The 42,251-nt window shown below is 40.2% G+C and carries 32 protein-coding genes and 3 pseudogenes; 25 read left to right on the forward strand and 10 right to left on the reverse strand.

Annotated features, from left to right (window positions below; translation table 11 throughout):
• Positions 1 to 223 precede the first annotated feature (223 nt).
• Entirely contained in the window at positions 224 to 1,648 is a 1,425-nt protein-coding gene (locus BGL89_RS05915; RefSeq protein ID WP_286824904.1) for a PP2C family protein-serine/threonine phosphatase, read from the forward strand.
• Positions 1,649 to 1,676: 28 nt separating this feature from the next.
• Here BGL89_RS05915 and BGL89_RS05920 read toward each other — a convergent pair whose 3' ends face one another.
• Positions 1,677 to 2,918, reverse strand: a complete 1,242-nt coding sequence (locus BGL89_RS05920; protein ID WP_286824905.1) for an AmpG family muropeptide MFS transporter — start codon at positions 2,916 to 2,918, stop codon at positions 1,677 to 1,679.
• Positions 2,919 to 3,224: 306 nt separating this feature from the next.
• Here BGL89_RS05920 and BGL89_RS05925 point away from each other — a divergent pair, with 306 nt between their 5' ends.
• Together BGL89_RS05925 and BGL89_RS05930 are read left to right on the forward strand one after the other, a co-directional pair.
• On the forward strand, positions 3,225 to 3,845 hold the full coding sequence (locus tag BGL89_RS05925) for a GNAT family N-acetyltransferase (protein ID WP_286824906.1): 621 nt from the start codon (positions 3,225 to 3,227) through the stop codon (positions 3,843 to 3,845).
• Between the two features lie 303 nt (positions 3,846 to 4,148).
• On the forward strand, positions 4,149 to 5,561 hold the full coding sequence (locus tag BGL89_RS05930; RefSeq protein ID WP_286824907.1) for an LCP family protein: 1,413 nt from the start codon (positions 4,149 to 4,151) through the stop codon (positions 5,559 to 5,561).
• Between the two features lie 254 nt (positions 5,562 to 5,815).
• Here BGL89_RS05930 and BGL89_RS05935 read toward each other — a convergent pair whose 3' ends face one another.
• Complete coding sequence (locus BGL89_RS05935) at positions 5,816 to 6,499, reverse strand: Uma2 family endonuclease (protein ID WP_286824908.1); 684 nt, start codon at positions 6,497 to 6,499, stop codon at positions 5,816 to 5,818.
• Between the two features lie 211 nt (positions 6,500 to 6,710).
• Here BGL89_RS05935 and BGL89_RS05940 point away from each other — a divergent pair, with 211 nt between their 5' ends.
• Positions 6,711 to 7,352, forward strand: a complete 642-nt coding sequence (locus BGL89_RS05940; protein WP_286824909.1) for a Uma2 family endonuclease — start codon at positions 6,711 to 6,713, stop codon at positions 7,350 to 7,352.
• Positions 7,353 to 7,490: 138 nt separating this feature from the next.
• Positions 7,491 to 7,994 carry a hydrogenase maturation protease gene (locus BGL89_RS05945; protein ID WP_286824910.1) on the forward strand — a complete coding sequence of 168 codons (504 nt, stop codon included), beginning with the start codon at positions 7,491 to 7,493 and terminating at the stop codon, positions 7,992 to 7,994.
• Here BGL89_RS05945 and BGL89_RS05950 read toward each other — a convergent pair.
• The 4 genes and pseudogenes from BGL89_RS05950 to BGL89_RS05965 all read right to left on the reverse strand — a co-directional run bounded on the left by BGL89_RS05950 (position 7,921) and on the right by BGL89_RS05965 (position 13,552).
• Complete coding sequence (locus BGL89_RS05950; protein ID WP_286824911.1) at positions 7,921 to 9,603, reverse strand: mechanosensitive ion channel family protein; 1,683 nt, start codon at positions 9,601 to 9,603, stop codon at positions 7,921 to 7,923. The two genes, BGL89_RS05945 and BGL89_RS05950, sit on opposite strands and share 74 nt — an antisense overlap.
• A 3-nt stretch (positions 9,604 to 9,606) precedes the next feature.
• Positions 9,607 to 10,704: a saccharopine dehydrogenase family protein gene (locus BGL89_RS05955; protein ID WP_286824912.1), complete on the reverse strand. Its 1,098-nt coding sequence runs from the start codon at positions 10,702 to 10,704 to the stop codon at positions 9,607 to 9,609.
• Between the two features lie 89 nt (positions 10,705 to 10,793).
• Positions 10,794 to 12,236, reverse strand: a complete 1,443-nt coding sequence (locus BGL89_RS05960; protein WP_286824913.1) for a sensor histidine kinase — start codon at positions 12,234 to 12,236, stop codon at positions 10,794 to 10,796.
• 120 nt (positions 12,237 to 12,356) lie between these two features.
• Positions 12,357 to 13,552, reverse strand: a pseudogene (locus BGL89_RS05965) (RNA-guided endonuclease InsQ/TnpB family protein).
• 65 nt (positions 13,553 to 13,617) lie between these two features.
• Between BGL89_RS05965 and tnpA the strand changes: the two are divergent.
• From tnpA to BGL89_RS06055, 18 genes are all read left to right on the forward strand, one after another.
• A complete protein-coding gene (gene tnpA / locus BGL89_RS05970) occupies positions 13,618 to 14,010 on the forward strand; it encodes an IS200/IS605 family transposase (RefSeq protein WP_286824915.1) in 393 nt (130 codons plus the stop codon).
• A 667-nt stretch (positions 14,011 to 14,677) separates the two neighbouring features.
• The gene (locus tag BGL89_RS05975; RefSeq protein ID WP_286824916.1) at positions 14,678 to 16,024 is read left to right on the forward strand and encodes a glycoside hydrolase family 10-like protein; all 1,347 of its coding nucleotides are present in this window, start codon (positions 14,678 to 14,680) and stop codon (positions 16,022 to 16,024) included.
• Between the two features lie 221 nt (positions 16,025 to 16,245).
• Positions 16,246 to 16,467, forward strand: a complete 222-nt coding sequence (locus BGL89_RS05980; RefSeq protein ID WP_190357750.1) for a peptidoglycan-binding domain-containing protein — start codon at positions 16,246 to 16,248, stop codon at positions 16,465 to 16,467.
• A 27-nt stretch (positions 16,468 to 16,494) separates the two neighbouring features.
• Positions 16,495 to 17,277 (forward strand): SH3 domain-containing protein, encoded by a 783-nt coding sequence (locus BGL89_RS05985; RefSeq protein WP_008198577.1) that lies wholly within the window; start codon positions 16,495 to 16,497, stop codon positions 17,275 to 17,277.
• 113 nt (positions 17,278 to 17,390) lie between these two features.
• Complete coding sequence (locus BGL89_RS05990; protein WP_151696143.1) at positions 17,391 to 18,263, forward strand: SH3 domain-containing protein; 873 nt, start codon at positions 17,391 to 17,393, stop codon at positions 18,261 to 18,263.
• Positions 18,264 to 18,304: 41 nt separating this feature from the next.
• Entirely contained in the window at positions 18,305 to 19,204 is a 900-nt protein-coding gene (locus BGL89_RS05995; RefSeq protein WP_286824917.1) for a glycoside hydrolase domain-containing protein, read from the forward strand.
• A 50-nt stretch (positions 19,205 to 19,254) separates the two neighbouring features.
• Complete coding sequence (locus BGL89_RS06000; protein WP_286824918.1) at positions 19,255 to 20,040, forward strand: SH3 domain-containing protein; 786 nt, start codon at positions 19,255 to 19,257, stop codon at positions 20,038 to 20,040.
• Between the two features lie 85 nt (positions 20,041 to 20,125).
• The gene (locus BGL89_RS06005; protein ID WP_286824919.1) at positions 20,126 to 21,424 is read left to right on the forward strand and encodes a family 10 glycosylhydrolase; all 1,299 of its coding nucleotides are present in this window, start codon (positions 20,126 to 20,128) and stop codon (positions 21,422 to 21,424) included.
• A gap of 49 nt (positions 21,425 to 21,473) precedes the next feature.
• Positions 21,474 to 22,706: a lipase family protein gene (locus tag BGL89_RS06010; protein WP_286824920.1), complete on the forward strand. Its 1,233-nt coding sequence runs from the start codon at positions 21,474 to 21,476 to the stop codon at positions 22,704 to 22,706.
• Between the two features lie 49 nt (positions 22,707 to 22,755).
• Entirely contained in the window at positions 22,756 to 23,355 is a 600-nt protein-coding gene (locus BGL89_RS06015) for a DUF3616 domain-containing protein (RefSeq protein ID WP_286824921.1), read from the forward strand.
• Between the two features lie 101 nt (positions 23,356 to 23,456).
• Positions 23,457 to 23,744: a 3D domain-containing protein gene (locus BGL89_RS06020; protein WP_286824932.1), complete on the forward strand. Its 288-nt coding sequence runs from the start codon at positions 23,457 to 23,459 to the stop codon at positions 23,742 to 23,744.
• Positions 23,745 to 23,785: 41 nt separating this feature from the next.
• Positions 23,786 to 24,583 carry a DUF2272 domain-containing protein gene (locus BGL89_RS06025; protein WP_002750566.1) on the forward strand — a complete coding sequence of 266 codons (798 nt, stop codon included), beginning with the start codon at positions 23,786 to 23,788 and terminating at the stop codon, positions 24,581 to 24,583.
• Positions 24,584 to 24,625: 42 nt separating this feature from the next.
• Complete coding sequence (locus BGL89_RS06030; protein WP_286824922.1) at positions 24,626 to 26,113, forward strand: hypothetical protein; 1,488 nt, start codon at positions 24,626 to 24,628, stop codon at positions 26,111 to 26,113.
• A gap of 58 nt (positions 26,114 to 26,171) precedes the next feature.
• The gene (locus BGL89_RS06035; RefSeq protein WP_286824923.1) at positions 26,172 to 27,173 is read left to right on the forward strand and encodes a hypothetical protein; all 1,002 of its coding nucleotides are present in this window, start codon (positions 26,172 to 26,174) and stop codon (positions 27,171 to 27,173) included.
• 149 nt (positions 27,174 to 27,322) lie between these two features.
• A complete protein-coding gene (locus BGL89_RS06040; RefSeq protein WP_286824924.1) occupies positions 27,323 to 28,303 on the forward strand; it encodes a DUF3616 domain-containing protein in 981 nt (326 codons plus the stop codon).
• Between the two features lie 407 nt (positions 28,304 to 28,710).
• A complete protein-coding gene (locus tag BGL89_RS06045) occupies positions 28,711 to 31,833 on the forward strand; it encodes a DEAD/DEAH box helicase (RefSeq protein WP_286824925.1) in 3,123 nt (1,040 codons plus the stop codon).
• A 13-nt stretch (positions 31,834 to 31,846) separates the two neighbouring features.
• A complete protein-coding gene (locus BGL89_RS06050; protein ID WP_286824926.1) occupies positions 31,847 to 32,686 on the forward strand; it encodes an SWIM zinc finger family protein in 840 nt (279 codons plus the stop codon).
• A gap of 105 nt (positions 32,687 to 32,791) precedes the next feature.
• Positions 32,792 to 34,816 (forward strand): potassium channel family protein, encoded by a 2,025-nt coding sequence (locus tag BGL89_RS06055; RefSeq protein ID WP_286824927.1) that lies wholly within the window; start codon positions 32,792 to 32,794, stop codon positions 34,814 to 34,816.
• Positions 34,817 to 35,013: 197 nt separating this feature from the next.
• On the opposite strand, the gene BGL89_RS06060 is transcribed toward BGL89_RS06055, so the two are convergent.
• Positions 35,014 to 36,795 carry a hypothetical protein gene (locus BGL89_RS06060; RefSeq protein ID WP_286824928.1) on the reverse strand — a complete coding sequence of 594 codons (1,782 nt, stop codon included), beginning with the start codon at positions 36,793 to 36,795 and terminating at the stop codon, positions 35,014 to 35,016.
• 265 nt (positions 36,796 to 37,060) lie between these two features.
• On the opposite strand from BGL89_RS06060, the gene groL reads away from it, so the two are divergent.
• Both groL and BGL89_RS06070 read left to right on the forward strand, forming a co-directional pair.
• On the forward strand, positions 37,061 to 38,734 hold the full coding sequence (groL, locus tag BGL89_RS06065; RefSeq protein WP_286824929.1) for a chaperonin GroEL: 1,674 nt from the start codon (positions 37,061 to 37,063) through the stop codon (positions 38,732 to 38,734).
• Positions 38,735 to 38,924: 190 nt separating this feature from the next.
• Entirely contained in the window at positions 38,925 to 40,814 is a 1,890-nt protein-coding gene (locus tag BGL89_RS06070) for an ABC-F family ATP-binding cassette domain-containing protein (RefSeq protein ID WP_286824930.1), read from the forward strand.
• Positions 40,815 to 40,924: 110 nt separating this feature from the next.
• Here the strand turns inward: BGL89_RS06070 and BGL89_RS06075 are convergent, their stop codons facing one another.
• The 3 genes and pseudogenes from BGL89_RS06075 to BGL89_RS06085 all read right to left on the reverse strand — a co-directional run.
• Entirely contained in the window at positions 40,925 to 41,422 is a 498-nt protein-coding gene (locus BGL89_RS06075) for a hypothetical protein (RefSeq protein WP_286824931.1), read from the reverse strand.
• Positions 41,423 to 41,580: 158 nt separating this feature from the next.
• Positions 41,581 to 41,810 (reverse strand): annotated as a pseudogene (locus tag BGL89_RS06080) (hypothetical protein); the annotation flags it as partial.
• Between the two features lie 99 nt (positions 41,811 to 41,909).
• Positions 41,910 to 42,251 (reverse strand): annotated as a pseudogene (locus BGL89_RS06085) (hypothetical protein); the annotation flags it as partial.

Genomic DNA, 42,251 nt, shown 5'->3' on the forward strand with positions numbered 1-42,251 from the left:
ATTCCCTCTTGGTTGGTTGGAGAAATCCTGCTTGCTAACGGAGACTCAATGAACGAAGAATCCCCGTCTCTTTAGAGCGGGGAGCGTCAAAAAACAGAAATAGTAAAACATCAGGGTTAAATTGTGGCAGTCACGAAAAGATCCACTATACTGTTAGACTTAAACAGGTCATCACCCAATGACTATCTAGCTATAATCATGTCACCGCCACAAAAATCATTTTATGCTTTCTGAGCCGGAACCGAGCGACACCCTCACCACTGCCACCGTCAATATGGGCGATCAAACTACCGATATCAAGCCAATTTTAGCCTTAAAAGAGTTAGTCGCCAGTTTATATCGCGAACAAAACAAAGTTCAAAATCTCTTAAGTTCCCTCGGGTTTGCCCTGCGGAGTTTCAATAATTTAAACCAATTCCTCGATCTTACCCCCTTGATGGCCGCACGAGTGGCAGATGCGGAGGGAGGGGCATTGATTTTGAGCAAAAATAACGGTCAAGTGGCGCTCGATCAACTCCATTGCCAAGATAATCAAATTAATGGGGAACTACGCCGACAATTAGAGGCAATTATCCGACAATTAAACCAAGAACCGGCACTTGAGAACAGAAATAGTCGATCGCTTCTCGATAGTCTCGACCATAAAATCCGGCAAACTCTCGGACAGGGTACGCAGGTATATAGTACACCTGTTTTGGTAAAAAATAGTGAGCGGGGACGTTTATACGTTTTCAGTCGCGATCCCGATTATGGTTGGACACCCACCCGTCGTAAACTGTTGCAGCTAGTGGCCGATCAAACGGCGGTGGCTATAGCTAATAATGAATTAACGCTGGAATTACGGGCCAAGGAACGTCAGGATCGAGAGTTAGAAATCGCTTCCGAAATCCAAAATCGTCTTTTACCCCGGCAATGTCCGAAAATTCAGGGGGTAGAATTGGCAGCCCACTGTAAAACGGCTAATCGCGTTGGTGGCGATTATTATGATTTTATCCCCTGCAACTACGATCAATTTAAACCGGCAAGGGAGGCGGAAATGGAAGCTAGTACCGCTCCTTGGAGTATAGTCATTGGTGATGTCATGGGTAAAGGTGTCCCAGCAGGATTATTGATGACCATGACCCGGGGAATGTTGCGAGCGGAAGTGTTAAATCGTCACTCCCCGGCCCAGATTTTGCGTCATCTCAATCGGGTTATGTATGCCGATCTGGATAATTCTCATCGTTTCGTGACATTATTTTATTCCGAGTATGATCCCCTGACGCGCCGTCTTGGCTACAGTAATGCTGCCCATTATCCCACCCTCTGGTGGCGGGCCAAAACGGCAGAGTTAGAGCCTCTCGACACGGAAGGGACATTAGTTGGTTTAGAGGCCGATTCTATCTATGATGATGCCCAAGTGCAATTAGAAGCGGGAGATACGCTGATTTATTATACCGATGGCTTTACCGATGCAGTTAACTCGAAAGGGGAAAGATTTGAGCAGAAAAATTGGCTATCGGCAGTTAAAGAAGCCTGTCAACAGTACACCGATCCCGAACAGATTCTAGAATATTTATTTGGGAAAGTTGCCGCTTTTACTGGGTTGGGAAATGACAGTAGCGACGATATGACTTTAGTAGTTATGCGAGTGAAATCGGAGGAATAAATTATCATTTACTAGCTCATAAATTAGCCTAATTCTGCTCTTGCCAAGGAGCAAATAAAGGCAATAAAGCTAACCCGGGTAAAGCGGCAATTACCGTGATTAAAAAGAACCACTGCCAACCGATCGCCTCAGCTAAAACTCCTGCGGGGGCTACTAAAATATCGCGACTAAAGGCCATTAAACTTGATAAAAGGGCGAACTGAGTAGCGGTAAAACGAGCATTACAAAGACTCATTAAAAAAGCCACAAAAGCGGCAGTGACTAAGCCGCCGCAGAAGTTTTCAATATTAATAGCTAAGACCATAAAAGGATAATTTTGCCCTAAATTTGCTAAAATAAAATAGGCTAAATTACTAACAGCTTGCAAGACACCAAATATCCAGAGCGATCGATTAATTCCCCAACGACTTAACAGGGAACCACCTAATAAAACTCCCACCATAGTTGCTATCATGCCCATACCGCCTTGGATCGCCCCAATATCGGTTTGACTGAAACCAGTTTTTAAGAGAAAAGGAGTCACCATATTATTAACTAAAGCATCCCCTAAACGATAGAGAACAATAAAGGCGAGAATGCTGATTCCTTGACCTATTTGATAGCGTTGAAAAAACTCTTGGAAAGGCAACCAAACCGCCTCTAAAAGAGTTTGAGGAGTATCATCCCTAGGGGGAGTAGCCGGGGCTAAAAAAGACCAAATAATCGTTAAAGCCATCAGTCCAGCTAGGAAAAGATAGACGAGAGGCCAGGGAAAGTGATCGGCTAAAATTAAAGCGATCGAACCGGTTAAAATTAAAGCCAAACGATAACCTAAAACCCCGATCGCCACCCCAGCACCCATCTCCCATTTTTCTAAAATATCTGTGCGATAGGCATCGTAGGCAATATCTTGGCTGGCACTAAAAAAAGCAATCAGTAAAGCATTAATTGCCAATAATTCTAAAGATCGTTGCGGTTGTTGCAAAGCCATGAAACCAATCGCTAAAGTTAAACAAATTTGAGCGATTAAAATCCAACCGCGACGACGACCAAGCACGGGGGGAAGATAGCGATCGAGTAAGGGAGACCACAGAAATTTGAGAGAGTAGGGGAGAGCGACTAAACTAAATAAACCGATCGATTTCAGATCAACTCCTTCGGTGGTCATCCAAGCTTGCAGGGTACGACCGGTGAGAAAATAGGGCAATCCAGAAGCGAAACCTAAGAATAACAAAGCCGCCATTTTTTGACTGCGGAACACTTGCAAATAAGCGGAAATTTCTTTGATCATGGAGGGGATAGGAGGATAGATTAGATTAAAGAATATAGTTAATTGACCCAAAAAGAAAGAGATTAGTTCTGACCGGCATCATCCCATCTTAACCATTGCCCGGCGATCAAAAAAAATTCCCGAAAAATAGCAGTCTTTCCCCCAACTGGGGCTATAGGCAGTAGAATGGATGAGATTTTGATTCAGTAGTCTTGAAAAATTGCGGTATTCTCCTTAAGATAGATGCTTGATTCTCCCAACTAGCTCCCACCCCTATTTACCTTTCCGGGATAAGGACTGCCATCCCCACCTTCCCTGCCGACTCCTGTGATTAAAGTGGACTCCTGTTTTATCTCATACCTATTGTCTAATCCCTCCGACTCGGAAGCGACCGGTGACAATGCCACCATTACCGTCGAGGTGCGTTTGGCCCAAAGCCAAGATCTCAAAAGCTTGGCGGAAATTCTCACCGATAGTTTTTTCCCCACGGCCAATTATTGGTCTTTTCTGCGTCCTATCTTTAAATTGGGCATTTACGAGGACTTACGGGGACGATTGCGCGCCGATACCCCTTACTATCACTGTCTGGTAGTCAGTCAAACCAGCGTCACCGCCACGGGTTCTCAGGAAATTATTGTCGCTACGGCGGAAATCGGCTTAAAATCTAGTTCTTTTTTAGCCGTTCCCATTCCTTATATTTCTAATTTAGCCGTTAGTCCCGATCGCCGGCGTGCCGGTCTGGCCCGGAGATTGCTGCTCAAGTGTGAACAGATCGCTAGAGAATGGGGTTTTGAGGAACTTTCCCTCCATGTTCTCGATAATAATCTAGCGGCCCAGTCACTGTACTCAAGTAGCGGTTATCGTCTGCAAAAAACCGACGGTTGGTTGATCAATTGGTTATTTAATCGACCACAAAAGTTATTTCTGCACAAAAAAATCAGCCATTGAGGAGATAGGAGGCACTCATGCACTCATGCACTCATGCAAAAGGCAGCTTTCTTCTCCCCACTACCCCACTACCCCACTTCCCCGCTTCCCGCTCCCATAAAAAACTTTTTGCTGCAAACCCTAGATATTTCTCCAAAATTGCGATGCAGAAGAACTATAAGGAAAAATTCTGCTATATTATCTGCTAACTCTCTAGAAAACCCGATTAGTTTAATAATCTTTTCCGGGTATCTGAGAAAAAAAATAGTTCATCTCTTTAAATATGGTTTTAGGGAGATATTTAGTGACCGTGTGAGGCAATTTGTGGTTAATAAGACAAAATCAAGGCTTAAAAGCGGAAAATCAAGCAAATTAGCGGCTAAACCTGTGAAAAAGCGGCGATTGTCCGGTAAATGGTTCCTGACAGCCCTAGGCTTAACTGGCTGCGCCCTAGTTTCCGCTACGGCGGGGGCTATGTTGGCTGTGTCTCTCTCCTCCACACCTTTGCGACAAGCTGCTCTTAGTCCCCAAGAAGCCGCCGCTTTTAACAATCAGCAGGCGATATCCTATGAAAATCTGCAACTTCCCGCCCTCAACCGCCCCGTTAATATTCTGGTAGTTGGCGCGAAAGTGTTGACATCCGATGTCAAGGAGGCACAAACCCCAGATCTGGGTTATCATGCCCCGGTTAATTCCTTGGATGGTTTAACCGATACCATGCTGTTACTGCGTTTTGACCCCCAAAGACAGAAGTTAACCATGCTTTCCATCCCCCGGGATACCCGCACCGATATCGAGGGTTACGGGGAGAAAAAAATCAATGAAGCTAACGCCCTCGGTGGACCTGCTTTAACGGCGGAAACGGTTAGTCATCTTTTGGACGGAGTCGCTATCGATCGCTATATTCGCATTAATGTGCAGGGTGTGGAAAAATTAATTGATGCTTTGGGGGGGGTGACGGTATATGTTCCCAAAGACATGAAGTACAAAGATTTTAGTCAACACCTCTACATTGACCTGAAAAAAGGGGAACAACACCTCAACGGCGAGAAATTCCTCCAGTTTGCCCGTTTTCGTTACGATGCTAACGGCGATATCGGTCGTATCCAACGACAACAGCAATTAATGCGGTCTTTAGTAGAACAAACCCTAAAACCAGCAACTTTATTGAAAATTCCCGATATTATCGAGGTTATCCGCACTCATATCGATACTAATCTCAGTTTAGAGGAGTTACTCGCTCTAGCCGGTTTTGCCTCTAAAACTCAGCGCGCTGATGTGCAAATGCTACTTCTACCCGGAGACTTTAATGGTGATGGTCGGCAAGGGATCAGTTATTGGTTGCCCAATCAAAGTAAAATTCAAGAGCTAGTGGCTCAACATTTTAACCACGGCTCTTTTATGGCTGACATTGAGGAAACCACGCAACCGACTCGCATAGCTGTGGAAGATAGCATCGATAATCCAGAAGCGGTGCAAGCTCTAGTCAGATATCTGCGCTCGTTTGGTTATGAAAATGTTTTTGTCTCTAAGTCTTCATCGCCAATTCTAGAAACTACCAAAATTATTGCTCAAAAAGGGGATAATTCCCTGGCCGCTGCCCTGCATAATAGCCTTGGTGTCGGGGAAGTTTTGGTGGAAAGTACGGGGAATCTCGCTTCTGATGTGACGATTAAAATCGGTCAAGATTGGCAAGAAAAATCAGCTAATCTTTCTGAGCCATCCCTAGGTAACTAGGGTCTGCTGAAAAAGTTTTTCGGTGGGGGTAGGAGTCAGGAGTCAGGAGTCAGTAGCCGGTCGTTTCAGGCTTTGTTGCCCTTGTTTTAACATCGGACTTTAACAGGTCAAAAGCTTTATTTTAAAAGGGTTTTACCATTATTCAGCAAGCCCTAACTAAGAAAAAAATCAAGTTTATCTGGGTTATTTATTAGCGTTGGGTTTCAGGCTTCAACCCAACCTACATTCTCAGAGAAAAATCAAGTTTATCTGGGTTATTTATTAGCCAAAATTTGACAAAAATTTTGGTGTTGTTCACTAGCTATTCCTTGCTGTAATCTTGCCAAAACTTCGGCTAAATTCCCCGATAATAAAGCATTTTTATCTAGCCATAATCCAGGGAAGACTTGGGAGCAAAAGATATTATCTTGATTTGATTCTAGGGGCAAATATTCCCCATCAGTTAAGCGAAACCAATCCAATTGAACGTCATAAACTCGCCAGATAATATACTCTTGCACTCCATGGCGACGATAAACTTTGAGTTTTTCGTGTAAATCGTAGGAAGCAGTAGAAGCGGCAATTTCCACGATTAATTCCGGCGCGCCTTCTACATAATCATCTTCACTAATGCTTGATTGTCCACTGGTTTCTATTCTTAATAAAGCATCTGGTTGTGGTTGATTATCCCCATCCAGTCGCACAGTAGTATTATCCAGTGTTTCTACCCCCAGTGTCGCCACTTCGTAGGCAGTTAACCAACCGATAATATTAGCGTGGGGTTTACCGTGGTTTTTGGCTCTCACCGCAGCTGTCATATAAACAACTGCTTGGATTAATTCAGCTTTTTTTACCCTTGTCATTGCCTGATAACGGCGCTCGAATTCGGGAAGGGTTAATCTATCACCACTTTCGAGAGGGGGAATAATATGAGGGGAAACTGTCTTAGTCGATAGCATATTACCAGACTCAGTTAATTTATCGATTAGGTTAAGCTTTGTATCGAGAGCATCGAAGATATCCTATACTTATTTTACAGCGTTTCTGGTCAAGATGAAGTGTAACCTGATTTGGTATCGACCACTGACTCCCAAAAAGGAAAACTTTGTACCTCATCATTAAGATAAATGCTAAATCCTTGAGTTCCTTATTTACCTTAAACCTTGCACCATGTTTGCTTTAGTTTCACTAGATAAAATCGAGCTACCGGCGGGGTCCTTAGTGAGATTACCTGCCACTTGGCTAGATTATCAAACTTTGTCTCGGCAAAGGGGTGACAATTCTCGGCCTAAAATCAAATATCACAATGGAGAAGTCTTGCTTATGTCTCCACTTCCCAAGCATGGACGTGATGCCCATTTAATTGCTAATATTATCATCACCTTATTGGATTATCTGGGGCGTGAGTACGAGGCTTTTACTCCCGTAACCATGGAATTACCAGAAACAAGTGGTATTGAACCAGATTATAGTTTTTATATTGACCATTGGCCGGCTATAGCAGGGAAAGCCAGAATTGACTGGGTAAATGATCCTCCTCCCGATTTAGTATTAGAAATTGATGTCACCAGTTACTCGAATGTGGATGATTATCTGCCTTATAAAGTGCCTGAAATTTGGTTGTATCGTCAGAAAAATCTCTATATTTATTGGCTAGATAATCAAGAGTATATCCTGCGCCATCAAAGTCAATATTTTCCTAACTTTAACCTACAAAATCTAGTTTCTTTCTGTGGAGAAATTGCCGACAATCGCAATAGTAGTATGGCAATTCGTCAACTAAAACAACATCTCGAAGATTTTTATAAGTAGGGAGGCACAATTATTTGTAGGATGGGTTAGCGGTAGCGTAACATGAGCGGGCGTTGGGTTTCATGCTTCAACCCAACCTACGTTCATCTTATATTTAATTCCACTTTGTACCTCATCATTAAGATAACTGCTATAACCATGAATAATTTTAAAATACTGCTCATCGGTTACGGTAATACTTTAAGAAATGATGACGGAGTGGGAGTGAGAATAGCCGAAATTATTGCCGAGGAGAATTGGACTAATGTGCAAGTCATCGCTACCCATCAATTGACTCCTGAATTAGCAGCCGATATAGCTGATGCTTCTCTAGTTATTTTTGTTGATGCGGTATTATCTAATCAAACTGATATTCAGATAGAAAAATTAGCGGCAGTTACCGAATGGAATAATTTTGGTCATGCAGAAAGTCCCGCTTCTTTATTAGCATTAACTCAAGCAATTTATCAACAAACTCCCAGGGCCTTGGGAATATTTATTCCTGCTATTAATTGTGAATTTGGTGAAGAATTATCAACAATAACTCAAAAGGGCTTGACAAAAGCGATCGAAGCTATTAGGAAAATTATTACTTCTGAGGATTTGACTGAATACCAAAAGCAGGACTTTGATAATCTTCCGGCAGATAATTTTCAGGAATAGTGCTGTGATTGCCATCCCGGAGAGCCTTGTAGTGAGGAGACATAATTTCGATACCGACTTCGTTACATTTATCCTGAATATTTTGATGTAATTCAGAATAAATATACACCATTTTGCTAGGATGGTCGGTGTAGGCATTTAGCTGATAGCTGACATAAAAATCATCGAGACTGGTTTGCAAGACAAAAGGAGCAGGTTCTGAGACAATAAATTTAGTGGCTAAGGCTGCTTCTTTCAGGGTTTCGTGAACCTTACGCCAAGGTAAATCATAACCGAGAGTGACTGTGGTTTGCAAAATTAAAGGCTGTTCGAATTCCCTTTGAGAAACGCTAAAGTTAATCACATTGGTGTTTAACAGCGATGAATTAGGAATCGTGATAATTCTATTAGCTGGTGTGCGAATGCGGGTGACTAATAATCCTTTTTCAATCACGTCTCCAATAACATCACCAATAGAAATTTTATCTCCTAGTTGAAAAGAGCGAGTATAGATGAGGATAATTCCTCCCACCACGTTAGCGATAGCAGAGGTAGAACCCAAGGAAAATAGCACCCCTAAAAATACCGACACCCCCTGAAAAGCAGGAGAATTAAATCCGGGTAGATAGGGAAAAGCGATGACTATAGCTAAGGCAATTATCAGCAGTGACAGTAAATTATAGGTTGGGTTTGCCCAATCGGGATAGAAACCATGAATTACTAAAGTTCCTCTTGACAATGCCGTGAAAAATGGTTTAATTGCTCTCAACAGATAGTGAGTTATAAAAATAATTAGCAGTATAATAAAAATATTGGGTAAATATTTTGCTATCTCTTGGGAAAAAACTTCCAAAGCACGGAAAAAGTATTGCAAAAAACCATCACCAAATTTTCTAGTCCAGGGAAAAAGACGAAGGACAAAAGTTAAATAAAAATAGAGAATAGTTAAAATAATTAGAGTTCGGATAAATTGCAAAACTCTTAGGGAAAAAATTCCTATTGTCTGGGAACTAATAATCTCAAAATTTTGGAATACGACCCCAGGAACTAGGGAGGTGATTAATCTCTGAATCTGGGGAAAAACCCGCAAAGATATAAAAATCATCGTCCAGAAAATTAAGACCGTGGACAGGGTAGCACTTACTGTCAAAACTGCATCTTTTAAGAGGTTATCCGGTTGACGTTCTTGACGATAACGGACAATGGCCGCTTTAATCTTTGCTAAAGCTCGTTCGGCCAATACTTCTTGACTTACTGCGTGTAATTTGGCATCTTTAGAAGTAATAGTAGCAATAACCGTATCTCCCAAAATAATCGAAGGGTTTTTGTCTTCAGGATCGATTTTTATGGTTAAATCTTCAGGAGAAAGGGCATCGTCATCGGCAATTTTTTCAATTCTGGCTGTAATCGATTTCGCTCTTTCTTGCGCTGAAAAAGAACCTATTCCTTGCCGAATAGTAAAAAGTTCTTGATTATCAAGCATGACGGGAAAAACTTCTCCCAAAGTTTCCAGGGGTGTTTCCTGTCCTTGTTTAGCAGGATTATTCTGGGCCGCTATCATGAAGATGGGGGATAAAGTCAGTAACAAAACTAAACAAAACAGCCCTAAGTAACGCCAGATTTTTTTCATCTTCTAAGCCACAATTGCACAGGAGCGATCGAGTTTAATACCTCTTTTTTTCATCGTAGCATGGAATAGTTCTGTGGATAACACCTGTTCCACGGGATAAATCCCGGCTTTTTGGAGTTTTGCCGCTAAGATTAATTCTGCCACGCTGCCAGTTCCCCAACCCGCTGCTTGAGCAGTATTCTCGTGAAGCATAGTTGCTTGATAAACTGCTTTTTGCTGCCCTTGCCATCCGGCCACTTTTGCTAACATTGCTACCCCAATTCCCGAAAATTTATCGGTTACTTCTGTCATGCGATAACTAACTTGGGAAAAAAACTCGATTCCTCGATAACTTTCTACCCAAGCATCGGGAAAAATATGGGCAGTAATCCAAGTTAAATGATTATAAAAATCGGGAATAGAACCAAATTTTGTGATCACATTTTGCACTTGAAAAGATTCAGCAAAAGTATAGGTTTCTGGCATATCAAACCAATAAACACCAGTTTTACCTAAAGGAGCGGGAAAGTCAATTACTTCTCTAGCAGTATAGGGTTTAATCTCTTGCCATTGTCCCTCAATCCAGGCTAAAAAAGGCTTTTTTAAGCCGAGAAAAGTTGTCCGCATCACAGTTAATCCCGCACCTCCTGAACCCGCTACGGCATAATTTAAACGGATTGTTTCTACCCTATCTAACTGTTCCACTCCCTCTCGCACTATACTATTAGAAATACCGGGAAAAATTCCCGTATTAACCACGGCAGTTATTCCCGCTTTTATTGCCAATTCTCGATAGGGGATTAACTTTTGATAAAAAGAACGATGATCACTAACATCAATATAATTGACTTTTTCTTCGATGCAAATTTTTACTACCCTGCCATCGCGATAATGAAAGGGACCGGCACAATGAATGACTAAATCACTATTTTTAATTGCCTGTCTAAGCTTGTCTATTTCTTCTAAATCTAAAGCCAAAAACTGCATTCTTGGCAGTAATTTAATGGCTTTTTCCTTGCGTCCTGTGATAATAATTTTAGCTGCAGTATGATTAATAATATCTAGGGCGACACTTTGACCAATGCGACCAGTGCCACCTAAAATTAAAACAGTTTTTTCCATGGCAACTATCAATAATGTTTGCCCTAGTATAGCATTCTCTTGGCAAGTTTGCCTATTTTCCAAGATGAAAAATTCAGAATAATCTCAACTTATTTACTGCGTCCTAGAGGCAAGAAAATGGTTAAAATCTCACCTTCTTCGGGTTTTTGACGCACAATAAATTTACCTCCCAAAGCTTGAAAAAGGTTTTTAGTTACCTTCATATTCAGACTTAAGCTACCAGTTTCTGGTTGAAACATTAAGACTTTTCCTAAAGCTTTGAGGGTAGGATTAGGCGATTTTACCTGAGTTTGGAACTGCATTTTTAATTGATTTCCTGCCATTGATATATCTACTTGCAACAGACCACCACTAGCCATACTGCGAGTACATTTTTCCACGACTCCATTTAACATTTGATCCAATAAATTCGGGTCGCTAATTACCGAAGGCAATTTTTTCGGTACATTAACTTCTAAATTGACATTGCGCCGTTTAGCCTGTTTTTGCCACCGGGGAATACTATCTTGAAAGACCTTTTCTAGAGCAATTGGAATTAATTGAATTGGTTTATCTCCCAGAGGATTAATACCCAATTCTGCGGCTCGGAAAATTAATTCCATGCGCTGAATTTGTTCACCACATTCTAAATCAATTGTTTCCAAATATTTCTGGACATCTTCCGTTATTTTTGCCCGTTTTAGTAATAATCGGGTAATGGTGCGAATGGTGGTTAAAGGGGTGCGAATTTCGTGGGTTAAAGCGCGCAATAATTCCAAATCACAACCCGATTCTAAATGAGAATTATCTTCCTCTGGGGGAGTGATTTCGGTATTGATAGACGATTTCGTTTTTTTCAGGTCTAAATTAGGCTGGTTGGGTAAATTTTGCAGTAATTGGCGACTAAATTGGCTAACTAGACGATAATCCGGCGAGGGACTGCCATTAGCTTCGATAATTGCTTCTAAAGTCCCGATTTGCGGATAACGCAGATTCACTAATCTTTGCCGCAACTGCTGCCAAGCTTGCTGAGTGAGGACGGGATCAAAGGAAAATTGAAAAGAGGACAAACCCCACTGATCTTCGCCTAAAACCAGCAAAAGAGAGAAACTTTCGCTAAAAACCAGACAAAATCTTTCATTAGCAATCGGATCCGTTGGCAAGAGCGGCAATTCATGGATCTCCGTCGGGGAAATATCGGCGGCGGATTTTTCCTGAGAAGGCAATTGCAAACCCAGCCATTGTAAATGTTTTAAAGCTTTAACGGTAAAAACACCGAATTTAAACCCCGTTAAAGCCTTGCTTTCTCTGACTAAAGCCGTCGGACCAGAGAGAATTAAACCCCGACCGGCGGCAGCATTATTTTGGTTTTGTAATAAGATACTTTCTAAAGATGCGATCGCTGCGAACCATTCACTTTCCGCTTTCAGTTGCGCTCGCTTGAGCCATTCCGATAAATTAGGATAAAAAGCATTGGGGGTGAAAGTTTCCCGTTCCTGATGGTCAGTCGGCGGGAAAATATCGCTTAATTTCGGTAAAGACCCCTCTAACATCGTCTTCATCACTGACTAGATACAAATTCCTTACCTAGAATATTACCCCCGTTAATGCTCATCCCATAACGGTAAAACCGAACTCTATTGGCAGTGATATCCGCTTGACATCTCCCTGCGTTAAAACAACAGGGATTCTTTGTGGTGAATAGAAGCGGGTTGAAACTGCGCTTCTATTCGATTACGATATATTTTNTTAACTGACCATTAAAAGCTTTAAACAAACCTCTTTGAATTCTTTTACCTGATGACTGCCACCCTGCGGGTTTTTCACCGAATTTAGGTAGCAAATCATTATCTAAAAAAGAAGCCTTTGAGGTGTAGCTTTCCTCAGTCTCGATCAAATTAATCCCGTACTGTTCAGACAATTGCTTAATACGTCCTTTCAGCTTGGCAGTGGGAACTTGAACAAATTCCTGATTAACTTGTTTCCCTAACTCAATAGAATCTTTTTGTCGTTGATTCCATCCAAAGACGATAGTAGAAATGTCATTGTTAAGACACCAATTAATAACAAACCTGGCGGCTTTATTAACGTTATCTCTCATTTGACGATTACGCTTTTCGGTTAAAATAGCCAATTCCTGATCCCAATACCATTGTGGCTTACCAGTCTTAATTTGAGCAATTCGCTTGTTATACCATTGGTTTTGTGATTTAACTTTTCTCCCGTCAATAACAAAAGACTTGCCCGTATTAGAAACACAGGTTAACCAATTATTTAGCCCGTGATCTATTCCTAGAACCTTATTATTAGGCTTGACTTTCTCTTGAGCGGGTTGCTCGTAAACGCACTCAAGATAAAAACTAAGATTTCTAGGAACAAGTCGAAACTCTTTGATGTCCTCAAATCTTAAATTAGAAGGCATTGGCAGATAAAAAATATCAATCCCAAACCAAGCTTTTACCTGCTCTCCCAAGGAAAACTTTAAGCCTTTTTCGGATTGCTTTACATACCGTGATGGATAGCTTACTACCGCCATTCCTCCTTTTTTTCGATATTTAGGCGGTTTAGGCTTGTTAGGTAACTGCCCTTTATTCCAAAGACTTAAAAGCCCTTTATAGGAAGAAAAAGATTCCGCTACATCATGAAGTAATTGTTGAGCGCAACATGACCGCAGAGATCGAAAATGTGGATGATTTTTCATCTGAGAATCCAGGTGGTATTTCTTGACGTATCGCCCCGCCTTAAAAAGCATCTGCCGGCAATAATAAAGACCACAGTTAGCCAGCTTGTTAGCTTCTTCGCAAATAAACTCTAAGATAGCCCTTATCTCGCTGTCTGCATGAATGAGAACTTGTTGAACTCCATACATTTTGACTTACCTCCTGTATAGAGGATAAGTTGAAAATACACTAATTGTCAAGTGTCAAGAGTACAATGGAAGATTATAGAAGAAATCCTCATTCGGTAACACTGCTTAACTATCACTTTGTCTGGTGTCCAAAACGAAGAAAGGCAGTATTAAAGGGAGACATTAAGTTGAGAGCGCCGTCAATTATTTTTGACCTGTGCCAAGAAAATAACTGGAGATTAATCGCCTTAGAAATCAGGCCAGATCCTATCCATCTATTCCTAGAGTCTGATCCTAGCTATTCTCCTTCAACAATAATTAAAAGAATTAAAGGGAGACTATCTCATCACTTAAGAAAAGAGTTCCCAGAATTGTTAAAGTTACCCACTCTGTGGACTCCTAGTTATTTCTGCTCAACTGCTGGTAACGCCTCTACGGAAACTATTAAAAAATACATTGAGAATCAAACTAATAAATGATACAGGGGGATAAATCCCCTTGTTCGCTCGACTACCATCCGTTTTAACGGATGGCTAACCCTCGCTCACGATTTTTAGGTTTTGAGAGCAGTTATCTTAATGGTGAGGTACAAATAGGTTACACTTCATCTGGATGAGAAAGGCTGTCAATCGGCTTAATGATTGGTAATATAGCTTAGTCCAGTTGATTACCTATGCTGGTTGTGGGTTTAGTAGCTTAATTCAACCTCGATAAGTCTGATATTTAATTACATCTCCCCACTTATGTGTTTTTTTGTTACATTTAAGTATTTTTTGTTTATCTATGGTTATCATAGAGCAAGTTAAATTGTTCCCCAATTATTTCCCTAACCAACCAATCTTTGATCCCAAACCCTTTTGCCTTGACATTACGTCAATGAGAGGAACCATCGGCTCTTGGTTTGCCTGTTTAAGTGTTGCTTTCAAGCTAGGTAAACAGTTGAGTAGCGGTAACTGTTCAGCAATAGTTGGGTTCGGTTATTGACTATATTTTGCCGTGGGCAAATTCTGAGAATCAATCAGAACTAAGTACGCTTGAGAACGTGGAGTTATTCCCTGTCTCTGCTGCCTTTTGTCTGTCTTCCGAACCTGTCGCTGCTGCGGATTTGAGGTTCATTTATCCTTTGTCTGAGAGAGAGTAAAAAATATGCTGCACATTCATATTCTTCAGGATACGTTTTTCAAGTCTTCCACAGCTTTTTCTGAAACCCTTAATAGTGATCAGAAGTTCTTGATTCAAGCGGGAACTAAATTACCAATTAAATCCTATTTTCGCCAAAATAATCATTATTCTGTCAAGTTAGCCGAAGAACAAGGTTCAGTGGGAAAAGCGGGATTTTTCTTTGATGATCATGTACAAGTAGAAGAAATACGAGGAGTTTGGATCACCAATGTTGACAGTGATATTCTCAAGTCTAAAGATAACTTAAAAGCTGGGTTGGAAAAACTTAAAAATTTAGGTTTTAATACTCTTTATCTAGTAGTTTGGAATAAAGGCTATGTGTTTTTTGAATCACAAATTGCTGATAATATCTTCACTGCTAATGAAGAAAAAATCCAAAAAGTCAACCTTGAAAAAGAGTTAGTCGGTAGAGATATACTAGCAGAAATCATTGAGATTAACCAGACAGAAAAGTATAACTTTCGGATTATTGCTTGGTTTGAATATGGTTTAATGGTTCCTCTGGCTGCTCCCTTAGTTGCTCAAAAACCAGATTGGTTTATGCTTACTCATCAACAGGAAAATACAGTTGATGGTGATGGGAATTGCCGCTTAAATCCTGCTCATCCTGAAGTTAAAGATTTTTGGATTAGTATCATTCGTGAAGTGGTAAGAAACTATGAAATTGATGGTATTCAATTAGATGATCACTTCGCTATTCATCACGCAAAACTCTTGCCTAATGGTACTAAAAATTTTGATTTTAGTATGGGGTTTGACTCCTTTACCATCAAACTTTTTCAAGAGGAAACTGGTTCAGTTAGTCCCTTAAGCAATCCCCAATTAGCGAAATTTAAAGATTGGCGTAAGGAGAAGTTAACTCAATTAGTGCGATTGATTTTTAAAACCATTAAAGCGGAAAAAGATGATTGTATTCTCTCCATTTCTCCCAATCCTTTAGGATTTTCTGTTGATCATGCTTTAGCTGATTGGAAAGCCTGGGAAAAGGAGGGATTAATCGAAGAACTGGCATTACAAGTTTATCGTCCAAATCTGCCTATTTTTGAAGGCGAAATCGATAAATCAGGGGTAAAAGCAGCGCGGGAACATATTCCCACCGTCATCGGTATTCTCACTGGTTTAAGACCCAGTGATAGACGAGTAAATTTCCAATTAATTCAAGCACAAACTCAGGAGACTCGTGAGCGAGATTTTGCTGGTTTTGCCTATTTTTTCTATAGTAGTTTATTAGACCATATTCCCACCACAGAAACTGTGGCTGACAGGGAGAATAAATTGGCTCAAATTCTTGCTACAGATCAATTTGTTTGACTCTTTATCTCTTGTTATATAGGGATTATTTTTTAAGTTTATCGTCCCTCCTAGTTGTTAAAATTAGGAGATTTTTTGGTAGTTATTTTTATTTTAATTGCTATTAAGAAATATTACAAAATTCGCAAAACTTATTGACAGTTAAATAATTCAAGCAATATGCTTAGATGTAGAGTTAAATAACTTAAAACAACCCTTTAATTTTATGAAGGAACAATCTAATGTCAACCTCAACTGAGACGAGTTTTCCCAACGAATTGATGCCTAACTTATTTATAGGTATGACGGGTTCTGATGTAGAAAAATTGCAACAGAAATTACAAGAGTTAGGTTTTTATAGTGGACCCATTGATGGTCTTTTTGGTCAAGGAGTTGAACAAGCTGTCAAAGATTATGAAGACAGTAGACTTCTTCCATTGATAAACAGTTTGTTAATCGTCTAATTCTCATTAAAGGACATAGTTATTGTTATGGTTCGTGTAGTTGAAAATACCGCAGGCAAAACAAGAGATTTGCCAATTGCTTCACGCCTCAAGCAAATATTATCATTTGCTGCCTCTGTGGCTGGAATTGACGAGGTTAGAGTTGAGTCAGGTGGTCAATGTGCAATCGGTACTTGTAGTAAGCGGGTAGGGAGTACTCGACATGACTTAGGCAATGCTGCTGACTTAGACCTGATAAAAGATGGTCGTGTTCTTAAATTTACTGATTCAAATGATTTGCCTTTATTTGAGGCATTTGTTGAAGCTGCGGCAAGTTTTGGTGCTACTGGAATCGGTGGAGATGTTGGTTATATGGGGCCAACAAGAATTCATGTTGGCTTTGGGAGCCGTGCTACTTGGGGAGGAAATGCTGGCAGAGGAGCGGCTCCCAGTTGGCTAGAAAATGCTGCTACAAAAGGTTGGAATAACCCACTTTCCTTCCCAAACCCTCAAAATGGTTCATCTCTGTTTTCAGTTAACGCACGTAGTGGGCTAAATCTCAGATCTGGCCCTAGCCAAAGCTTTAAAATTATTAGAACACTTTCCTTAGGGACTATCCTTACGATACAAGGATTTGATGGAGCAGATCAAGAATGGGCTCAAGTTGATCTTGAGGGCGATGGCGTTATCGATGGCTATGTATTCAGAACATTTTTAAAACCAGTGCAAGAGGGATCACTGCGAGTGATGGCTTTTTCAGATCAGGCAAACATTGAAGAAGAGGAAGAAGGTTGTGCTGCGGATAATCCACAAGGTTTCACAGAGGAGTAAGTAATGTTATCTAAGTAGTGAAAGCTAGTTTTCGCCACTATTGCCATTTTAGGTAATACAAATTCTTGTCAACTATAACTGTAAATTTTGCAAGCCTTTAGTCCATTTTTGCTATGAGTATTCAAGACGACATTGTTTGGTTTAAAGACCAATTTCAATCAGATATCCTCGCCGCTATTGATAATACACCTTTCCGCCTTGAACTATTAGTGGCGATCGCCTTACAAGAAACTGGCTATCTCTGGCGTAATATTTACAAAAGAGAAAGTGTAGCAAGAACCCTAGAGCTTTGTGTTGGAGACACAATCGGTGCGCCTGATAGAACCGCCTTTCCAGTTGATAGAGCGGCACTGGAAGCAAAACCGAAAGGCAAAGAGATGTTTCAAGTTGCTCGTCAAGCACTTGAAGATATTGCCTTGTACAATAATGACTTCAAAGTTGCCGCCAGAAACCCAGATAGATTTTGTCGAGGCTTCGGCATCTTTCAATATGACCTACAATTTTTCTTAACCAATCCAGATTATTTTTTAGAAAAACAGTGGTACGAATTTGATCAATGTTTAGCCCGATGTGTTGAGGAATTAAAATCAAAATTAATCAGCACCTATGGCAAGGATAAAACCAGCTTGACTGATAAAGAAATGGTCTATGTAGCTATTGCTTATAACAGGGGAAGTGTTGATTTTAGCCGAGGCTTTAAACAAGGCCATAAAGATAGCAGTGGCAAGTATTACGGTGAGTATATCTGGGAGTATTTGCAATTAGCCAAAGGTAGCTCCACCAATACTCAACAATACCGAGTTAATGCTCGATCGGGTTTAAGACTCCGCTCTGGGCCTGGCACTAATTTTGATACCATTGAGTTACTTCCCCTTGGTCGTCTCGTTTTTGTTGGCAAAAGACAGGGCGAATGGGTTGAAGTAGATTTGCAAGGCGATGGAGTTATTGATGGCTTTGCTTTTGCTAGTTATTTGGCTCCAGTTTAGTTACTTTTTTAACTTTCTTGATTTTTAAGGAAATTAGTCCTATGGCACAGGGAAAAGTTACAGCCAGCACTTTAAATTTACGCACGGCTCCTAACACAGCAAGTAGCACTTTAGCAAGTTTACCGACAGGAAAGGTTGTTGATATTCTTAGCACCGTTACAGGAGGCAATTACCCCGTAAGTAGTGGAACTTCCAATCAATGGCATAATGTTCGTGTCGATGGCCAAACAGGTTTTGTAGCCGCAGCCTTTATTCAACCTTTGGCTCCCCCCGGAACCTTACAAGGCAATATTGAATTGGCTCCCCCCGGATTAATTGGTTTTGATTGTGCAAGCAAGTTAAATCCGACATTAATTAGTAAATTTGCCAATGACCCTAAAATTTTTCGTTATTGTTTGCGCTATCTTTCTTTAGGAACACAACAAACAAATGTTGATTTAAGCCGTCAAGAAGCGGAAGACATTTTAGCATCAGGATTAGCTCTTAGTCCCGTTCAGCGAGTCCGCACATCAGGTTGGATTCCGACAGGTTCTTTAGGAACGACGACAGGTCAAAATGCTGCTAATAATGCAGTTTCCGTCGGTTTTCCGGCAGGAATTAATGTTTGGTTAGATTTAGAGGGCGTGAAGTCAGGGACTTCTGCAAGTAATGTTATTGCCTATTGCAATAATTGGTTTAATGAAGTTGCGGCCAAAGGTTATGTTCCTGGTATTTATGTTGGTGCAAATGCAATTCTCACAGGAACTCAACTAGCTAATTTAAAGTTTCAACATTACTGGAAATCAGGAAGTACAGTTCCAAGTATTCCAGGGCGGGGTTATCAGCTAATTCAAACCATCCCTAATCCTCCGATGGGTGAACTAAGGCATGGTATTCACATTGATTACGACGAGACCCAAACAGACAGCCTCGGTGGTCAAGTGATTTGGCTAAGTCGCTAGTTTTTTTTCAATCCCTCAATTTTTCATTGATTCAATTCAGGAGTAAACCAATGGCTCGTACTGGACAAATTACCGCAAGTACCCTTAATTTACGCACATCTCCCAATACTTCAAGCACTATTTTATCTGCTTTTCCTACGGGAACTCTCGCCGAAATTTTAGATACCGTAACCGGCGGAAGTTACAGTTTACCGGCGGGGGGAACATCAAATCAATGGCACAAAGTAAAAGTTGCTGGACAAGAAGGTTTTTTAGCCGCAGCATTTATTATTGATACGGGGAATCCAGACGGGACTAGCAAGGTTCTTGACGCAATTTTCAAAGTTAATGCTGGTCACATCTATTACCGGGCAAAAGATATTACTGGAGATGGCAGGGCTGAAACTTTTTGTAATTGGTTTGCCGCCGATGTCTTAGATCAATTAGGAATTGGTTTGCCTCGCTTAGATGCTAGTGCAGGTTCCTATGTTGAACCCCATCCTATTTATGGAAATAATACGCCTTTTAAACCCTTTTCTGCGGAAGCTTTGTTTACTTTTTTTCAAAATCAAAATGCGAGTGCAACAGGGACGTGGAAATTAGTGAGTTCCGACACTGCCGATAAAGCTTCTGCTCAAAGTGCAGCTATTAGCATTGCTAAAGGCGATAAAGTTGTAGTTGCTTCTTTTCCTGGAGTGCGTGGTAGTCGTCAAGGTCATATTGCTATTGTTCGTCCTGACAGTTCGGCTAGTGTCAGAATTGCTCAAGCAGGTCGTGTCAGTAGCAATAATTTAGCCTTAAGTGATGGCTTCGGTAGTGCTTTAAGCTCCACTAAGTTTTTTACTTTTAAGGGTTAATCTCTTTCAAATATCCCTCTTGTTTTGAATAAGGGGGATAAATTTCTATCTCTCTATATTGTCTAATTCTTGTAAGGTTACAATCATGGCTCAAGGCAAAATTACGGCAAGTTCTCTTAACTTAAGAAGTCAACCCGATTCCACTACAGATGGTAATATTATTAAGCCGCTACCGACAGGAACTTTGGTTGAAATTATCAAAACTGTTCGGGGAAGTAGTTATACTTTTGGGGGTGGAACTCGTAATGATTGGACACAAGTTACAGAGGGAACTGACACTGGCTTTGTCGCCGCCGCTTGGGTAGCTCCTATTACGCCGCCGCCACTACCACCATCAATCACAACAGAAGTACGAGGAGTTTGGATTGTTGACCGTACTCACAGTTCTGTTTTAACTTCTCCGGCAACCATTAGTAACGCTCTCAATTTTTTGCAACGTAATGGCTTTAATACTGTTTGTCCTGCGGTTTGGAATCGAGGATTTACCGCTTTTCCAAGTACTGTAATGACGAAGAATGGTTTCCCTAATCAAGACCCTGGTTATGTAGGTTTTGATCCTTTAAGGGAGATTGTTAAACAGGGCAAAAGTCGGGGAATGATGGTTTTTCCTTGGTTTGAATATGGATTCGCGGCTTCACCCGATGCTGATGGCGGTCATATTTTGGAGACTAAACCTAACTGGTCAGCTTTAGATAGTTCAGGCAATAAAGTTCAACATGGCGGATTAACTTGGATGAATGCCTTAAATCCAGAGGTTCAACAATTTATGCTGGATTTAATTTTAGAAGTCGTTAATACCTACGATGTGGATGGAATTCAGGGATGCGATCGCTTTCCTGCTATTCCTTTTAATGGCGGCTATGATCAAGCGACTAAAGATAAGTATAAAGCCAAACATGGGGTTAATCCTCCCAGTGATGGCAAAGACCCCATTTGGATTAAATTCCGAGCCGATATATTGACTAAATACTTAGCAAGTATATTTGAGAAAATTAAGAGTACAAAATCTACTTGCATCGTTTCAATGTCGCCTTCACCATTTCCTTTTGGGCTAAATAATTTGATGCAGGATTCAGAGGTATGGGTTAAGCAAGAGATCGTAGATTTTTTGCATCCTCAACTGTATCGAACCAGCTTTGCTAACTATAAAACAGAAGTAGATAGCCTGAAAACACGGCTTACGGCTAGTCAACTTAAAAAAATCGCACCTGGAATCGCTTTTACTGCCAGCCGAACAATCTTAACAACAAGTGATATTGTGCAATCCATTAAATACAACCGTAGTCAAGGTTTGGGCGGTCAAATCTTTTTCTTCTATGAAGGTTTGACAAGTAATAGCAATGCAATGGCGATCGCTCTACAAGCTCCGGGTATTTATGCTTGAGCTTAGTTTCAATTTTGTTCACTTACAATTGTCTTAAGGAGTTATTTGTATGGTCTCTATCCAAAAAATTCAGATCCCCGAAGGTACTGGTTTTGATCGCAAGGTGGCTATGGAATTAGCAAATCTAATCTCCGTTGCTTATAACGAATATGAAGTCTGGGATGCCAATGAAGAATTACAACAAGAAAGTAAACTTCCAACCGTCATCACAGGTTCGCAAGACTTCGCGGATCTGGAAATGGATAGTTTAGAGTGCCAAAAGAACCATGGTGAAAATACTAATTTTAAAAAACTTGATCAGTTTTGGAAAAATTCTAAAGAGTATAATCGTTGTGCTACCTTTTTCTTTCCTCAATGGTGGTGGTTTGAATTGTTAAAACCAAGTAATTTTAACAATATTTTACAATCAGATATACAGCAATTCTGGAAAAGCCTTAAAGATATTGTCACGACGGATGAAGTATTTGGCTTTATTGCTCAATCTCAAGAAAATCCTAATCAGCTTTTTGTTGTATTTCGTGGAACCCGTGAAGGGGCAGAATGGTTTAATAACTTTCGCCCTAAACCTAAGCCTTTTCTACCTGATGAGTTTACTGACTTAGGAGAAGTCAGAAATGGATTTAATCTGATTTATACGATTGACCATCCTCAAAATTCTCTACAAGCATTTCTGGGAAGGATAGGTGGTATTCCAATTCCTTTTTTGGATACCCTGAAAGCAAAAATTAATCAATTTTTTGCTAATCAAAATACTGTTTCTAGCAAGGAAGTCGTTGCTGATTTCTTTAGTAAATATTTCGGTAATCAGCAGAATTCTTCAGAAACAGAGATTTTTATTACAGGTCATAGTTTAGGGGCTGGATTAGCAACCTTAGCTGCTTTACATATTGCTAAACTTGCTGAACGTCATCAAGTTAATCCCTCAATTCAACTTTATACTTTTGCTAGTCCCAGGGTCGGTGACGAAACTTTTGCTAGTCACTTCGATAATTTTGAAAAAATTAATAGCTATCGGATTATCAATAGTGAAGACCTAATTCAAGCAGTTCCTTTCCCAACTACAGAAGTCGTTGATGAACCGACAGAGGACGGAATGAGTGAAAGTGCAAAAATCCGATTAGCTTGGATTAAAAATTTTCTGGATAAACTCACTAAAGGACAAGCAAAAAAGCACTATCAACACATTGGTCTTTCAGTGACTTTTACTCAGCAAACAGGCAAGATCGCAGGGAATCATAATTTAACTGATACCTATCGGAGAGCATTGCTTGATGATATTTAATCTGGGCTAATTGAGACTTTTTTTCTAACCGTTAGGAGGAACCTAAACCATGACTAACTTCAATTTTTCCATTATTTTTGCCGAACCCCTTAAACACTTCGATATTTGTGACGCATCGGCGGCTGTACCTTGGGGGGAAGATCGTTTTTTTGTCGGTAACGATGAAGATAATATCTTAAGATTATATGATTCTCATCAGTCTGGTAAAGCAGTTGAAAGTGTGGACATTAATGAATATTTCTTTCCTCATGATGATGAAGAAATTGACATTGAATGTGTGACAAATCTTGGTGACTTTTCCTATTGGATTACCTCCCATGAACGGAGCAAAAAAGGAAAATTTAAAGAAAAACGCCATCAATTATTTGCTGTTCAATTTTTTGATAATGATGCAATTTTGGGGGTTATAGGGCAACCTTATCAGAAATTGGTTTTACCCGATCTGTTAGAAAATTCTCTATTAAAACCATTTGATCTGAAAACAGCAGAGACAATTGCTCCGAAAGAAGGGGGGTTAAACATTGAAGGTTTAACAGCAACGCCAGAAGACGATTTGTTGATAGGTTTTCGCAGTCCTCTAAAACCTTTAACTTTGCCACAACCGGAACAACCGCTCAAACCAATTGTAAACCCTTTTTTCCGAGCTTAAAAGAGGTCATTATCCGAGCCATAAATCGCTCTTTATTTGCCCCAGCTAAAGGATCTTTTGGAGATGGTTCAGGAGGCTTTATCTTAGTTCCTTATCGTACCATTGCCGTTGATAAAACCGTGATCCCTTTAGGAACAGTTATTTATATTCCTGATGCAAGAGGAAAAGAAGTCATTTTGCCTTCGGGAAAAAAAGTGAAGCATGATGGTTATTTCTTTGCGGCGGATGTGGGTAGTGCAATTAAAGGAAATAAGATTGATACTTTTTTGGGAATTACTAATAAAAATCCCTTCTCCCATGTTAAGAGTGATCCTAGCAAAACCTTCACTGCCTTTGTGATTACTGATACCCGGATTAAAAGTGCTTTAAATACACTGCACAAATCCTAATCGTTCAATCGTTCTTTATTTTCTCAAGGAGACTTTATATCATGGCTGACAAAACCCTAAAAGCTTTAGTGAATACCGTCATTAAGGCTTTACCTCAAGATAGCAGTACCTTAACAGATTCCCAAAAATTTCCCTTAGCAAAAGGGGATACCCTAGCCATCAAACAATATCGATCCGCTCCTAATAATCACTGGGAAATTCAATTAGAAACGCCTCGTGATGGCATGACTACTTGGTTTGCTTTTATTTCTCATGTCGAAATTTTTGTCGATCAAAATTTTAAGCAAAACTTAGTTAATATTGCTACTCAAGAATGGGAATTTTTTAAAAAAGGGACAAGAAAAGAACGAGAAGATGGGTTTTGGCAACGCATTGTTACCTATTGGAAAGAAGCTCTAAATCGTAACGATATTGACACTCGTTTTGATGTGGGTAACGTACCTTGGTCAGCAGCATTTATTTCTTGGATCATGACAAAAGCAGGTGCGGCCGATAAATTTAAGCGAGATGCGAGTCATTCAGTTTATATTCGAGATAGTGTTAAAAAACGCAAAGATCAAGTCATTAATGCTCCTTTTGTGGCTTTTAAAATTGATGAAGTAACTCCAGAAATTGGTGATTTAGTTTGCGCTCCTCGTCAATCAGGAGTTACTTATGATACCACTGACAATTATATTTCTCATTGTGATTTGGTAGTAGCAAAAAGAACGAATGAAATTGATATTATTGGAGGAAATGTCAGCGATTCAGTTACCCAAAAGACCCTAAAACTTGATACCAATGGTAAAGTAAAGGACACTACTCGACCTTGGTTTGTTGTCATTAAGAATTTGCTTTAATACTTTTCCTATCCTTTCCTAATCTCTTTCAAGGACAAAACTATGGCAACTTTACAAGACATTGTTAACGATAACAAAACTCTGACCCGTTCCCAGCTAAAAGCGGATCAAGGGTTAGTAAGAGAAATTCAAACTAAACTAGCTAACTTAGGGTTATACCCCGGTGGACAATGGATTGATGGTGATTTAGGCACTGGAGATACTTTTACTTGGCGAGGACTCAAAGAATTTTGTCAAGCCTTGAATTTATCTGGACTTCCTTCTGACACAGTGGCAATTAATCCCAATATTGCTACTAATTTACTTGACACAAAACAGCTACCTTTTATCTTAGATCAAGCCAAAGATACTCAATTTATACTTAACAAATTAACCACCATCCAAGATAATTCAATCGCACCGGTCAATATTGGGGTAACTCAGTCATTCGTCGCTAGAACACTGCGGAATTCGCCTTTTGCGATGGAAGTGGACGACTATCCTGAACACTTAAAACAGAAACCAGACGGGACTAATTTAGTTTCCTACGGAACTAATTTTACTCTCGTAGGATCAGGGAAAACTATTACTTTTAGGGATTATCCCCAACGGGGAAACTTACCCAATATTGACACAAATGGCTTAAATTTTCTGGCTAGTAACATCTCTCATGCCTGTGTATGTGTGGGAAGTTTTGGCGATGGCAGCAGTCCAATCAAAACCCATTGGTTAGGGAAAGATGCCTTTAATCCAGAACAATTACTCAGTGCCACTAAATTCATTGGAGTTCTTAACGCAATTGAACAAATTAATGGGAAATTCCCTACAGTTGATGTTGATAATTGTGTGATTGAACCAGCTAATTCTCCCAAACCTAAATTTTTTGATCTGGTGGTTGATATGGTTTCCTATAGAAAAGATGCTGATGGTTCTCTGGGACGCTCGAATCAAATTGGAGCCTTGTTTAAACGCTTTACTAAACGAGCGGATTTGGAAGCTTGGCTAAAAGCTCAAACGGGAAATACCAGTTGTAAATTTACTGGGGGATATTTTAATCCTTCTCTGATTAAAGATCCAATTATCAAAGATTTAAGTAGCAGTGCTACCGTCTTAAGATCACCAGTAGATAATACCACAGGAACAAATGATGTATCGACTTATGATTTAGTGCGTTTAATTACGATGTTAGGATGGCATCTACATTTAACTACTAATACTCGTTTTATCGGCAGTCAATGGAATAGTTTAGAAACCGTTGTTCGTGCTATGGGAACCGATGCAGCACGATATATTGATGTTGCTTTAGAAACTTTAGGTGTGATAAATGTGATTAGTCAACCTGTGGTAATTTCTAAAGTTGGCTTCGGTCCTAGTTCCTTTGCTTATGTAGCTTTCGTCAAATTTGTTGATAATCGTGTGCAACCAGCTAAACTGAGAACTTTCTCCTTAGCTCTTCGTACTCCCAACGGTTCCGACAGGGAAAGAGATACCAATTTAGCCGCCGCTGTCACCGAAATTGTCCGCCGCATTTTAACCGAGGAATTGGCTTAATTTGCTTTGGTCATAACTAAAAACAAAAACTTGTAAAATCAATAGTGAGGTCTTAAAAATGAATCTAGGAACCCTTCTCGAAATTATTGTTGCTCTAATTTTTATCTACTTAACTTCCAGCCTTATTATCTCCGAATTACAAGAACAATTAGCTGCCTTGCTAGAATTTCGGGCTAAAAATTTAAAACAAGCCCTAGAAATATTCTTGGGGAAAGAGACGGTCAAATCTTTGTACAATAATGGATCGTTATTATCAAGTTTAAATCAATACACTAATTTGGGGAAGTCAGCTGGTCCTTCCTATGTTGAACCAAAAGTTTTGGCAGCGTCCCTAATTAGTCTAGTTAATAGTAAACTTTTAGATAATGAAAAATTATTAAAAGCGGATTTTTTAGGAAAAGATCTTGTTGAAGAAAAAACAGGAATCTTTAAGAAATTAGCTAGTATTTCCGATTTCTCTAAAATAGACAAATTAGCGATTGACAGATTGATAGAAATAGGTTATAGTACCAAACTCAAACATGACAATCCAACTCTGGAGAATTTTATTGATGAAATAGCCAACACTTTTACTCAAATTATGGAGCGAACATCGGGAGTATATAAAAGAAATGCCAAGGGGGTATCTTTTGCTTTTGGTTTTTTAGCGGCTGCCTTGCTCAATATTGACAGCTTTTATGTCATTGAGCAACTATCCAAAAATCCCAATTTAAGACAGGGAATTAATCAGGTGGCTACAGAAGTTTTTCAGACTAATGAATCTTGTTTTAAAGATGCTCAAGATGATCCTACCAAAGTAGCTAAATGTACAGAAAAATTACAAGTTAGTGTCAAGAATTTAGAAAAAATTAATCAACCTTTGCCGCTTGGTTGGAATGAAAAAGGATGGTTTAATGGTGAACAAATAAAAGAACAAAATGGCTTGTTACAAGCTATCTTTGGCTGGTTGATGACAGGAGTAGCCGTGGCGATGGGCGCACCTTTTTGGTTTGATATTTTAGGGAAGCTTATCAATGTGCGTAATACTGGTAAACCCATATTACCTAATACTCAGAAATAAATAACTATGTTTGTCACCTTAAAGATTTTCAATCAATCCTCAAACCAGTCCTTTCTGAGATTATTTCTAGTCATTTCTTGTCTTTTTCTCCTCTATCGCCTATAATTTTCTTAGTCCTCACTTTTCCAGTTAACAAGGAGAATACAATCATGCAATCTCTCAAATTTTCTATTATCCAAGAAATCAAACATCAAGGAATTTGTGATGCTTCTGCAGCCACTGCTTTAGGAGAAAATAAATTTGTTGTTGGTAATGATGAGGCCGATCCAGAATTAGGTAATATTCTCTGGATTTATTCCTCTCAAGAGTCGGGAAAAGCACTGGAAACCATTGACATTAATAGTTGGCTGAAAAAAAATCCTAACAATAAAGAAATCGACTTGGAGGGGGCAGCTGTACTAAATGACATAATCTATTGGATTACTTCCCATGGTCGCAATAAAAATGCTGAACGAAAACTCCCTCGTCATCAATTTTTTGCTAGTAAAATTACCGATGACGGCTCTAGTATAGTTCAAGTGGGTGAGTCTTATACTCAGTTAGTCTTGCGCGATATTATCGAAGACTCTGACTTGGCTAAAATATTTGATTTCAAAACAGCAGAAACCAAAGCTCCCAAAGCTAAAGGTGGATTAAATATTGAAGGTTTAACGGCAACTCCAGACGGAAATATCTTAATCGGTTTTCGTAATCCTACCCCAAACGATAAAGCTCTTTTATTAACTCTAAAAAATCCTCAAAGTTTAGTTATTAATTCCAGCAATGATCGGGCTGAATTTGGTGATCCTATCTTGTTAGATTTGGGAGGATTAGGAATTCGTAGCATTGAATTTTGGGCAGCTTTAGAAGTATATTTAATTATTGCTGGAGAATTTCATGGAGGCGATCAATTTGTTTTCTATACTTGGTCAGGAAAAAAAGAAGATGCACCAGAAAAGATAGAATCACTGCAATTCCCTGACGGGTTTCGTCCAGAAGCTTTGTTGTTTCATCCGCATCTCAAAGATCGCTTTCAGATTTTAAGCGATGATGGTACAATCGAGCGAGTTGGCAATACTCCCTGTAAAGATATTATCGATAAAAATAATCCCGAAAAATATTTCCGCAGTATTTGGGTAAAAGTTAATTAATACCAATTCTCACCCATCAAAACTACAGATCGAATTATCGAATTTAAGTTCCCATTTCCCCTTTTTCCCATTTTAAGGGAGACGAAGGCAGGGGGATCGAACTCTTGTAGCCGGATTTCGGAGAATTGATATAATTAGACATCCCTCTTAGTGGAACCTCAACAAAACCTAGAACAAAAATAGCTTTAAACCCATGTAGGGATAAGCTTTAAGCTCAAAAAACCGTTGATCACGTCTTCTCAATGGTTTTTTCTCCTAGAAGCTCTATTAACCTTTTTCTCTTATCCAGAGGACTTCTGGGTTCGCAAAGGGACAAAAAAGTGTGGAGAATCCTCCCATAATCGCTACAATTTTTCTAGAGGCTAAGTATTGCCCTCATTTAAGTTCTTTTGTACTCATTGAAAACCATGAAAATTCTTCACGGTACTTGGATTCCCCAATCAACGGACGAATTTATTCAGAAGGGTAGCTTTTATCTTTGGGGAGAAACTAGCACCCCGAAAAAGAGTCGCACCACTGCTGATAATTATCATCCTTTTCAGTTAAGCAAAGAAGAATTAACTAGCTTTCTCACCGGAGAGTTAGGAATAGTTCAATCGAATTATAATCCTCTTAGTCGGCAATTTGTCCCCCGCTACTTTCTTTTACCTAGCCACGACAATCAACCTTTACCCTCCTTAGAATTACTGCGTTATCTAGAAAAAGAACCCCCAGAAAATAGCCAATGGCAATCTTGGCAAATTGATTGTTATCCCCTTAATCCTGTACTTAAACTGCTCAATGATCTGCACTTTATCTGTCTTTACAACTCCTCAGAGATTCAGTTAGGTGCAGATCTACTTTTTTGGTATCACTACAGTCAAGCTTTTAAAGAAATAATTCTCAAAGATAACTATATTCCTGCTTTTAAATATCGAGAATTAGCCACAAATAACAAGAAAACCGCTAACTTTGCCATCTACCCTCTTTGGGAAATTATATCAGCAACCTACGAAACCAATCTCGATCGCTATCTCGAATATCTTCCCCGCATTTGTCTTGCTGGTGCTGAAAATCCCCATGCTTCACCACAATTATACGATCCCAAAACCCTACTCCGGCACTTCTCCGAATGTCTCCTCAATGAAATTGTCACTAATACGGCAATTCCTGCCAGTTTTGATAAAAAAATTGGCGAGACAATTATAGGTGACTGCCTCTCTGTGACTAAAGCTGCTGGATTTCTGCAAACCGCTGCCGCTTTAGAAAAATATCAACAGTGGCAAACTTGGAGACAGCAATTACTAGGAGACCAAAATATATCTAGTTTTAGCCTTGGTTTTAAACTAACGGAAGCACCAGAAGATAATATTGAACAGTGGCAAATTACCTTTATCCTCATCTCTAAACAAGACCCCTCCCTGCGATTAGAATTAGACGAATATTGGTATGCAGTCCCCGAAACTAGAACAAGCATACGAGCGCATTTTGGTCAAGATTTAGACAAAAATATTTTACTAAGTTTGGGTTATGCTGCCCGTATTTATCCCCCTATTTGGCAAGGATTAGAAACGGATAAACCGACGGGATTTTCTCTCAATCTTACAGAAGCTTTTACTTTCTTGAAAGAAACTGCTTGGATTTTAGAAGATGCGGGATATAAAGTGATTATTCCCGCTTGGTGGACTCCCCAAGGTCGTCAGCGCGCCAAAGTTCGGCTAAAAACTACTTCTAAATCGGGCAAATCTACCCCCGTTAGTAAAGGAATTTTTAGCCTTGAAAACATCATTGAATATCAATATGAATTAGCCATCGGTGAAGAAACTATTACCCAAGAGGAATGGCAACAATTAATTAACACCAAAACACCCTTAGTTAAATTTCGAGGTCAATGGGTAGAATTAGAACAAAATAAAATGCAGCAAATGCTGGATTTTTGGCAGAAATATCAGCAGGAAAATCCTGAGATGAATCTGATTGAATTAATGAAAAAAGCTGCCGAATACCCGGAGGAGATTATTGTTGAAACCGATGAATTTTTGGGTTCTATGCTAGAGAAATTACAAAATCCTAGTCAACTAGAACCGATCGAAAATCCTCCCCAATTACAAGGAACGCTGCGGGAGTACCAAAAGCGCGGGGTTGCTTGGATTCAATACCTGGAACAATTGGGTTTAAATGGTTGTCTTGCTGACGATATGGGATTAGGAAAAACTCTACAGGTAATTGCTAGATTGGTTGGGGAAAGAGAGGGAGATAATAATGTTTTACCAACTCTGCTAGTCGCACCCACTTCTGTGGTGGGAAATTGGGCAAAAGAAATTGAAAAATTTGCCCCCCATCTTCAGGTTTTAATTCATCATGGTAGTAAGCGCTATCAAGATGAGAGCGAATTTCAGACAGTAGCTAGTCAAAAGGATATCGTCATTACTTCTTTTACCCTAGTTCGCAAGGATTTGAAATTATTTAACTCGCAATCTTGGCAACGTTTGGTAATTGATGAAGCACAAAATATCAAAAATCCTAAAGCGGCACAAACTAAAGCAATCTTGAGTTTATCTGCACAACATCGTCTCGCATTAACGGGAACTCCTGTGGAAAATAGACTGCTTGATTTATGGTCAATTTTTAACTTCCTTAACCCCGGTTATTTAGGCAAAGAAACTCAATTTCGTAAAGCGTTTGAAGTGCCAATCCAAAAACAAAATGATCGTCTCCAGTCCACGGTTCTCAAAAAATTAGTGGAACCTTTTATTCTGCGTCGGGTAAAAACCGATAAGCAGATAATTAAAGATTTGCCTGACAAAGTGGAAAACAAACAGTATTGTAATTTAACTAAAGAACAAGCTTCTCTCTATGAAGTTGTCATTAAAGAAGTGGAAAAACAATTAGAAGAAGCGGAGGGAATAAAACGCAAAGGATTAATTTTATCTACCCTGATGCGCTTGAAACAAATTTGTAATCACCCGCGTCAATTTTTACAGGATAACAGCGCTTTTACTCCTGAGCGATCGCATAAGTTAGAGCGTTTGGGAGAAATGCTAGAAGAAGTAATTTTAGAGGGAGATAGTTTGCTAATTTTCACTCAATTTACTGAAATCGGGGACTCCTTACAAAAGTACCTGAAACAAACTTTTCGCTATAATACTTATTATCTTCACGGGGGGACTTCTCAACCAAAACGAGAACAAATGATCGAAGAATTTCAACATCCCGAAACAGAACCTTCCGTATTTATTTTATCCTTAAAAGCTGGGGGGGTGGGGATTACTTTAACCAAAGCAAATCATGTTTTTCATTTTGATCGTTGGTGGAATCCTGCGGTAGAAAATCAAGCAACCGATCGCGCTTTTAGAATTGGTCAACAAAAAAATGTTTTCGTGCATAAATTTGTCACTTTGGGAACCTTAGAGGAAAGAATTGATGAAATGATCGAGGAAAAGAAAAAGGTAGCTAATGCTATTGTTAGTAATGATGAATCCTGGTTAACGGAATTAGATAACGAAAGTTTTCGTCAGTTAATCGCATTGAATAAACAGACAATTATTTAATCGAGGTAAACCCATGAATAAATTTAGTAAAACTTGGTGGGGACAACGCTTTATAGAAGCATTAGAGGAATTTACTGACTCAGCACGCTTGAGTCGAGGACGTTCCTACGCAAAAAATGATAAAGTCAAGAATTATAAAATTGATGGTAATTTAATTACTGCTCAGGTGCGAGGTTCCATTAATCCCTACTTTGGAGTTTACAAAGAACCTTTGTATAGGGTGAGTATCGAGATTAAACCAATTACTAAAGCAGAGTGGTCACAAGCTTTATATAATCTTGGTTCAAGAGCGAGTATGATCTCTAAACTGCTGCTCAAAGAAGTTCCTGATAATATTGATGAAGCATTTAGCGATCTGAATCTACACTTATTACCCCACAGTCAAAAGGATTTTATCACTAATTGTTCCTGTCCCGATTGGGAAAATCCCTGTAAACATATTGCTGGAGTTTATTACCTCGTTGCTTCCCAATTAGATCAGGATCCTTTCCTCTTATTTGAATTACGAGGTATCTCTCGTCAAAAATTACTGCAAGAGTTAGCAAAAACTCCCCTCGGTAAGCTGCTTTCCTCCTCCATCCAAGAGGAAGAAATTCCTCTTAAACCCGTTACTTCCTATCACACTAAACCCGAAACTATACCAGCAGTAGAAACAATTGATCTCAAAGAATTTTGGCACTCTCATCACCGTTTACCCGAAAATCCTCAGTTAGTTAAAGCGGCAATTATTCCCGCAATTGTCATTAAAAAAGCTGGTGATTATCCTGCATTTTGGGATAAGGATACTTCCTTTATCGAGGTAATGGAAGAAATGTATCAACGGGTACGCAATAAAAACGCTGGTATGTTATAATTAGTTAGGTGTTTAAAATTGTCTAATACCCCCCTTATTAAGAGGAAATTAAGGGTGGATTAAAAGTTTGAAAAAACATCCTATTTTTTAAGACAAGCAGAATCTATGAACCAAGAATCTCTCAGCTTTGTCCATGGGAATGTCAAGTTAGCCGATCGCTTTTTAGTTTGTGGATTGGGTAGTCTTGGACAACACTGCGTCAAGTCTTTAAAAGAGTTTGGGGTTAGCGTTGTCGGTATCGAACTAATACAGCCTCCCAGTTGGGAAATTAATGATTTTCCCGATTTATTAGAGGAAATAATTATCGGTGATTGTCGTCAAAAAAACATTTTAGCAAGAGCGGGAATCGAGCGCTGTCGGGCTGCTTTAATTGTCACCAGTGATGAGCGAATTAATGCCACTACTGCCCTAATTATTCGGCAATTAAATCCCCTTACCCGCTTAGTGGTGCGTTCTTCTAAAGATAATCTCAATGAGCTACTCAAGGAACGTTTAGGCAATTTTATCGCCTATGAACCCACCCAACTACCCGCCAATGCCTTTGCTTTAGCCACATTAGGCACGGAAACCCTCGGTTTTTTGCATCTCGACGGTCAGAAATTGCGGATTATCCAGAGACAAATTAGCCCCGAAGATGGTTTGATTGATCGCTTTTTAGGTGATTTAAATACCCCCACCCGTCGTCTGTTAGCACACACAGCCCCCGATGAACCTTTAACGGCTGGATTTTATCAATGGTCCCCCACCACCACTATCCGGGCAGGTGATACCATTACCACCATCGAAACTACCTATCAAAATATCGATGCTACCCGCCAGAAACCGTCAAATTCTCGCCAGAAGTTGCGGTATTTTTGGCAAAAATTGCTCAAAGAAATACAACAATTCTGGCAATTGAGTTTTCAGCAGCAAATTCACCGGGTGGCTTTCCTGTCAGTATTTATCATTATCCTGCTAGTAATTATCGGGACTTTTCTTTTCCATCTCTACGCCCCGAGAGCTTCCTTTATTTCCGCTCTTTCAGGAACGGCGATTCTTTTATTAGGTGGTTACGGTGATGTTTTCGGTGCCTCTAACCCCGAAGATTTAAATGCAGTCCCCTGGTGGATGCAGCTATTTAGTCTCTTTTTAACCTTAGCTGGAACCGCTTTTATCGGGGTTCTCTACGCCATTTTGACAGAAACTTTATTATCATCAAGATTTCAATTTATCCCTAACCGTCCCCCAGTTCCCCAACAGAATCATATCGTTATTGTGGGCTTAGGTCGAGTCGGCACAGAAGTGGCTAATTTATTACTAGAAATGAAACAGGCGATTGTCGGGGTCAGCTTAAATAGGGATTTTGATGTGACTATGCTGCCAAAAATGCCCTTGATGACGGGAAATATCGAAGAATCTTTAAAAAATGTCAATTTAGACAGGGCCAAAAGTATAGCGATTGTTACCGATGACGAAATCCTCAATTTAGAAGTGGCCCTAACCACCCGCAAACTCAACCCCCAAAGCTACTTAGTCATCCGCACCACCGACGATACCCTTAGTCAACAATTAAGTCAAATTCTGCCCCAATCTCACATTTTAGGAACCAACACCGTGGCGGCAGAAGCCTTTACGGGGGCCGCTTTCGGAGAAAATATCATCTATCTGTTCCGTTGGGCGCAAAAAACGATTCTGGTGACGGAATACGAGATCGAAGCCGGAGATACTCTCAATGGTAGCTCGATCGGGGATATTGCCTACGGTTATCGAGTCGTGCCGATCCTACACCAACGAGAACGGGAAACCCCGAAATTAATGCCCGAAGATTATCTCAACTTACGCATCGGCGATCGCATTGTGGTGCTGGCCACCATCAACGGACTGCGACGGGTGGAACAGGGTCGTCGAACTCCCAAAACTTGGCGCGTGCGGGTGGAAAAAGCCTTTAATCGCAATATTGCCGCGGAAGCACCCACCGTAATCAGTCGTTTTTCTAATTGTCCCCTGAAAACCGCCAGCGATCTCATGGAAAATTTGCCAGCGACTCTGGGCGCCCCCCTCTACGAACAGCAGGCGATTCGATTAGTTTCCGAGTTAAAAAAAATTCAAGTTCAAGCCCTGGCTATTCCCATTAACCCGAAATCGGGGTAAATGGGAGTTAAGTAAGTAGTTATAATTAAATTGAAGATAGATTTTGCCTCTGATCCCCCCTGCCCCCCTTATTAAGGGGGGTGCCGATAGGCGGGGGGATCCCCCCTGCCCTACTTAATAAGGGGGGTGTCTGACAACTTTTAACACCTACCTACTTATCCTTTTTTGTCAAACTAGAAGGCTCTCTCGGTCTTTTTTTATGCAGTTAAAGTGACAGTAGCCTTGGCAGTTTGTCCGGAATCAGAAGTGGCAGTAATAGTAATTTTATCCCCAGCATTTCCTTGTGGGGGTGCAGTATAGGTAAATTTGGCATCAGTGGTATTTTTATCAATTTTACCGCTTTCTGGCGGTGAGATTGTGATGGTGTATTTACCAACGGGGTTAATGGTAAATTCTTTCTCCCCGTTTAATGCTAAACTTGCGCTAGACGGAGCGATAAAAATCGCTGGAGGTAGTCCCTGTCCAGTGGAACTAGCCTCTACAGTCACTTTTTTCTCTACTTGACTAATTAAATCGGGAACAAGACGTTCGCTAAATCCAGCCACAAAAGCCATTGTCAAAAGTCCATATAAATAGATGCCATTCCCATTATCTTTAGTGCTAGGCCGAATTTCTATGGGAAAAATGTTAGAGTTAAGAATTAGCAGAATAAAGAAAGCGAAACTTCCCCCTAAAATGGGCTTAGTTAGACCAATTATAAGTGGCAAGAGGTCATCGTCATATTTTTGGTTTTTGGGATTATCAAAATCTTGCAAACGAGTTAGAAGACTAACTGCTCCCCCTAAAGTGCCTGTCATCAATATCAAAATTATAAATTTTTTTGCCTCTTTACTTATGCGCGGAAATGAAGCATTTCCAGGAGCGGGTTGTTGTGGGTCAATTGGAGAATCGGGTTGTTGTTGGACAATTGGAGGTAAAGAGAAAAGTAATTCATTCACGGGAGTTTTGTCAATAATAAACCAATTCAAAGGGAGAGCTAACACTAATCCAATTAAAACTTTTGTGGGTATTTTGATAGAATGGAAAAGATTATCTCTGAAGTCAACTAGAAAAGACCCGCGATATTTCTTGATTTTTCTTAATCCTGTTTTGGCGGCATATCGTAGTTTTTGTGCCAAAATAATATTAGGTTGACCTGTTAAAGATTTAATCGCAATTTCTCCAGCATCTACCACCGCCTTTACTTGCATGATATCACAAGGTTTTGAAATGTTCATGAGTTTTACCTGCGCTATCCCTAGTATTTTAATTAATTTGGCTAATTCTCCCTGTACTTCCCGATCCAATTCTGGAGGGAATCCCGCTACTTGTTCTTTGGTTTTTCCCAGTAAAATATCAATTCTTTTATTTAGTTTGATCACCTCATCTCTAGCTTTAATTTCATTGATTAAATCGTCTAAAGTTTGAAATAAAACACTTGCTTCTTGTAGTTGTGCAAAATTATCTTTAAATTCCTTAATTAACTTTTCAAAGGGTTCATCTACTTCAGGAATTGAACTATATTTGTCTAAGTTATCCTTCAGTTTAGCAATCAAAGACTCATTTTTCTGTTGGAATTCCACAGTGGCAGAAAATTTAACCAAAGTATCTTTAATTTTTGTTTGCCAAGCAGTTAGTTTTTCCTTAAGTTTTGGCAAGTTTGGAACGTTAGCATTAGCATCGAATAGAATCGTAATTGTTGCAACTAAACTATCAGTTTCTTGGCTTAAAGTATCAAGAGGAGTTTCTGAAATTTTGCCAGTAGATAAAAGGTTGATTGTCTCCACAAGCTGATCTGTATGAGCTATTATTTGTTTTTCTAATTCTTCTTTGCTAGGTAAAGGATCTGAAAAAGTTAATTCACCTAGTTTTTGATTAAGTTCATCTCTTAAATTCTGAGTCTCTTTAGTGATATTTGTGGCTTCTTTTTGGTGAGCTAATTTAACTTTCAGAATAAATTGATTAATTTTTTGTTCGATAGCAGGATTCAGATTAATCATGGTTGTCTTCTCCTAAAAAAAAGGCGAAAATGGGCTAAAATTCTGTTAGCTTCCCGATGCTACAATAGTTATCATTGATTTTCCGCAATTATTAATAAATCTTGATAAATTTCTATTTTTTTAACTCAATTCAGTCTGCCGTAGGGACATAACACCGTTATCTCCTCAACATCGTTATCTCCTCAATAACCGCACACCGGGGTTAGCACTCAAGCCCTAAGAGTGCTAAATTAACTATAAGGAGTCCTATCACAACAGCGATACTATGTCCAAAATCATTGCCTTCAAAGATGAATCCCGTCGCGCCCTAGAAAAAGGTGTCAACGCCTTGGCCGACGCAGTAAAAATCACCCTCGGTCCGAAAGGACGCAATGTCTTGTTAGAAAAGAAATACGGCGCCCCCCAGATCGTCAATGACGGCATCACCGTCGCCAAAGAAATCGAATTGTCCGATCCCCTCGAAAACACCGGAGCGAGATTAATTCAAGAAGTAGCCTCAAAAACCAAAGATTTAGCGGGAGATGGCACCACTACCGCCACCATCATCGCCCAAGCTTTAATTAAAGAAGGTCTCAAAAACGTTACCGCCGGGGCCAATCCCGTCGCCTTAAGACGCGGACTAGACAAAACTATCGCCTATCTGGTCGAGGAAATCGCCGCCGTCGCTAAACCGATCGCCGGAGATGCGATCGCTCAAGTGGCCACCGTTTCTTCCGGCAACGACGAAGAAGTGGGAAAAATGATCGCCGCCGCCATGGAAAAAGTCACCACCGATGGCGTAATCACCGTGGAAGAATCGAAATCCCTAACCACGGAATTAGAAGTGGTGGAAGGGATGCAGATCGATCGCGGTTATATCTCTCCCTATTTCATCACCGATCAAGAAAGACAGATCGTCGAGTACGACAACCCCCTGATCCTGATTACCGATAAAAAAATCAGTGCGATCGCTGAATTAGTCCCCGTCCTCGAAGCCGTTGCTCGTCAAGGTCGTCCCCTATTAATTATCGCCGAAGATGTGGACGGCGAAGCTTTAGCCACTCTCGTGGTCAACAAGGCCCGGGGTGTCTTAAATGTCGTCGCTATCAAAGCCCCCAGTTTCGGGGAACGTCGCAAGGCGGTTTTACAAGATATCGCCATTCTCACCGGCGGTCGTCTGATTTCCGAAGAAGTGGGCTTAAGTCTTGACACGGTTAGCCTCGATCTGCTAGGGCAAGCGGCAAAAATCACCCTAGAAAAAGACAATACAATTATTGTCGCCTCCGGGGACAGCCGCAATAAAGCCGATGTGCAGAAACGTCTCGCCCAACTGAAAAAACAGCTAGAAGAAACCGATTCTGAATTCGATAAGGAAAAATTACAGGAACGCATCGCTAAATTAGCCGGCGGTGTGGCCGTCATTAAAGTCGGGGCAGCCACAGAAACCGAACTCAAGGATCGTAAACTCCGCATCGAAGATGCCCTCAATGCCACCAAAGCCGCCGTGGCAGAAGGTATCGTCCCGGGCGGTGGCACAACCTTGATTCATCTGGCTTCTAAGGTGAAGGCTTTCAAAGCTTCTTTGACTAACGATGAGGAAAAAGTCGCCGCCGATATCGTCGCCAAAGCCCTAGAAGCCCCCCTGCGTCAGTTAGCCAACAACGCCGGTGTGGAAGGCGATGTGATCGTGGAAGGTGTGCGCGATACCGCTTTTAGCATCGGTTACAATGTCCTCACCGGCAAGTACGAAGATTTAATCGCCGCCGGAATTATCGATCCAGCTAAAGTAGTACGGTCAGCCGTTCAAAACGCCGCTTCCATCGCCGGTATGGTCTTAACTACGGAAGCCCTCGTGGTCGAAAAACCCGTTAAAGAAGCCGCAGCCCCCGATATGGGCGGTATGGGCGGCATGGGCGGCATGGGTGGCATGGGTGGCATGGGCGGCATGGGTATGATGTAATTCCTGATGCCCTCTGGCCCTTGAAAATAATCTCATGCAATTGAGCCAATCTGTCCCTTTTCTGGTTAACATCGGCATTAGGGACAGGTTTTTTTCCCCCGGGAAAACCTTTTTCAGCAGAATCTGCTTAATCTATCCTTTGCATTAGTCCAGACATTACACTAGAAAAGAAGGATTATTCCCACAAATCATGACACTGCTGACGGTTCGATCGCTCAAAAAAGACTTCGGTATCAAGGAAATTCTCAAAGATGCGAGTTTTAGTCTCGATGATCGCGATAAAGTCGGCCTGATCGGTACGAATGGATCGGGAAAATCGACCCTATTGAAAATGATCGCCGGATTGGAAGCGATCGATGGTGGCGAAATTCAAATCAATTCGGGGATGAAAATCGTCTATTTACCCCAGCAACCCGATCTAGACGATGATAAAACGGTTTTAGAGCAGGTTTTCGCCGATAGTGGCGAAAGTATGACTTTAATCAAGGAATACGAGGAATTGTCCGATCGCCTTGTCCATGAGCCAGAAAATCTGGATACTATTATGGAACGTTTGTCAAGGGTTTCGCAACAAATTGATAAACTTGCGGCCTGGGATTTAGAAACCAATGCTAAAGTTATTTTAAGTAAACTGGGTATCGATAATTTTAATGCTCGCGTGGGCGATTTATCGGGGGGATATCGCAAAAGAATCGCCATCGCTACCGCACTTTTAGCCGATCCTGACTGTTTATTGATGGATGAACCCACAAACCATTTAGACGCGCTTTCCGTGGAGTGGTTACAGAGTTATTTGTCCCGTTTTCGGGGAGGATTATTATTAATTACTCATGATCGCTATTTTCTCGATCGAGTGACTAATCGCATCATTGAAATCGATCGGGGAGATTTATCTACTTATGCCGGTAATTATGCCTATTATCTAGAAAAAAAAGCTTTAGCGGAAGAATCGATCGCCAGTAGTCAACGCAAACACGCGGGAGTTTTACGACGGGAATTAGAATGGTTATCCCGGGGACCAAAAGCGCGCAGTACCAAACAAAAAGCGCGCATCGATCGCATTCAGGCAATGGGTAATAAGGAATTTAAACAGGTGGAGGGAAAAGTCGATATTGCCACCGCAGGAAGACGCATCGGCAAAAAAGTTATTGAACTAGAAAATATCTCGAAAGCTTACGGAGATCGCACTTTAATTAAAGATTTTACCTATATTTTTACTCCCGAAGATCGCATCGGTATTATTGGCAGTAATGGGGTAGGAAAATCTACTCTCATGGATATTATTACCGGGAAAATTCTCCCCGATTCAGGCACAGTTGACATCGGTTCCACTATTCATATTGGTTACTTTGATCAACAATCCGATGATCTCAATATCAATGAAAATCAAAGAGTGATCGAATATCTTAAAAGTGTGGCCGAATTAGTCAAAACCCTAGACGGCAGCGTGATTACCGCTTCCCAGATGTTAGAAAAATTTCTCTTTCCTCCCGATCAACAGTATGCACCAATTTATAAACTTTCTGGAGGAGAAAGACGACGGTTATTTTTACTACGAGTTTTGATGAGTGCGCCTAATGTTTTAATCCTAGATGAACCCACCAATGATCTCGATGTGCAGACTTTAGCAATTTTAGAAGAATATTTAGAGGACTTTAACGGTTGTGTGATTGTTGTTTCCCATGATCGCTATTTTCTTGATCGAGTAGTTGATACTATTTTTTCCTTTGAAACGGGGGGTAATATCCGTCAATATCCAGGCAATTATTCCCTTTATCTCGATCAGAAAAAAGAGGAGGAGGAACCAAAAGAAAAAAAAGTCACCCCAAAAACTGTTAAAGCTTCTCCGTCACCCGTCAATAAGAAAATCTCTTTTAAAGAGAAAAAAGAATACGAAGATATCGAGAAACAAATACCAATTTTAGAAGCCAAAAAAGCTGAAATTGAACAGGTACTTTATGGAAAACCCCTAGAAGATTTTACTAAAATAACCGACCTTACCGAAGAATTAGCTCAATTAAGTCAAAAAATTGATAATTTAACCGATCGCTGGTTAGAATTAGCGGAAAAATTAGGCTAGGATAATCCCTATTTTCCCGATCAATTTAGTCAAAACTGAGTGATACTCAATCCAGTTATTAAAGACTGATTATCTATTCCCGCTTTTGCCTTTTGCCTATTGCCTTTTGCCTATCCTGATATGTAGCCTATACTCAAGGGGTTTATTATGATAATTTCTGGTGAATCATCCTCATCCATGACCAGATCTACCGACTCCACCCGCAAGAGTGCCAAATTATCGTTAACCACCCCTTGAAGATAGATTTCCCCCATCCCTTCACCCCCCAGATCGATCGAGCCGAAAACTTGACCGGTTTTGGTATTAAAATTAAACTGAAAATAATTAGCCGAGGAGATTCCCTCGCTCACATTATCGTATTTAGCGATCTCTTGACCACTGTTATCATAAAAAGATACTTGAAAATTTTCTAAAACTCGCATTTTTCCCGAACCTTTTTCCGAAAAGATAGTCGGGGCCGTTTTTGCATCATAACTAAAAGAACCTTTAGCTGTATAGCCTTGATTTCCCAACCATTGAAAATCGATCGTCACTGCTAAAACCCCTTGGCTATTCATGTTAGCAACTAAAAGCCAAGCTAATAGTAAAGTCAATATCATCTTTTTCATTAATCGGTTATTTCAGTTACAGCAGTTATCCTAATGGTGAGGTACGAAGTCTCTGGTTTTGGAGAACAGGGAACAGCAGACCCTAGCTAGTCTTCCAGAGATGATGTCAAATCCAAGCATACTTCATCTTTTTGTCAGGCGGTAAAGATGGCTTTACTTAATACTATTTTATCACTGCCCGGAATGAAATCGGCGGTCGCATCGATTCCCAAATTGCTACTGTTGAAGATAAAATTATCGCTACCATTACCACCAGTGAGTAAATCATCGCCTGAATCGCCAATGTACCATTAATATTATTAGTCCCAATTAGTTTGAGGTTTTCGACATTATTGGGTAAGGTTCGATTAATTGCGCTTTGTCAGGTGTCAGCAATAATTACTTGTCCTCGTTTTCATCTGTGCCATCACGATTATAGCAAAAGGGATTGCTACTTGCTTCTAGTTCTGACCATCTTTCCTCTGTTTAGTTCATTTAATCGAGAAAATTATTGAGACCATTGTTCAAAAAATTGCCGCAACTCGTCAAAAGAATTAACGGTTAGTGCCGATTTCAGTAACTCGTCTAAAATCGATAATACGGAAATTTTATCAACAGCTTGTTGAATTTCCATCGGCATCTCACCCAATCGCATTTTTAAAACCATTTTAATATAATCACGAGCATTTTCTAACGCTCCAATTTCCTTACCAATTTCCTTACCAATTTCCTTACCAATTTCCTTACCGCGTTCTATTGCTCGTAACTCCATATTACTTATTAAAGGCATGGTTCTTTCCTCCTCAAATTGTTTGATTTTACTCTCTAAGCTTGACTGTAATTCAGTAGA

The organism is Microcystis sp. LSC13-02 (assembly GCA_002282935.1).
Lineage (GTDB): Bacteria > Cyanobacteriota > Cyanobacteriia > Cyanobacteriales > Microcystaceae > Microcystis.

Bases quoted from the DNA above. Each gene is read 5' to 3' on its own strand.
- BGL89_RS05915 (WP_286824904.1), top strand. From the start codon at position 224: ATGCTTTCTGAGCCGGAACCGAGCGACACCCTCACCACTGCCACCGTC.
- BGL89_RS05920 (WP_286824905.1), bottom strand. From the start codon at position 2,918: ATGATCAAAGAAATTTCCGCTTATTTGCAAGTGTTCCGCAGTCAAAAA.
- BGL89_RS05935 (WP_286824908.1), bottom strand. From the start codon at position 6,499: ATGCTATCGACTAAGACAGTTTCCCCTCATATTATTCCCCCTCTCGAA.
- BGL89_RS05940 (WP_286824909.1), top strand. From the start codon at position 6,711: ATGTTTGCTTTAGTTTCACTAGATAAAATCGAGCTACCGGCGGGGTCC.
- BGL89_RS05945 (WP_286824910.1), top strand. From the start codon at position 7,491: ATGAATAATTTTAAAATACTGCTCATCGGTTACGGTAATACTTTAAGA.
- BGL89_RS05950 (WP_286824911.1), bottom strand. From the start codon at position 9,603: ATGAAAAAAATCTGGCGTTACTTAGGGCTGTTTTGTTTAGTTTTGTTA.
- BGL89_RS05955 (WP_286824912.1), bottom strand. From the start codon at position 10,704: ATGGAAAAAACTGTTTTAATTTTAGGTGGCACTGGTCGCATTGGTCAA.
- BGL89_RS05960 (WP_286824913.1), bottom strand. From the start codon at position 12,236: ATGTTAGAGGGGTCTTTACCGAAATTAAGCGATATTTTCCCGCCGACT.
- tnpA (WP_286824915.1), top strand. From the start codon at position 13,618: ATGGAAGATTATAGAAGAAATCCTCATTCGGTAACACTGCTTAACTAT.
- BGL89_RS05975 (WP_286824916.1), top strand. From the start codon at position 14,678: ATGCTGCACATTCATATTCTTCAGGATACGTTTTTCAAGTCTTCCACA.
- BGL89_RS05980 (WP_190357750.1), top strand. From the start codon at position 16,246: ATGTCAACCTCAACTGAGACGAGTTTTCCCAACGAATTGATGCCTAAC.
- BGL89_RS05985 (WP_008198577.1), top strand. From the start codon at position 16,495: ATGGTTCGTGTAGTTGAAAATACCGCAGGCAAAACAAGAGATTTGCCA.
- BGL89_RS05990 (WP_151696143.1), top strand. From the start codon at position 17,391: ATGAGTATTCAAGACGACATTGTTTGGTTTAAAGACCAATTTCAATCA.
- BGL89_RS05995 (WP_286824917.1), top strand. From the start codon at position 18,305: ATGGCACAGGGAAAAGTTACAGCCAGCACTTTAAATTTACGCACGGCT.
- BGL89_RS06000 (WP_286824918.1), top strand. From the start codon at position 19,255: ATGGCTCGTACTGGACAAATTACCGCAAGTACCCTTAATTTACGCACA.
- BGL89_RS06005 (WP_286824919.1), top strand. From the start codon at position 20,126: ATGGCTCAAGGCAAAATTACGGCAAGTTCTCTTAACTTAAGAAGTCAA.
- BGL89_RS06010 (WP_286824920.1), top strand. From the start codon at position 21,474: ATGGTCTCTATCCAAAAAATTCAGATCCCCGAAGGTACTGGTTTTGAT.
- BGL89_RS06015 (WP_286824921.1), top strand. From the start codon at position 22,756: ATGACTAACTTCAATTTTTCCATTATTTTTGCCGAACCCCTTAAACAC.
- BGL89_RS06025 (WP_002750566.1), top strand. From the start codon at position 23,786: ATGGCTGACAAAACCCTAAAAGCTTTAGTGAATACCGTCATTAAGGCT.
- BGL89_RS06030 (WP_286824922.1), top strand. From the start codon at position 24,626: ATGGCAACTTTACAAGACATTGTTAACGATAACAAAACTCTGACCCGT.
- BGL89_RS06035 (WP_286824923.1), top strand. From the start codon at position 26,172: ATGAATCTAGGAACCCTTCTCGAAATTATTGTTGCTCTAATTTTTATC.
- BGL89_RS06040 (WP_286824924.1), top strand. From the start codon at position 27,323: ATGCAATCTCTCAAATTTTCTATTATCCAAGAAATCAAACATCAAGGA.
- BGL89_RS06045 (WP_286824925.1), top strand. From the start codon at position 28,711: ATGAAAATTCTTCACGGTACTTGGATTCCCCAATCAACGGACGAATTT.
- BGL89_RS06050 (WP_286824926.1), top strand. From the start codon at position 31,847: ATGAATAAATTTAGTAAAACTTGGTGGGGACAACGCTTTATAGAAGCA.
- BGL89_RS06055 (WP_286824927.1), top strand. From the start codon at position 32,792: ATGAACCAAGAATCTCTCAGCTTTGTCCATGGGAATGTCAAGTTAGCC.
- BGL89_RS06060 (WP_286824928.1), bottom strand. From the start codon at position 36,795: ATGATTAATCTGAATCCTGCTATCGAACAAAAAATTAATCAATTTATT.
- groL (WP_286824929.1), top strand. From the start codon at position 37,061: ATGTCCAAAATCATTGCCTTCAAAGATGAATCCCGTCGCGCCCTAGAA.
- BGL89_RS06070 (WP_286824930.1), top strand. From the start codon at position 38,925: ATGACACTGCTGACGGTTCGATCGCTCAAAAAAGACTTCGGTATCAAG.
- BGL89_RS06075 (WP_286824931.1), bottom strand. From the start codon at position 41,422: ATGAAAAAGATGATATTGACTTTACTATTAGCTTGGCTTTTAGTTGCT.